The 53,797-nt window shown below is 69.5% G+C and carries 60 protein-coding genes and 1 tRNA gene (1 of these 61 cut by a window edge); 25 read left to right on the top strand and 36 right to left on the bottom strand.

Going from position 1 to position 53,797, the window contains the following annotated elements:
• Together AB0C16_RS34240 and mshA are read right to left on the bottom strand one after the other, a co-directional pair.
• Positions 1–316: the 5' portion of a YbjN domain-containing protein gene (locus tag AB0C16_RS34240; RefSeq protein WP_357689213.1), read on the bottom strand. Its footprint begins 191 nt before the window's first position; the window shows 316 of its 507 coding nt (coding positions 1–316); it begins with the start codon at positions 314–316; its stop codon lies off the left edge, out of view.
• 10 nt (positions 317–326) lie between these two features.
• Positions 327–1,565, bottom strand: coding sequence for a D-inositol-3-phosphate glycosyltransferase (gene mshA, locus AB0C16_RS34235; protein WP_357689225.1), 1,239 nt, complete (start codon positions 1,563–1,565; stop codon positions 327–329).
• Positions 1,566–1,706: 141 nt separating this feature from the next.
• On the opposite strand from mshA, the gene AB0C16_RS34230 reads away from it, so the two are divergent.
• From AB0C16_RS34230 to AB0C16_RS34200, 7 genes are all read left to right on the top strand, one after another.
• Positions 1,707–2,450 (top strand): SDR family NAD(P)-dependent oxidoreductase, encoded by a 744-nt coding sequence (locus AB0C16_RS34230; protein WP_357689211.1) that lies wholly within the window; start codon positions 1,707–1,709, stop codon positions 2,448–2,450.
• Positions 2,443–3,228: a class I SAM-dependent methyltransferase gene (locus tag AB0C16_RS34225; RefSeq protein ID WP_357689209.1), complete on the top strand. Its 786-nt coding sequence runs from the start codon at positions 2,443–2,445 to the stop codon at positions 3,226–3,228. The genes AB0C16_RS34230 and AB0C16_RS34225 overlap by 8 nt, the downstream gene beginning before the upstream one ends.
• A gap of 54 nt (positions 3,229–3,282) precedes the next feature.
• Positions 3,283–3,639, top strand: a complete 357-nt coding sequence (locus AB0C16_RS34220) for a BlaI/MecI/CopY family transcriptional regulator (protein WP_189124370.1) — start codon at positions 3,283–3,285, stop codon at positions 3,637–3,639.
• The gene (locus AB0C16_RS34215; RefSeq protein WP_357689207.1) at positions 3,636–4,541 is read left to right on the top strand and encodes a M56 family metallopeptidase; all 906 of its coding nucleotides are present in this window, start codon (positions 3,636–3,638) and stop codon (positions 4,539–4,541) included. Before AB0C16_RS34220 ends, AB0C16_RS34215 begins: the two co-directional genes overlap by 4 nt.
• A gap of 61 nt (positions 4,542–4,602) precedes the next feature.
• The gene (locus AB0C16_RS34210; RefSeq protein WP_357689206.1) at positions 4,603–5,097 is read left to right on the top strand and encodes a helix-turn-helix transcriptional regulator; all 495 of its coding nucleotides are present in this window, start codon (positions 4,603–4,605) and stop codon (positions 5,095–5,097) included.
• A 3-nt stretch (positions 5,098–5,100) separates the two neighbouring features.
• Positions 5,101–5,511 (top strand): hypothetical protein, encoded by a 411-nt coding sequence (locus AB0C16_RS34205; RefSeq protein ID WP_357689204.1) that lies wholly within the window; start codon positions 5,101–5,103, stop codon positions 5,509–5,511.
• Positions 5,512–5,630: 119 nt separating this feature from the next.
• Positions 5,631–5,999: a DUF2516 family protein gene (locus tag AB0C16_RS34200; protein WP_357689202.1), complete on the top strand. Its 369-nt coding sequence runs from the start codon at positions 5,631–5,633 to the stop codon at positions 5,997–5,999.
• 178 nt (positions 6,000–6,177) lie between these two features.
• Here AB0C16_RS34200 and AB0C16_RS34195 read toward each other — a convergent pair whose 3' ends face one another.
• Positions 6,178–6,717, bottom strand: coding sequence for an SGNH/GDSL hydrolase family protein (locus AB0C16_RS34195; RefSeq protein ID WP_357689200.1), 540 nt, complete (start codon positions 6,715–6,717; stop codon positions 6,178–6,180).
• A 242-nt stretch (positions 6,718–6,959) separates the two neighbouring features.
• On the opposite strand from AB0C16_RS34195, the gene AB0C16_RS34190 reads away from it, so the two are divergent.
• Entirely contained in the window at positions 6,960–7,694 is a 735-nt protein-coding gene (locus AB0C16_RS34190) for an alanyl-tRNA editing protein (protein WP_357689198.1), read from the top strand.
• Positions 7,695–7,812: 118 nt separating this feature from the next.
• Here the strand turns inward: AB0C16_RS34190 and AB0C16_RS34185 are convergent, their stop codons facing one another.
• Positions 7,813–8,478, bottom strand: coding sequence for an ankyrin repeat domain-containing protein (locus AB0C16_RS34185; RefSeq protein ID WP_357689196.1), 666 nt, complete (start codon positions 8,476–8,478; stop codon positions 7,813–7,815).
• Positions 8,479–8,671: 193 nt separating this feature from the next.
• Here AB0C16_RS34185 and AB0C16_RS34180 point away from each other — a divergent pair, with 193 nt between their 5' ends.
• Positions 8,672–10,282, top strand: a complete 1,611-nt coding sequence (locus AB0C16_RS34180) for a DUF2207 domain-containing protein (protein ID WP_357689194.1) — start codon at positions 8,672–8,674, stop codon at positions 10,280–10,282.
• 55 nt (positions 10,283–10,337) lie between these two features.
• A complete protein-coding gene (locus tag AB0C16_RS34175) occupies positions 10,338–10,937 on the top strand; it encodes an ankyrin repeat domain-containing protein (RefSeq protein WP_357689192.1) in 600 nt (199 codons plus the stop codon).
• A 9-nt stretch (positions 10,938–10,946) separates the two neighbouring features.
• Here the strand turns inward: AB0C16_RS34175 and AB0C16_RS34170 are convergent, their stop codons facing one another.
• Positions 10,947–11,849: an asparaginase gene (locus AB0C16_RS34170; RefSeq protein WP_357689190.1), complete on the bottom strand. Its 903-nt coding sequence runs from the start codon at positions 11,847–11,849 to the stop codon at positions 10,947–10,949.
• A 60-nt stretch (positions 11,850–11,909) separates the two neighbouring features.
• On the opposite strand from AB0C16_RS34170, the gene dtd reads away from it, so the two are divergent.
• Complete coding sequence (dtd, locus tag AB0C16_RS34165; RefSeq protein ID WP_357689188.1) at positions 11,910–12,335, top strand: D-aminoacyl-tRNA deacylase; 426 nt, start codon at positions 11,910–11,912, stop codon at positions 12,333–12,335.
• 4 nt (positions 12,336–12,339) lie between these two features.
• Here dtd and AB0C16_RS34160 read toward each other — a convergent pair whose 3' ends face one another.
• The 4 genes from AB0C16_RS34160 to AB0C16_RS34145 all read right to left on the bottom strand — a co-directional run bounded on the left by AB0C16_RS34160 (position 12,340) and on the right by AB0C16_RS34145 (position 14,786).
• Entirely contained in the window at positions 12,340–13,278 is a 939-nt protein-coding gene (locus AB0C16_RS34160) for a glycine cleavage T C-terminal barrel domain-containing protein (protein ID WP_357689186.1), read from the bottom strand.
• A gap of 9 nt (positions 13,279–13,287) precedes the next feature.
• Positions 13,288–13,701 (bottom strand): Fur family transcriptional regulator, encoded by a 414-nt coding sequence (locus tag AB0C16_RS34155; protein WP_357689185.1) that lies wholly within the window; start codon positions 13,699–13,701, stop codon positions 13,288–13,290.
• Between the two features lie 303 nt (positions 13,702–14,004).
• The gene (locus AB0C16_RS34150; protein WP_357689183.1) at positions 14,005–14,301 is read right to left on the bottom strand and encodes a DUF2470 domain-containing protein; all 297 of its coding nucleotides are present in this window, start codon (positions 14,299–14,301) and stop codon (positions 14,005–14,007) included.
• Positions 14,298–14,786 carry an FABP family protein gene (locus AB0C16_RS34145; protein ID WP_357689181.1) on the bottom strand — a complete coding sequence of 163 codons (489 nt, stop codon included), beginning with the start codon at positions 14,784–14,786 and terminating at the stop codon, positions 14,298–14,300. Before AB0C16_RS34145 ends, AB0C16_RS34150 begins: the two co-directional genes overlap by 4 nt.
• Before the next feature lie 87 nt (positions 14,787–14,873).
• Between AB0C16_RS34145 and AB0C16_RS34140 the strand changes: the two genes are divergently transcribed.
• The gene (locus AB0C16_RS34140; protein ID WP_357689179.1) at positions 14,874–15,236 is read left to right on the top strand and encodes a DsrE family protein; all 363 of its coding nucleotides are present in this window, start codon (positions 14,874–14,876) and stop codon (positions 15,234–15,236) included.
• Between the two features lie 40 nt (positions 15,237–15,276).
• Here AB0C16_RS34140 and AB0C16_RS34135 read toward each other — a convergent pair whose 3' ends face one another.
• The 4 genes from AB0C16_RS34135 to AB0C16_RS34120 form a co-directional block, all read right to left on the bottom strand.
• A complete protein-coding gene (locus AB0C16_RS34135) occupies positions 15,277–15,990 on the bottom strand; it encodes a glutamine amidotransferase (RefSeq protein ID WP_357689177.1) in 714 nt (237 codons plus the stop codon).
• The gene (locus AB0C16_RS34130) at positions 15,980–17,209 is read right to left on the bottom strand and encodes a MurT ligase domain-containing protein (protein ID WP_357689175.1); all 1,230 of its coding nucleotides are present in this window, start codon (positions 17,207–17,209) and stop codon (positions 15,980–15,982) included. The genes AB0C16_RS34135 and AB0C16_RS34130 overlap by 11 nt, the downstream gene beginning before the upstream one ends.
• A 39-nt stretch (positions 17,210–17,248) precedes the next feature.
• A complete protein-coding gene (locus AB0C16_RS34125; protein WP_357689174.1) occupies positions 17,249–20,293 on the bottom strand; it encodes an ATP-binding protein in 3,045 nt (1,014 codons plus the stop codon).
• A gap of 78 nt (positions 20,294–20,371) precedes the next feature.
• On the bottom strand, positions 20,372–22,303 hold the full coding sequence (locus AB0C16_RS34120) for a hypothetical protein (protein WP_357689172.1): 1,932 nt from the start codon (positions 22,301–22,303) through the stop codon (positions 20,372–20,374).
• 167 nt (positions 22,304–22,470) lie between these two features.
• Here AB0C16_RS34120 and AB0C16_RS34115 point away from each other — a divergent pair, with 167 nt between their 5' ends.
• Genes AB0C16_RS34115 through AB0C16_RS34105 form a run of 3 tightly spaced genes read left to right on the top strand, consistent with a single transcriptional unit; the run spans position 22,471 to position 24,582 of the window.
• Positions 22,471–23,133 carry a hypothetical protein gene (locus AB0C16_RS34115; protein ID WP_357689170.1) on the top strand — a complete coding sequence of 221 codons (663 nt, stop codon included), beginning with the start codon at positions 22,471–22,473 and terminating at the stop codon, positions 23,131–23,133.
• Positions 23,130–23,771: a hypothetical protein gene (locus AB0C16_RS34110; protein WP_357689168.1), complete on the top strand. Its 642-nt coding sequence runs from the start codon at positions 23,130–23,132 to the stop codon at positions 23,769–23,771. The genes AB0C16_RS34115 and AB0C16_RS34110 overlap by 4 nt, the downstream gene beginning before the upstream one ends.
• A 7-nt stretch (positions 23,772–23,778) precedes the next feature.
• Positions 23,779–24,582: a hypothetical protein gene (locus AB0C16_RS34105; protein WP_357689166.1), complete on the top strand. Its 804-nt coding sequence runs from the start codon at positions 23,779–23,781 to the stop codon at positions 24,580–24,582.
• Here AB0C16_RS34105 and AB0C16_RS34100 read toward each other — a convergent pair.
• Positions 24,572–25,810, bottom strand: a complete 1,239-nt coding sequence (locus AB0C16_RS34100; RefSeq protein ID WP_357689164.1) for a hypothetical protein — start codon at positions 25,808–25,810, stop codon at positions 24,572–24,574. The genes AB0C16_RS34105 and AB0C16_RS34100 overlap by 11 nt on opposite strands.
• Positions 25,811–26,006: 196 nt before the next feature.
• Here AB0C16_RS34100 and AB0C16_RS34095 point away from each other — a divergent pair, with 196 nt between their 5' ends.
• Positions 26,007–26,573 (top strand): XRE family transcriptional regulator, encoded by a 567-nt coding sequence (locus AB0C16_RS34095; RefSeq protein ID WP_357689162.1) that lies wholly within the window; start codon positions 26,007–26,009, stop codon positions 26,571–26,573.
• 63 nt (positions 26,574–26,636) lie between these two features.
• Here the strand turns inward: AB0C16_RS34095 and AB0C16_RS34090 are convergent, their stop codons facing one another.
• From AB0C16_RS34090 to AB0C16_RS34050, 9 genes are all read right to left on the bottom strand, one after another.
• Positions 26,637–26,933 (bottom strand): DUF1416 domain-containing protein, encoded by a 297-nt coding sequence (locus tag AB0C16_RS34090; protein ID WP_357689223.1) that lies wholly within the window; start codon positions 26,931–26,933, stop codon positions 26,637–26,639.
• A 5-nt stretch (positions 26,934–26,938) separates the two neighbouring features.
• Positions 26,939–27,778, bottom strand: a complete 840-nt coding sequence (locus tag AB0C16_RS34085; RefSeq protein WP_357689160.1) for a sulfurtransferase — start codon at positions 27,776–27,778, stop codon at positions 26,939–26,941.
• The gene (locus AB0C16_RS34080) at positions 27,775–28,188 is read right to left on the bottom strand and encodes a DUF4395 domain-containing protein (protein ID WP_357689158.1); all 414 of its coding nucleotides are present in this window, start codon (positions 28,186–28,188) and stop codon (positions 27,775–27,777) included. The genes AB0C16_RS34085 and AB0C16_RS34080 overlap by 4 nt, the downstream gene beginning before the upstream one ends.
• Before the next feature lie 60 nt (positions 28,189–28,248).
• Positions 28,249–28,332, bottom strand: a complete 84-nt coding sequence (locus AB0C16_RS34075; RefSeq protein ID WP_350668905.1) for a putative leader peptide — start codon at positions 28,330–28,332, stop codon at positions 28,249–28,251.
• 32 nt (positions 28,333–28,364) lie between these two features.
• Positions 28,365–28,799, bottom strand: coding sequence for a thioredoxin family protein (locus AB0C16_RS34070; protein ID WP_357689156.1), 435 nt, complete (start codon positions 28,797–28,799; stop codon positions 28,365–28,367).
• A 56-nt stretch (positions 28,800–28,855) separates the two neighbouring features.
• Complete coding sequence (locus AB0C16_RS34065; protein ID WP_357689154.1) at positions 28,856–29,650, bottom strand: zf-HC2 domain-containing protein; 795 nt, start codon at positions 29,648–29,650, stop codon at positions 28,856–28,858.
• Positions 29,647–30,159, bottom strand: coding sequence for a sigma-70 family RNA polymerase sigma factor (locus tag AB0C16_RS34060; protein ID WP_357689152.1), 513 nt, complete (start codon positions 30,157–30,159; stop codon positions 29,647–29,649). Before AB0C16_RS34060 ends, AB0C16_RS34065 begins: the two co-directional genes overlap by 4 nt.
• A 37-nt stretch (positions 30,160–30,196) precedes the next feature.
• Entirely contained in the window at positions 30,197–30,862 is a 666-nt protein-coding gene (locus tag AB0C16_RS34055) for a DUF2993 domain-containing protein (RefSeq protein WP_357689150.1), read from the bottom strand.
• Positions 30,863–30,933: 71 nt separating this feature from the next.
• The gene (locus tag AB0C16_RS34050) at positions 30,934–31,185 is read right to left on the bottom strand and encodes a MoaD/ThiS family protein (protein ID WP_357689148.1); all 252 of its coding nucleotides are present in this window, start codon (positions 31,183–31,185) and stop codon (positions 30,934–30,936) included.
• Between the two features lie 175 nt (positions 31,186–31,360).
• On the opposite strand from AB0C16_RS34050, the gene AB0C16_RS34045 reads away from it, so the two are divergent.
• The 3 genes from AB0C16_RS34045 to AB0C16_RS34035 all read left to right on the top strand — a co-directional run bounded on the left by AB0C16_RS34045 (position 31,361) and on the right by AB0C16_RS34035 (position 36,206).
• Positions 31,361–32,053 carry a response regulator transcription factor gene (locus AB0C16_RS34045; RefSeq protein ID WP_357689147.1) on the top strand — a complete coding sequence of 231 codons (693 nt, stop codon included), beginning with the start codon at positions 31,361–31,363 and terminating at the stop codon, positions 32,051–32,053.
• 246 nt (positions 32,054–32,299) lie between these two features.
• Positions 32,300–35,752: a tetratricopeptide repeat protein gene (locus AB0C16_RS34040; protein ID WP_357689145.1), complete on the top strand. Its 3,453-nt coding sequence runs from the start codon at positions 32,300–32,302 to the stop codon at positions 35,750–35,752.
• An 82-nt stretch (positions 35,753–35,834) separates the two neighbouring features.
• Complete coding sequence (locus AB0C16_RS34035; RefSeq protein ID WP_357689143.1) at positions 35,835–36,206, top strand: hypothetical protein; 372 nt, start codon at positions 35,835–35,837, stop codon at positions 36,204–36,206.
• Between the two features lie 162 nt (positions 36,207–36,368).
• Here the strand turns inward: AB0C16_RS34035 and AB0C16_RS34030 are convergent, their stop codons facing one another.
• On the bottom strand, positions 36,369–38,150 hold the full coding sequence (locus tag AB0C16_RS34030; protein WP_357689141.1) for a bifunctional metallophosphatase/5'-nucleotidase: 1,782 nt from the start codon (positions 38,148–38,150) through the stop codon (positions 36,369–36,371).
• A gap of 108 nt (positions 38,151–38,258) precedes the next feature.
• On the opposite strand from AB0C16_RS34030, the gene mshD reads away from it, so the two are divergent.
• Complete coding sequence (gene mshD / locus AB0C16_RS34025) at positions 38,259–39,224, top strand: mycothiol synthase (protein ID WP_357689139.1); 966 nt, start codon at positions 38,259–38,261, stop codon at positions 39,222–39,224.
• Here mshD and AB0C16_RS34020 read toward each other — a convergent pair.
• The 3 genes from AB0C16_RS34020 to dcd form a co-directional block, all read right to left on the bottom strand.
• Positions 39,157–40,161, bottom strand: coding sequence for an inorganic phosphate transporter (locus AB0C16_RS34020; RefSeq protein WP_357689137.1), 1,005 nt, complete (start codon positions 40,159–40,161; stop codon positions 39,157–39,159). The two genes, mshD and AB0C16_RS34020, sit on opposite strands and share 68 nt — an antisense overlap.
• Positions 40,162–40,166: 5 nt before the next feature.
• Entirely contained in the window at positions 40,167–40,784 is a 618-nt protein-coding gene (locus AB0C16_RS34015) for a DUF47 family protein (RefSeq protein ID WP_189124409.1), read from the bottom strand.
• A 166-nt stretch (positions 40,785–40,950) separates the two neighbouring features.
• On the bottom strand, positions 40,951–41,526 hold the full coding sequence (dcd, locus tag AB0C16_RS34010; RefSeq protein WP_357689135.1) for a dCTP deaminase: 576 nt from the start codon (positions 41,524–41,526) through the stop codon (positions 40,951–40,953).
• A 77-nt stretch (positions 41,527–41,603) separates the two neighbouring features.
• Between dcd and AB0C16_RS34005 the strand changes: the two genes are divergently transcribed.
• Positions 41,604–41,674, top strand: a tRNA-Gly gene (locus AB0C16_RS34005).
• An 82-nt stretch (positions 41,675–41,756) separates the two neighbouring features.
• Here AB0C16_RS34005 and AB0C16_RS34000 read toward each other — a convergent pair.
• From AB0C16_RS34000 to AB0C16_RS33975, 6 genes are all read right to left on the bottom strand, one after another.
• Positions 41,757–43,124 (bottom strand): site-specific integrase, encoded by a 1,368-nt coding sequence (locus AB0C16_RS34000; protein WP_357689133.1) that lies wholly within the window; start codon positions 43,122–43,124, stop codon positions 41,757–41,759.
• A complete protein-coding gene (locus AB0C16_RS33995) occupies positions 43,124–43,312 on the bottom strand; it encodes a helix-turn-helix domain-containing protein (RefSeq protein WP_357689131.1) in 189 nt (62 codons plus the stop codon). The genes AB0C16_RS34000 and AB0C16_RS33995 overlap by 1 nt, the downstream gene beginning before the upstream one ends.
• A gap of 1 nt (position 43,313) precedes the next feature.
• Complete coding sequence (locus tag AB0C16_RS33990; protein ID WP_357689129.1) at positions 43,314–44,864, bottom strand: replication initiator; 1,551 nt, start codon at positions 44,862–44,864, stop codon at positions 43,314–43,316.
• Positions 44,861–45,010, bottom strand: a complete 150-nt coding sequence (locus AB0C16_RS33985; RefSeq protein ID WP_357689127.1) for a hypothetical protein — start codon at positions 45,008–45,010, stop codon at positions 44,861–44,863. The genes AB0C16_RS33990 and AB0C16_RS33985 overlap by 4 nt, the downstream gene beginning before the upstream one ends.
• Entirely contained in the window at positions 45,007–46,425 is a 1,419-nt protein-coding gene (locus AB0C16_RS33980; RefSeq protein WP_357689125.1) for an FtsK/SpoIIIE domain-containing protein, read from the bottom strand. The genes AB0C16_RS33985 and AB0C16_RS33980 overlap by 4 nt, the downstream gene beginning before the upstream one ends.
• Before the next feature lie 86 nt (positions 46,426–46,511).
• On the bottom strand, positions 46,512–46,919 hold the full coding sequence (locus AB0C16_RS33975) for a plasmid replication, integration and excision activator (RefSeq protein ID WP_357689123.1): 408 nt from the start codon (positions 46,917–46,919) through the stop codon (positions 46,512–46,514).
• Between the two features lie 172 nt (positions 46,920–47,091).
• On the opposite strand from AB0C16_RS33975, the gene AB0C16_RS33970 reads away from it, so the two are divergent.
• On the top strand, positions 47,092–47,538 hold the full coding sequence (locus tag AB0C16_RS33970) for a hypothetical protein (RefSeq protein ID WP_357689122.1): 447 nt from the start codon (positions 47,092–47,094) through the stop codon (positions 47,536–47,538).
• A 1-nt stretch (position 47,539) separates the two neighbouring features.
• Here the strand turns inward: AB0C16_RS33970 and AB0C16_RS33965 are convergent, their stop codons facing one another.
• Positions 47,540–48,268, bottom strand: coding sequence for a GntR family transcriptional regulator (locus tag AB0C16_RS33965; RefSeq protein ID WP_357689121.1), 729 nt, complete (start codon positions 48,266–48,268; stop codon positions 47,540–47,542).
• A 720-nt stretch (positions 48,269–48,988) separates the two neighbouring features.
• On the opposite strand from AB0C16_RS33965, the gene AB0C16_RS33960 reads away from it, so the two are divergent.
• On the top strand, positions 48,989–49,867 hold the full coding sequence (locus AB0C16_RS33960) for a DUF5919 domain-containing protein (RefSeq protein WP_357689120.1): 879 nt from the start codon (positions 48,989–48,991) through the stop codon (positions 49,865–49,867).
• Positions 49,864–50,688, top strand: coding sequence for an inositol monophosphatase (locus AB0C16_RS33955; RefSeq protein WP_357689119.1), 825 nt, complete (start codon positions 49,864–49,866; stop codon positions 50,686–50,688). Before AB0C16_RS33960 ends, AB0C16_RS33955 begins: the two co-directional genes overlap by 4 nt.
• A gap of 204 nt (positions 50,689–50,892) precedes the next feature.
• On the opposite strand, the gene AB0C16_RS33950 is transcribed toward AB0C16_RS33955, so the two are convergent.
• Positions 50,893–51,303 (bottom strand): DUF4259 domain-containing protein, encoded by a 411-nt coding sequence (locus AB0C16_RS33950; RefSeq protein ID WP_357689118.1) that lies wholly within the window; start codon positions 51,301–51,303, stop codon positions 50,893–50,895.
• Positions 51,304–52,428: 1,125 nt separating this feature from the next.
• Positions 52,429–52,971, bottom strand: coding sequence for a hypothetical protein (locus AB0C16_RS33945; RefSeq protein WP_357689117.1), 543 nt, complete (start codon positions 52,969–52,971; stop codon positions 52,429–52,431).
• Between the two features lie 351 nt (positions 52,972–53,322).
• Between AB0C16_RS33945 and AB0C16_RS33940 the strand changes: the two genes are divergently transcribed.
• Positions 53,323–53,655 carry a DUF6247 family protein gene (locus tag AB0C16_RS33940; RefSeq protein WP_357689116.1) on the top strand — a complete coding sequence of 111 codons (333 nt, stop codon included), beginning with the start codon at positions 53,323–53,325 and terminating at the stop codon, positions 53,653–53,655.
• Positions 53,656–53,797: the final 142 nt, after the last annotated feature.

Here is a 53,797-nt window from a genome sequence, read left to right as displayed (position 1 = left end):
GGTCGACCTCGTCCTCGGTGACGGCCGCGAGCGGCAGCCGGCCGACGAGGTAGACGTCGCCGACGGAGTCGAGCGAGAAGTGGACGGCGTACATGCCGCCGTTCTTGCCGAGCAGCCACCTGTAGAACTCGGTGTGGTTCTCGTCGGGCTGGCGGCAGAAGAACGCCTCGATGTGCAGCGCCTGCTCGCCGACGATCAGCCAGGTCATGGTGGCCAGCTTGTGCTGGCCGGGCAGTTTCACCAGGAACGCCCCGGGCCGCGGCTCGTCGTAGGAGACGTCCGCGGCCTTGAGCGCGGCTTCGACGACATCGCGCATGACGTACAGCCTACGAGCTGATCGCGACGGGCACCGGATGCAGGTGGGCCACGGCGTCGGCGTACACCTCCAGCAGGTGCGCGGACGTGGCCTGCCAGCCGAAGGCGGCCGCGTGCGCGCGGGCGCCGGTCGACAGGCTGTCGCGCCAGCGGGGCGAGGCGACGAAGCGGCGCAGCACATTCGCCCACTCGTGGGAGTCGTGGCCGTCGACCAGCACGCCGGACACCCCGTCTCGTACGGCGGTGCGCAGCCCTCCGACGGCGGCCGCGGCGACCGGCGTGCCGCAGGCCTGGGACTCCAGGGCCACGAGCCCGAACGACTCGCTGTGGGAGGGCACGACGGTCACGTCGGCCGCGCGGTACCAGTCGGCCAGCTCGTGCTGCGGCGCGGGCGGAACCAGCCGGACGACGTCGGAGATGCCCAGCTCGGCGGCCAGCTCGGTGAGGATGGAGGGTCTGGCCAGGCCGTTGCCCGAGGGGCCGCCCACGCAGGCGACGACCAGGCGGTCGCGGAGCGAGGGGTCGTCGATCAGCATCCGGGAGGCGGCGCGCAGCAGCACGTCGGGCGCCTTCAACGGCTGGATCCGGCCCACGAACAGCAGCACGTGGGCGTCCCTCGGCAGCCTGAGCCGCCGCCGGGCGGCGGCCTGTGAAGCGGGCTGGAACAGCGTGAGATTGACACCGGGGTTCACGACCGCGACGCGCTCCTCGGCGGCGCCGTACAGCTCCATGAGCTCGCGGGCCTCGTCCGCGGTGTTGGCCACGAGCCGGTCGGCGATCTCCACGACCTGCTCCTCGCCCACCACGCGGGCCTGCGGCTCCGGCTTGTCGTCGCGGGCCAGCAGCCGGTTCTTGACCTTGGCCATGGTGTGCATGGTGTGCACCAGCGGAACGCCCCAGCGTTCCTTGGCCAGCCAGCCGACCTGGCCGGACAGCCAGTAGTGCGAGTGGATGACGTCGTAGCGTCCCGGGTCGTACATGGCCTCGGTGCGCAGCACCCCTGACAGGAACGCGCACAGCTGGCCGGGCATGTCGCCCCTGTCCAGCTCCTCGTACGGCCCCGCGGTCAGGTGACGGACCAGGACCCCGGGGGCCAGCTCGGCGACAGGGGGCAGATCCCTGGCCGTGGCCCGGGTGAAGATCTCCACCTCCACGCCCAGCTGGGCAAGCCGTTTGGCGGACTCCACGATGTACACGTTCATCCCGCCGGCGTCGCCGGTGCCCGGCTGATCCAGCGGTGACGTGTGCATGCTGATCGTCGCGACCCGGCTGACCCGTCGTCGCCTCACCCGACACCACCTCCAAGCGAGTTATAACTACGCAGATCTTTCCGACATTCCCTAAATGTCGTGACAGCGGGGTGGCTCAGTCGGCCTGGCAGGATGGAGGCCATGACGAAGACGGCTGTGGTGACCGGCGCGAGCAGCGGCATCGGCGAGGCTACGGCACGTCGGCTGGCCGCCGAGGGCTATCACGTGGTGGCGGGAGCCAGGCGACGCGAACGCCTCGACAAGCTCGCCGCCGAGGTGCCCTCGATCACCCCCTTCACGCTCGACGTGACCTCCCAGGAGTCCGTCGACGCGCTCGCGGCCTCGCTCGACCGCTGCGACGTGCTGGTCAACAACGCGGGCGGGGCGCTGGGGATGGAGCCGGTGGCCGAGAGCCGGCCGGACGACTGGCAGCGGATGTACGACACCAACGTGCTCGGCACGCTCCGCATGACCCGGGCCCTGCTGCCCAAGCTGATCGCCTCCGGCGACGGGGTCCTGGTGCTGCTGACCTCGACCGCCGGACTGGTGGCCTACGAGGGCGGCGGCGGTTACGTCGCGGCCAAGCACGCCCAGTCCTCCATGGCCGGCACGCTCAGGCTGGAGCTCGTCGGCGAGCCGGTGCGCGTCGTCGAGATCGCGCCCGGCATGGTGCGGAGCGAGGGATTCGCCGTCACCCGCTTCCGCGGCGACGCCTCGGCCGCCGCCCGCGTCTACGAGGGCGTGCCCGACCCGCTGACGTCCGACGACGTGGCCGACGCCATCGCCTGGTGCGTGACCAGGCCCGCCCACGTGAACATCGACCGCCTGGTGATGCGCCCGCGCGCCCAGGCCGCCCAGCACAAAGTGCACCGCGTCAGTGGCTAGACCGGCCGGCTCGATCACCCGGGGCACGACCGCGCACAACCGGCTGCGGCGGGCCGACCGCTGGATCGCCGCGGCGCACGGCCCGATGCTCCGCGCCGCCGACCGGCCGCTGGTGGTGGACCTGGGCTACGGCGCCTCCCACGTCACCACGCTGGAGCTCTTCACCCGCCTGCGCCGGGTCGCGCCCGAGGTCGAGGTCGTGGGCATCGAGATCGACCCCGAGCGGGTCGCGCTGGCCAAGCCGTACGAACGTGAAGGGCTGAGTTTCGCGCTCGGCGGCTTCGAGCTGCCGGTCGCGCGCCCGCCGGCGCTGGTGCGCGCCTTCAACGTGCTGCGCCAGTACGGCGAGGCGGAGGCGTGGCGCTGGTGGGACGTGCTGTGCGGCGGGCTCACTCCCGCGGGCGCCCTCGTGGAGGGCACCTGCTCCGAGACCGGTCACCGCGCGATCTGGGTGGGCCTGTCGCCCGGCGGCCCGCGGACGATCACCTTCTCCGCCCGGTTCGACGCCTTCGAACGGCCGTCAGACCTGGCCGACCGGCTGCCCAAGACGCTCATCCACCGCAACGTGCCGGGCGAGCGGATCCACGCCTTCCTGCGTGATTTCGACCACGCCTGGGCGGTCGGCGCCCCTTATGGCGTCCACGGGCTGCGCCAGCGCTGGCTGGCGTCGGTGACCGCGCTGAGCGGCTCGTGGCCGGTGTATCGGCACCCGCCGCTCGGGGGCGTGGCCAGGTGGCGCCTGGGTGAGATCACGCTTCCCTGGGCCGCCGTCCACTAGGTTTGCGGTTCCCCGGATATCTGCTCGACACGTTGTAGTACTACGCTTGAGAGTGTGAAGGGTCTTGGCGAGCTCGAACGCAGCATCATGGACATCCTCTGGGCGGAGGACACCCCGCTGACCGCCCGGGAGGTCGGCAGGCTCATAGCCGACCGCGACCTGGCCCCGACCACGGTCATGACCGTCCTCGACCGCCTCACCCGCAAAGGATTCCTCCAGCGCACCCGCGACGGGCGCGCGTGGCGCTACTCACCGGCGGAAAGCCGCGACGCGTACGTCGCCGAGCTTATGCTGGGTGCGCTGGACATGACGGGCGACCGGTCGGCCGCCCTCACCCGCTTCGCCCAGGCCGTGTCCGGCCCGGAGGCGGAGATCCTGCGAAGAGCCCTGACGGAGCTGGAGGACGAGTGATCACGGCAGCGGCGCTGGCGACGCTTGCTCTGGCGTGCGCGCTCGGCTCGTGGCGTTTCACGACCGCCCGGTGGGCCTCACGTGCCCCCCGGGTCGCGATCATTCTCTGGCAGTCCCTGGGCGTGACCTGGGGCCTGGCCACCACCGGCGCGATGCTCGCCTACGCCGTCCAGCCCTACGAGGTGGGCGTGCTCCCCGGCCTGATCGCGTTCGCCCACGGCGCGGCCCCGCGCCAGCCGTGGGACCTGCTCCACCTGCTGGCCATGGTGGCCGGCATCACCTCTCTGACCGTGCTCGTCGTGGTGCTGCTCGCCGCGGGCGTGCAGGCGTTGCGGGCCCGCAGGCGCCACCGCACGCTGCTCGCGCTGATCTCCCATGACAACCCGGTGGTGCCCGGCGTGCGGGTGCTCGACCATCCGAGCGCCGCGGCCTACTGCGTGCCCGGCCTGCGCTCGCAGGTGGTGGTCAGCGAGGGCGCCCTCAAGCTCCTTTCGGAGGACGAGCTCACCGCCGTCCTCGCCCACGAGGCGGCCCACGTACGCGAGCGCCACGACCTCGTCCTGCTGCCGTTCGCCGCGCTGCGCCGGGCGCTGCCCTGGTCCAAGGTGGTCGGCGACGCCCAGGCCCAGGTCGAGCTGCTCGTCGAGATGGCCGCCGACGACCGCGCCCGCCGCTACTGCTCACCGCGCAGGCTCGCCACCGCGCTGCTCAGATTCGGTACGGCAGGCGCCATGCCGACGCCCCAGGGCATGATCGGCCTGCACGCCCACCACGTCATGGCCAGGGTCGACCGGCTGATCAAGCCCGATCCCGATCTGGCGCCGGGGCTGCGCTACAGCCTGCTGGCGTTCTCCGTGACATTGGTCACGTCCGCATCACTGCTGTGGCTCTACCAGCTCTGATGCTTGCTGGCGTTAACCAGTTCGTTTGCAATTGCAAGCACCACGGGGCAGAATCAGCGGTATGGCACTACCGAAGGTCGGCTCGATCGGCGAATACATCCGTGAGCAACGGCAGCAGGCGAAGATCTCGCTGCGCCAGCTCGCGGCCGCGGCAGGGGTCTCCAACCCCTACCTGAGCCAGATCGAGCGGGGGCTGCGCAAGCCGAGCGCGGAGATCCTCAACCAGATCGCCAAGGGCTTGCAAATCTCCGCACAGGCGCTCTACGTGCAGGCGGGACTCATCGAGGACCGGGAGACGCCGAGCGACGTCGTGACCGCCATCAGGGCCGACACGCACCTCTCCGAGCGGCAACGCCAGGTGCTGATCGATATCTACGAGTCGTTCCGCAAGGAGAAGCACCCCGAGGACGAGCAGACCTCCCAGAAGGCTCATCCCCGAGGTGACTCCGTGACGGACGACGAGCCGTCGCTGCCGGAGGATTTCCTCGCCGCTCTCGAGCCCTACGTGGCCTCCAGCGGCAACGGCACCGTCAACCAGGAAACCAAGGAAGGTTAACCCATGACGCTCACCGCCGAAGTCAAGAAGCTCACCGAGTCCAAGCCGTTCTACGCCGTCGCGGGCGTCGGCGACTACGCCGTCGAGAAGCTGCGCGAGCTGCCCGAGCAGCTGCACAAGCTGCAGTCGCGGCGCGCCGACATCGCCAAGGACCTGCCGGAGAAGGCCCGCGTCTACGCCGGCAAGGCCGAGGGCTTCGCCAAGGAGTTCCCCGAGAAGGCGCGCGGGTACGCCGACCAGCTCACCCACCGGGCCACCGAGGTCTACGAGGACTTCGCCTCGCGGGGCCGCAAGGCCGTCAGCAAGGTGAGCGGCGAGGCCGCGCTGGAGCTGGAGGAGGTGTCGGTGGCCGCCAAGCCGCCCGTCGCCACCCCGGCCAAGAAGACGACCCGCACCACCAAGGCCAAGGCCTGACCGACCGGCGGGCCCGTCTCCCTCGCGGAGACGGGCCTTTCGCCTTCGGGGTGCCCGCCACGGGGGGACGCCCATTAGGCTGAAGCCGATTCATCGCGAGCATTGGGCGGAGCGAACACATGAACCTCATCAACGGTGGCCTGAACCTTCTCTTCCTGCTGCTCGCCATCGGCATCTTCGGCATGTCCGTCTACGGGCTGGGCCACGCCCTGCGTGTGCCGCAGGCCGCCTTCACGTCCGCGGGCAAACTGAAGAAGAACATCTGGCTGATCATCCTCGGGCTGGCGACCCTGTTCTCCGGCGCCGGCGCGTGGTCGTTCCTGCTGACGTTCATGATGATCGGCGGCATGCAGTTCATCGGGCTCGGCGCCGTCAGCATCTTCTCGATCGCCGCGGTGATCGCGGCCGTCGTCTACATCGTCGACGTGAAGCCCGCCGTCAAGGGCATGGGCCGCGGCGGCCACAACGGCCCCTACGGCCCCTGGTAACCACCCTGGGTGGCCACCGGCACGGGCCCTGCCGCGCCCCGGGCACGGGCCCTGGGTAACCGCTGGCACGAACCCTGGGGAGCCACCGGCACGGGCCCTGGGTAACCGCTGGCACGGGCGCGGGATACGGCACGAGCAGCGGCGTGGCCGGCCACCACCGGTGCGGCGTGGCCGGCCGCTAGGCGCGCAGCCGTCCGGCCAGCCACCGGGCCAGGAGCAGGTGGCCCGACAGTGTGGGGTGGACCCCGTCGGACAGCAGCGCCTCTCCGCGGGGGCCGGTCATCCAGTGCCGGTCCAGCGGGTCGAGGAAGCCGATCCCCGCGGCCCGCGCGACCTCGGCCAGGGCGTCACGGATCTGGTAGGCCTTGCGCGGAGGCGTGTCCAGCCAGATCGGGCCCACCAGGACGATCCTCGTGTGCGGCCAGCGGGCTCCGGCCGTCGCGGCCAGTTTCGCGGCCGCCCGGCCCACGTCGGGCGTGGCCCAGCGGAGGTCGTTGTGACCGCCCGAGATGACCAGCACGTCCGGTGCGGGCCGCCAGGCCAGCTCCGCCTCGAACGACTCCAGGAAGGTACGGCCCGCGCGACCCCTGCTGAGGTAGCCGGTGCCGCCCGCGCCCGCGATGACCGGCTGCCAGCCGAGCAGGCGGGCGGCCTGGCAGGCGTAGGCCCGCCAGCGGGGCACCGGACCGGAGCCCACGGTGAAGCTGTCACCGATCACCATCATCACCGGCGCCGGCCACGGCCCGGATCGTCCCGCCCCGGACCCACGGGTATCGGCCCCGGATGGGGATGGGCCGGACGTGTTCGCGGGAGCGGCTGGGGTGCTCGGATGTGGAGTCCCGGGATCGGCGGCGCATCCCGGTATAGCCGTACAAATCGCCAAGATGACCACAACCGGTGCGATCAGGGGTTGCCGCACCAAGCCGCACATGGCCACCTCGATGGTTCTAGGCTTCCGGCATGACCATCGACCTCCATGGGCGTACGCGACGGCTCGAACTGTCCGATCAGAACCTTCGCGATTTCGAGGCCGTCGTCCTCGACTCGGCACCCGACGGGATCGTCTTGACCAGGTCGGCATTTTACCCAGGTGGGGGCGGCCAGCCCGCTGATCACGGGGTTCTGATCTGGCAGGGCGTGGAGACACGGATCGTCGGGGTGCGCAAAGGCGACGATCTCCACCTGATCCCGGCCGAGGGCGACCCGCTGCCCCCGGTCGGCACGACCGTCAGGGCGGCGGTGGCCGACGAGCGGCGTTCGGCCCTCATGCGCACCCACTCGGGCCTGCACGTGCTGTGCGGCGTGGTGTTCCGCGACTACGGCTCGCTGGTGACCGGCGGCAACATGGACGTCCTCACCGCCCGCATGGACTTCAACCTGCCGGAGGTGCCGCCCGGTTTCAAGGAGGCGGTGGAGGACGCCTGCAACGCCGAGATCCTCGCCGACCGCCGCATCGACGTGCGCGTCCTGCCGCGCGAGGAGGTCTTCGCCATCCCCGACATCATCCGCACCGCGACCAACCTGGTGCCGGAGGACGTGCCCGAGGTCCGTGTCATCGACATCGTGGGCCTCGACACCCAGGCCGACGGCGGCACCCACGTGGCCTCCACCAAGCAGATCGGGCACATCAGGGTGGCCAAGATCGAGAGCAAGGGCCGCGGCTTCCGCCGGCTCCGCATCGCCATCTCCGACTGACGACCGCGCCTCGGTGTTCACCGACACGACGGCCGCCTGTCTCGGCAGCGGTCAGCTGACGGCCGCCGGCCTCGATGACCGCCGCGAGACGGCCGCCGCCCCATCTCGGCTCGACCGGTCAGAGGTCCGCGGCCGAGTGGGCGCCCCGGCCGCGGAGCCAGGCGGACAGGTCGGTGAAGCCGTGGCGTTCGGCCGCGTCCAGCGGGGTGAGCCGCTCCCAGGGCGGCAGCCGGTCGAGGGTGGCGCCCCGGGCCAGGAGCCGCTCGGCGATCTCACGCCGGCCGCCGTGGCAGGCGTACCAGAAGCAGAGGTCGAGGTCGTCCTGATCGGTGACCGTGACCAGGTCGGCGAGGCCGAGGGCCGCCGCGTGCCGTGGTTCGACGCGGGCGCCGCGTTCGACCAGGCGGCGGGCCGCGTCCCACTGGCCGAACCCCACCGCGTCGGCGAGCGGCGTGCCGCCGGCGATGATCGCGCCCGGAGCGTCGATGTCGGCCCCCGCGTCGAGCAGGGCGTCCACGGCGGCCACGTCGTCGTTGCTGGCCGCCCAGTGCAGGGGTGTCTCCGCGTGATCGCCGGCGAAGGGCGCGTCGACGTCGGCGCCCGCGGCCACGAGCTCGGCGATCATGGCCGGGGCGTGCGGCAGGTGGCCGGGCCAGTCGGTCGCCGTGTGAAGGAGCGTGCGCCGGCCGTCGGGCCTGGCGTGCGCCAGCGAGGGATCCTCCGCCAGCAGGCGCCGGAACGTGGGCATGTCGCCCGATCTGATCGCTTCGATGGCCTCGTTCATCGGATCTCCCGGCGCGTGGTGAGCGCTGTCAGCTCCGTCCTTCCACGCTCGGGCACGGCCCGTCAAGCATGGGCCGCAGGCCGAACTCGAAGAGCCGGTCGAAGCCGGGAGACCCCGGGCTGCTGAAGGCCATGGGGAAGGCGGCAGGCGCTCGCCCGCCCCGGTAGAGGGCGAACCGATACGATTTGCGGCCATGACGGGAATCAGGCTCATGCTGGCCGGACTGGGCGCGGCCGTTCTGGCACTGACGTCCGCCGCTCCCGCCATGGCGGAGGCCGGCATCACCGACGAGGTCACCTTGACCCTGGGCAAGGGCGGCACGTTGCACGTGGTTGAGAAGATCACCGGGGCGACGGGCGAGCTCAAGCGGACATTCCTCACCAGGACCCGGTACGACGACGACAGCGACCGGCTCTACCAGGTCTCGAACGTCAAGGGCGGCAAGCTGGTCGGCGACGTGCTCACCGTGACGGCCCCAACGACCGTCGAGTACGACGTCAAGGGCGCCGTGACCCCCTCGGGCGACATCGAGGAACTGCGCTGGTTCGTAGTCAACGGCTGGGACACCCCGGTCGCCAAGGCCACGGTCAAGGTGAGCGGGCCGGGCCCGGTGCAGGCGCTGTCGTGCTTCGCCGGCGAGCTGACCTCCGCCATCGGCTGCACGTCCGCGTCCATGAACCACACCGGCACCGAGGCCGGCTTCGAGCAGGAGAACCTCGCCCCCGGCCAGGCGCTCACCGTCGTCGTCGGCTACCCCAAGGGCGCGAGCGGCGGCGCACCGATCCTGGAGAAGCGCTTCTCCCTGGCGAGCGCCTTCACACTCGACGCCGTGACCGGGGGCGCCCTGGCCGGCCTCCTGGTGCTGATGCTCGGCGGCGTGGGCCTGCTCTACTGGACACGCGGCCGTGACGCCCGGGTCGTCGGCCATGAGAAGGGCGCGATCGACCCGGTGCAGAACGGCCACTTCTCCCCTCCCGACGGGGTCCGGCCGGGCCAGATCGGCACGCTGGTGGACGAGCAGGCCGACGTGGTGGACGTGACGGCGACCATCGTGGACCTGGCGGTCCGCGGCTACCTGCGGATCGACGAGCAGCCGCGCCAGGCCTACGACGCGCCCGACTGGATGCTGGTCAGGTTGCCCAACGCGCCGGCCGGGTCGCTGCTGCCGTACGAGAAGGCGCTCTACGACGCGATCTTCGAGGGGCGCGACGCGGTGCTGCTGTCACAGCTGTCCGGCGCCTTCGCCAGCCATCTGGGCGAAGTTCGCGACGCCCTCTACAGCGACGTGGTCACGCAGGGCTGGTTCGCCCGCCGTCCCGACACCGAGCGCACCCGGTGGACGCTGATCGGCCTGGCGCTCATCGGCGTGGGCGTGCTGGCCACGGTGGCGCTGGCCTGGTTCACCACGTACGGGCTGCTGGGGCTGGCCGTGATCATCGCGGGCGGCGCGCTGGCCGTCGGCGGGCAGTACATGCCGGCCAAGACCGCCAAGGGATCGGCGGCGCTGGCGCACACGCTGGGCTTCCGCGAGTACCTGTTCTCGGGAGAACTGGGCGAGGTGCCCGAGCAGCACCGGGTGGAGCTGTTCTCCCGCTATCTGCCGTATGCCGTGATCTTCGACGGAGTGGAGCACTGGTCGCGCGTGGTGGCCTCGGTCACCGGCAACGGGCACCAGGCCGACAACCTCTACTGGTATCACGGGCCGGCCGAGTGGGACCTGTCGAAGTTCGCCGGGTCGATGCGCACGTTCACCACGACGACCTCGGGCGCGATCTCGGCCACCCGCCAGTTCCGTACTCTCTGACCGGGTCGGGAGCGCCCTGCGGGCAGTCGTGCAGGTCGGCGTGAAAGGATCAGGCGTGCTCGAGGAACAGCTGCTCACCGCCGCCGTCACCGGCGACGCCGCCGCCGTGCGCGAGGCCGTGACGGAAGGGGCCGATGTGGAGGCCCGCGACAGCCAGGAGCGCACGGCGCTGCTCCTGGCCGTGGCGGCCGACCACGTGGAGGTCGCGCAGATCCTGGTCTCCGCCGGCGCCGACCCCGACGCCCTGGACGCCCAGCACGACACCCCCTGGCTGGTGACCGGGGTGACCGGCAGCGTGGCGATGATGCGGGCGCTGCTGCCCGCCGGCCCCGACCTGACCATCCGCAACCGCTACGGCGGGGTCTCCCTGATCCCCGCCTGCGAGCGGGGTCACGTCGACTACGTGCGCGAGGTGCTCAAGACGGGCATCGACGTCGACCACGTCAACGACCTCGGCTGGACCGGCCTGCTGGAGGCGATCATCCTGGGCGACGGGTCCGAGCCCTACCAGGAGATCGTCCGGCTGCTGCTGGCCGCCGGCGCCGCCCCCGACCTGGCCGACGGCGTCGGCGTCACCCCGCTGGAGCACGCGATCGCCAAGGGCCAGACCGAGATCGCCGCCATCCTGCGAGCCGCCGGCGCGGGACGTCCCTGAGAGCAGGCCTCAGGAGGCGCTGACGCGGAGCTCGCCCACCGGGCGGCCACCGCCCATGACGGGGGTGGCGGGCAGGTCGGCGTCGACGCCGAGGGCGCGCAGGGCGGCCACGGTCACGGTGGTGCGGGCCCGCTGCGAGCCGTCCTCGATCTTGACCACGCCCACCCGGCCGTCGGCGAGCGCGAACGCCTCGAACGCCTCCGCCCCCGCCTTCAGCATGAGCCCCGGGACGGCCCGCATCAGCGTGGCCTCCATCCGGCCGGTGCCGGACGTCCATTCCGGGTGAGCGATCACGGCCTGGTAGATCCGGCGCTCGTACGAGCCTTCGGCGGCGACCGGGAACTCCCGGAACGCCCTGGCCACGCCCACCATCGAGACGAAGAAGAGGGGCGCGCCGCATCCGTCGACCCCCGAGGCCGCGACCCGCTCACCGGTCAGGTCCTCCACCGTGGCGCGGATCGCGCGCTGCAACGGATGCGCGGGTTCGAGGTAGCCGGCGACCGGCCAGCCGTTGACCACGCAGGTGGCGAGCATGGCCGCGTGCTTGCCCGAGCAGTTCATGTAGACGCGGCCCCGCTCGGTCACGGTCCGGTCCTCGGGGTAGTCCTCGGGACACCCCAGCGCCGACTCGTCCAGCCCGGCCCCCGCCAGGATCTTCCGCACACCGTCGACGTGGTACGTCTCACCGGCGTGCGAGCCGCAGGCCAGCGCGAGCAGCTCACCGTCGAGCCGGAGCCCGGCGCGCAGCATGCCGAGGGCCTGCAGCGGCTTCATCGACGACCGCGGCGACGCCGGGACGTGCACCGCCCCGTGCGCCTCACCCGGCCGCCCGTCGGCGTCGAGGGTCAGCATCCGGGCCTGATGCCTGGACTCCACGAACCCGGATCGGACGACCTCCACCACCAGCGACATATCGCCTCCCTTTTCGGGGCGAGTCTACGGAGCGTTCCATCTGGGCCAGAATGGGATCCCATGCGAGCAGTCGTACAACGAGTGAGCTCCGCGTCCGTGGTCGTCGACGGGCGCACCGTCGGCGCGATCGACGAGCCCGGCCTGCTCGTCCTGGTCGGCGTCACCCACACCGACACCCCGGCCGAGGCGTCGAGGCTGGCCGCCAAGCTCTGGGGCCTGCGTGTCCTTCAGGGCGAGAAGTCCTGCTCCGACATCTCGGCGCCGCTCCTGGTCATCAGCCAGTTCACCCTGTACGGCGACGCCCGCAAGGGCCGCCGGCCCACCTGGCAGGCCGCGGCCCCCGGCCCCGTGGCCGAGCCCCTGGTCGAAGCCGTGGTCGCGGAGCTGAGGGCCCTGGGCGCCCATGTGGAGACCGGTGTCTTCGGCGCCGACATGAAGGTCTCGCTGGTCAACGACGGCCCCATCACGCTGATCGTGGACGTCTGAGGCGTCAGCGGAGCCGTCGCCGCAGGCTCGGGTCGATCGTGACGTTGCGCCCGGCGTCGGGCGGGACGATGACCTCCTGCGAGGCCGCGACACCGCCCGCGAGCAGCGTGGCGTCGACCGGCACCGTGCGCTTGACCAGCGCCAGCGCGATCGGGCCCAGCTCGTGGTGGCGGGCGGCCGAGCCGACCACGCCGACCTCCTGGCTCTCGAAGATCACCGGTGCGCCGTGCGGCGGCAGGGTGTCGACGCTGCCGTCGAGGTGCAGGAAGACCAGGCGGCGCGGCGGGTGGCCGAGGTTGTGGACCCGGGCGACCGTCTCCTGGCCCCGGTAGCAGCCCTTGGTGAGGTGGACGGCGGCGCCGATCAGGCCGACCTCGTGCGGGATCGTCTTGTGGTCGGTGTCGAGGCCGATCCGCGGCCGGTGGTCCTCGATGCGCAGCGCTTCGTACGCCCACAGGCCGGCCGGCGGTTTGCCCAGATGATCGGCGAGCTCGGCGCGCGGCACCAGGAAGTCTTCCGTGGCCGAGGAGAGCACGGCGAGGTCGTCGGCCCGCGAGACCTCCACGCGCAGCATGAACCGCATCCGGTCGAGGTAGTCGATCAGGCTCTGGGCGGCGCCCGGCTCGACATGGGCCAGCACGCTCTCACCGTCGTCGACCAGAGTCAGGTGGTGCAGGATGCGGCCCTGCAGGTCGAGGTCGAGCGTCTGGGTCCACTCGCCCGGAGCGAGCGTGTCGAGCTTCTGCGAGGTCAGGTCGTTGAGCCACTTGAGCCGGTCGGCCCCCGAGACGCGGATCACCTCGCGGTTGCTGCGGTCGACGATCGCCTCGCCCTTGGCCAGCGCGCGTTGTTCGGCGTAGAGGTCGCCGTAGTGCGCGGCTACGTCGGAGTCCGGCGCGTCGGCGGCGACGGCGCCGGGAAGATCGAGCAGAGGGCTACGCATGCCTCCAGGCTATCTGCAGTCGCGGCAGCGGCCGAAGACGGTCAGGTGGTGAACATCGGCCAGGAAGCCCAGCTCGTCGTCGAGCCCCTTGACCAGGCCCTCGGCCATCTGGGGCCGCACCTCGCTCACCACGCCGCAGCCGCGGCAGACCAGGTGGACATGGTCGGCCACGGATGCCAGGTGATAGGTGGGAGCACCGTGCCCGAGGTGGGTGTGAGTCACCATGCCGAGCTCTTCGAGCAGCTCCAGGGTGCGGTAGACGGTCGAGATGTTGACCCCGCGCGCCGTCTCGCGAACCTTGACGCAGATCTCCTCCGGAGTGGCGTGCTCCAGCTCCTTGACCGCTTCGAGCACCAACTGCCGCTGAGGGGTCACCCGGTAGCCCTTGGCGCGGAGTTGCTCGTGCCACTGCGTCTCCGTCATGCCCCGAGTCTAAGGCCGAGCGTTAATCGCTTGCCCTCCTCGCGGCGGAACGCATAGCTTCGTGGATACGCGGAAAGGAGGTGGTCCAAACAATGGTGATTCATAGTTGGACTAGCGAGGTGGTTGTCCGCTGACGACGCGGACGCCTGTCTCGGCCGTTCGGCGAATTCGAGGCAACCACCGGGGCCCCTGGCAGCCGGAGGGCGGGAACCCTTCCCGACCATGGTCCATCCGGCCCGTCTGTCTGACAGGCGGAAGCACGTCCGGGGCCCTTCTTATGTCCAAAGACTCCTTTTTGCCCGGTCAGTGCTCGCCTCGTGCCTCGACGCCGAGCGCGGCGCACGCCTCCCGATAGAGCCGCACGACCGCTGTCCGCACCTGCTGACGCTCGGTCAGCGTCTCGCCCCACGCCACCCTGACCCGCTCGCCGCCGTCGACCGTGAACTCGATCGCCTCGGCGTCGACGCCGCTGGTGGTCGCCCGGGACGCGGCCGGCCGCCCGCCCAGCCCTCGTACGATGAGCAGCGCGTCGTCGGCGTGGTCGTCGTTCATGTGACGCTTGATCGCCTCGACCGCCTCGGCGGTGAACGGATCGCTCATGACACCCTCTTCAGCTCTGCCGACATGTGTGACGTGAGCGGCTGCCCCATCGCGGCCATGTCGTAGGCCCACATCAGGTTGCCCTTGACCAGCCCGTAGAGCCGGCGCCCCGCGGTGTATTCCTTGGCCGTGACCGTGCGCGCCACCACGTCGGTCTGCAGCTCGATCTTGTGAAAGACGACCTCGCCGACGTAGATCTCCACGATCCCGGTGGGGTGCGCGAGCACCACCTCCACCTGCCGGTCGGGCTGCGGCCGCCAGTAGCCGGACTCGGTGGCGAGCGGCCGGACCCGGTTGCCGTCCTTGTCGAGCAGCCAGGTGCGGCTCACGTAGGACAGGAACGGCTTGCCGTTGTGGCTGAACTCGATCTCCTGGCCGAAGTTGAAGCTCGCGATCGTCGGATAGCCCCCCACACCCGCGCCTTCCCAGCGGCCCAGCAGGAAGGCGATCGGCTCGAGATCGGCGTGCATCTCAGGTTCTTCCATGGTGCACAACCCTAGTCGCCGGCCGTCGTTCACGCCCTCTGGCACCCGGCCCGTCAGGAACGGCGGCGGAGCGTTAGGGTGACGGGCATGGCACGATCACTGGTGATCAAAGTGACCGCCGGGGCCGACGACCCCGAGCGCTGCAACCAGGCCTTCACGGTCGCGGCCGCCGCGCTGGCGAGCGGAGTCCCCGTCTCTCTCTGGCTGACCGGCGAGGCGTCGTGGTTCGCCCTGCCCGGCAGGGTCAAGGACCTCGGCCTGCCGCACGCGGCGCCCCTGCCCGACCTGCTCGACGCCGTCCTCGCGGGCGGCCGGGTCACGGTGTGCACCCAGTGCGCGGCCCGTCGCGACATCACGGTCGACGACCTCATCGACGGCGTGCGCATCGCCGGCGCGCCCGCCTTCGTCGAAGAGGCCGTGGCCGAAGGCGCCCAGGCCTTGGTCTACTGACTGGTCCGCTAAAGGGTCCGCTGGCCGGGCGCCGAGGTGGCTAGGCGCTGAGGGCGGCGCCGAGGCGTTCCTGGCGGAGCTGCTCGTAGCGGGTGTCGTCGAGAGGCGCCAGCTCGCCGACGGTCCAGCCGAGGAGCAGGTCGGCGAGCGCGGGGTTGCGGGCCAGCGCCGGCCCGTGCAGGTAGGTGCCCACGACGTGGCCCGCGTAGCAGCCTTCGAAGCCGTCGCCGTTGCCGACGCCCTTGACGGTGCGCGACAGGGGCCGGGCGCCGGGGCCCAGCCGGGTGACGCCCATGTGGTTTTCGAAGCCCGTCAGCGTGGGGAGCCCGAGGGCCGCGTCGACCTCCGCCACCACCTCGCCGACCGCGCGGGCCGGGCCGCGGGAGCTGGCGATGTCGAGCAGGCCGATGCCGTCGACCGGCTGGCCCTCCTCGCCGCCGAACGTGCTGCCCATGATCTGGTAGCCGGCGCACACCGCGAGCATCGCGGCGCCCCGGCCGATGGCGCGGTGCAGGCCGCCGTCGCGGCGCAGGCGTTCGGCCGCGAGGATCTGCGGGCGGTCCTCGCCGCCGCCGATGAGGTAGATGTCGCCCGTCTCCGGCACCGGGTCGGCCGAGCGCACGTGGACGGTCTCGGTGGCGATGCCCCGGCGCTGGGCCCGCTGCTCCAGCACGAGCACGTTGCCCTGGTCACCGTAGGTGCTCAGGAGGTCGGGATAGATCCAGACGATGCGAAGGGCGCTGTCAGACGGCACGACCGAACTCCGATCGGATCTGCTGGAAGGCGGTGTAGTTGGCGATCACGTCGACCCGGCCGGGTGGCTGCATGGCGAGCGCCTCCGAGAACGACGCGCAGAGGGCGAACGGCACGTCGGCCACGTCGAGCCGGAGGGCCAGGTCGAGGCGGCGTTCGCCGGTGACGAACACCGGGCGGCCGCGCAGGATGCGGTAGTCGACGTCCCACAGCCAGGAGGTGTCGCGCCCGTCGGGACCCTGCGCGTTGACCGACAGGATGATCGGCAGCTCCGGATCGGTGACGTCGAACGCCTCCAGCCAGCCCGCGGGGTTCTTGGCCAGCAGCAGCCGGGCGTGCCGGCCGTCGCGCTCGACCGTGGTGTAGCGGCCCGCGACCGAGGTGACCTCGCGCAGCCTGGGCAGCGCCCGGTCGACGGGGAGCCCGAACGTCTCGGCGACGGCCAGCGCCATGACGGCGTTGGAGCGGTTGGCCAGGCCGGGCAGCTGAATGTCGAGCAGCCACCGCTGCCCGCGCGGGTCGAGGACGGCGTCGTCGTCGAGGATCCAGTGGGGCTCGGGCCGGTGGAACGTGCACTCGCGGCACGCCCAGTCGGCGTCCTTGCGGTCGAGCGGGCCGCCGCACTCGGGGCAGCACCACGAGTCCTCTTTCCACCGCTGCCCGCCCGCGACCCAGGTGACCTGGGCCGCGGTCGAGGCGCCCCAGGTGACGAGCGGGTCGTCGCAGTTGGCGATGACATGGGTGGGCTTGCCGGACAGCGCCCTGCGCCACTTCTGGGCGAGCAGCCAGATCTCGGCGGCGCGGTCCATCTGGTCGCGGCTGAGATTCATCAGGCAGACGACGCCCGCGCCGGTGGTGTCGAGCACCTCCGGCAGGTATTTCTCGTCGACCTCGAGCACGCCGTAGGGGGCGCCCTTGTGCTGGGACAGCGCCGAGACGTGACCGGCCGGCATGTTGGCGCCGAACGCGTTGGTGGCGACCTCGCCCAGCTCCAGCAGGGCGGAGGTGATCAGCCGGGTGGTGGTGGTCTTGCCGTTGGTCGCGCTGACCAGGGCCAGCTTGCGGTCACGGGCCAGCTTGCGGAGCAGGTCGGGCTCGAGCATCAGGCCGACCCGCCCGCCGATCACCGAGCCGTCGCCCCGCCCGGTCATCCTGGACAGCGTGGCCGCACTGCGTCCCAGGGCGCTCGCGAGCTGAGCCCGCAGTGGAAGCTGGGTCATGGACATCGATCCTAGTCGCCCTCGCGGCCGCGGCACCCCCTACTCGGGGGCCGCACCGGAAAACACCGAGCGCTGGCCCGGCTCGGCGAAGGTGATCTCCGGCGCGCCGCCCTGGTCGAACGGCAGCACGAAACGGCTCGGCCACGACAGCACGGCCTCGAGCCAGCCGGCTCCCATGGTCTGGCCGACGTGCCGGAGCCGGGCCGCCGGGTCGATGCCGATCGCGACCGTCGTGACGTCACGCTGAACGCCCTCGTTCTCGTCGTCGCCGAGGATGACCCGCCAGGCCAGCGCCCGGTTGTGTTCGATCTCCATCGACAGCGGATGGTGGCGCAGCGCCTTGGCCCGATGGCCGAGCAACTCGTTGTGCACGAGCTCCGCCGGGCCGGCGCCGTTCTGGCCGTGGCGGAACAGGGCGTACTCCATGGGCGGCGCCGGGCTGCGCAGGTCGGGGGCGGGGCGGCCGTACGGGAAGAGCCGGTCGACCTCGTGCAGCCAGCGCACCTGCGGGATGACCCACGAGGGGCCGGGCCGCTCGCCGCCGCCCTCGACGCCGCCGAGCAGGCGGGTGGCGGTCTCCGCGGTCTTCTCGGTCAGCAGCGCGGGGTCGAACCAGCTCCGCAGCGACCAGGCGCGCCGCTGCACCGAGCGTTCGACGAGGGTGGCGAGCAGGCACTCCCGGCGCCGGACCGGCAGGTCGGCCCAGATGGCGGCCAGGGCGCGGGGCACGCCGGGCAGCGGCCGGTTGCAGACGAAGGCGAGCACCACCGTGTCGCACCAGACCCGCAGCCAGGCCCAGTCGGGCGCGTCGGCGAGCACGTCGGCCTCGCGCAGCTCGACCAGGGTGCACGCCTGGCCGGTGCGGCACTGCGAGCCGCAGGCCGCCGACCTGCGGCCACGGATCGGCGGGGGCGGACCGGCCAGCGTCTTCTCGCGCGACTCGCCCAGCGGCACGCGGACGCGCAGCGGCCGGTCCATCCCGTCGGTGAACACCGCGGCCGAGCCCGGCTGCAGCGAGACGACCTGGCGGGACTGCTCGACGCTCAGGTTCATCGCGGCGCCGACGAGCTGCCTGTCGTCCTCGGCGGGCAGCCGGTGCACGACCTTGAGGGCGGTGTTCTTGACCACGTCGGAGACGAGCTTGGTGGGGATCTGCTCGGCCACCACGATGCCCTCCCCGTACGCCCTGATCTCGGCGAGCATGCCCGCCAGGAGCTCGACGGCGTGGGTCGCGGCCCGGCCGGCGCCGCGGTCGCGCAGCAGCCGGTGCGCCTCCTCGATCACGATGACGTGCCGCAGGCCGGTGGACCTCTCCTGGCGGGCGCGCATCCGCAGGTGCTCCACGATGCGGATGATCAGCGTGCCCATGAGGAACGCCTTGTCCTCGTCGTTGGCCACGTCCTCGATCGCCAGCACCACGTTGCGCTTCAGCAGGCCGCCGATGTCGGCGGGGTGGCCGCCCTCGAAGAACCGCCCGGCCGAGCCGACCCGGAGGGAGCGCAGCCGGAGCGAGATGAACCCTTCGACGTCGGCCTGCACCTCGCGGCCGTAGCCGATCTCCTTGATCACGTCCATCGCGTGGTGCTGGAGCTGCTCCAGGGTGGGCACGCTGGGCGGCACCTTGGAGCCGGGGACCGCGCCGCCGGTGACCACGTCCCAGCCGTTGGCCTCGTAGACCCGCTGCAGCGACAGCGACATGATCTGCGGGAAGGGCTCCTCCGCGTCGAACGCCGCCATGAACAGCGCCCTGACCATGTCGATGTGCGCCTGGACGGGGTAGCCGGGCTCGGGCTCCAGGGGGTTGATGCTGAACGGCACGCCCGCGGGGGCCGACGGGTTGATCACGGTGACCGAGTTGGCCGGCCACCCCCGCGGCTGGCCGCCCTGCTCGTCGCCGCCCAGCGCCTCCAACCGGCCGGCCATGGCGGCGTACTCGGACTTGGCGGGCTCGATCGCGAGCCACGGGATGTGCGCCTGGCTGAGCTGCTCCAGCAGGTGCCTGACGGTCTGCGACTTGCCCGAGCCGGTGGCGCCGGTGACGAAGGCGTGGCGGTTGAGCGTGGCCAGCGGCACCCGGAAGGAGCCGACCGCGCGGTCCTGCCCGTCGAGGATCTCGCCCAGCTCCAGCTCGCCGCCGTCGGTCTCGGAGGTCACGTCGAAGAACCCCGAGTCGAGCACCCGGACGCCGGGCACCTCGCGCCTGGGCAGCCCGGCCAGGGCCGCGAGTGCGCCCGCGGTGGCCGCGAACGGCGCGGCGGCGCCGTCGGCCGGGTCCTGCATGGTGATGGACAGCGCCTCCGACAGCGCGTAGACCGAGCCCTGGGCGCTGCGCAGCCGGTAGGGGTGGTGGCTCATCTCGACCGAGCCGACGAGCACGGGCGCGATCTGCCGCAGCTCGTCGGCCGTGGCGCCGCCGGCCAGCACGCGGACGTTCCACAGCCCGGCCTCGCGGAAGGCGTCGAGCTCCTGCATGCGGCGTTCGGCCCGTTCGGCGTCGAAGCGGGAGCGTTCGGAGGCGTCGCCGTACTGGCGCAGCACGTTGAGCTGGGTGCGCAGGTGGGCCACCTCGGCGTCGAGCAGGTCGGTCGGCTCGGCCACCACCAGCCAGGCGAACGGCCGCGACATCAGCGTGACCAGCGTCGACTCGAACAAGGTGGGCCGCTTCAGCTCGTCGGAGTCGAGCTCGGCGAACTCGCGCCGGCCCCCGAGCGGCGGCGCCTGGCGGCCGGGGCACGTCGTCCACACCAGGTCGGCCAGGTCGGCGAGGTACTCCTCGTCGAGCTGCACCCCGCGCGCCCCTCCGGGGAACAGCAGCGGCTGCGGCCCCGACGGCGCTCCGGGCGTGTCGGGCGACCGGCGGGGCTGCCGCGGCGGCGACAGCGGCCCGGCGTTGGTGATCAGCTCCAGCGGGGCGCCGGACCCGCGCGACAGCCAGCCGATGACGAACGGCCGGTCGCGCTGCGCCGCCGACAGCACGGCGGGCAGCACGGTGACGAAGTCCCACTCCGCCGATGAGCTTCGCGACGGCGCGGCGATGGACTGGATTCGGTACCAGGGCCCACTCAGCGAGACACTCGGCTGCATTTCATCCCCCCACGACGGTTCTTAGTAAAGTCCGCCCACCGTCAGGACGACACCTCGACATTGACCATGTCATTGCCTTTACTTGCGCCAGTCCAGGCGCTGAGGTGGCGGTCCGAGGTTGGGAGGGGGCTCTTCGTCGCCTTCGGGGTTTTTGTCGCCGTCGACCGAGAGGACGGCTTCGCGAACGTCCTCCAACTCGCCGAGCGTGGTCTTGGGGAAGGTGAGAATCGCCGGATTCGCGTCGGCCAGGCGCACCCGCCTGCCCTTGGCGGTGGCGTCGGTGACGATCACGGACGTGGTGGGCAGCTGCTGAAGCTGGTGCGGCTCGACGAGGAACTCCCGCGAGCGCTGCAGCACCCGCTCCTTCTCGCCGATCTTGTCGGCGGTCTTGCCCCACTCGGTCGACTCGGTGATGTCCTCGGCGAGGTCGGTCCGGCTGTCGCCGTGGGCCTCCTCCCTGCCTTCGACCTGGGAGATCGTGGAGGTGTAGCCGCCGTTGAGCCCGGGCAGCGAGTCGCTGATCGTCTCGGTCAGCTGGGCCAGCTCCAGCCGGTGCTCGGTGCCGACGTGCTCGCTGGCGACCCGGGCGTCCTCGGCGTTGCCGAGGCGCATGAACGCCACCGCCGCGTGGCCGCGGCCGAGGCGCTCGCGGACGGCCGGGGTCAGCGACCGGTAGGTCAGGACGAGTCCCGTACGGGAGGTCTCGCAGGCGTCCATGAGCCGGTCGAGCACGTCGCCGCGGAGCTTGTCGGCGCCCGCGACGATGATCGTGTGATACCAGGGGCGGTCGGAGGCCGGCGACTGGCGCAGGATGTGGGTCAGCGCGGTGGCCACGTAGGTGCCGAGCACCCGGTTGCCGAACACGCCCGCCTGCCGGTCCATGCTCACCACCCGGAGCCGGGCGGGCGGGAGGCGCACGGCCTGGGTGCCGAGCGTCTCCAGCTTGCGCAGCTGCGACTCCAGCGCCCAGGCGCGCTCGATCACCACGCGGTCGCTCACCCCGCGCCCGAACAGCGTGCCGATGCGCTCCAGCTGCGTCGCGGTGATGAGCCCGTAGCGCAGGTCGTCGCGCGGGTCGCCGACCTGTGCCAGCGCCCGGAGCGCGGCGGTCACCTGGCTGATCGTGGCGTTCTCGCCGAGCACCTCGAGCACCCGCTCCAGGATGGCGTTGTCGAAGCTCAGGTCGCGGGTGGAGCGGTGTTCCTCGCTCACGCTCACCACGTGCGCCAGGACGTCGGCGAACGCCTCGGGCTTGAGCGTGGCGCCCAGGTCGAGGCGGGGCAGATCGACCGGCAGCACCCAGACCAGCGGGTCGTCGCCGCCCCGGCGGGCCAGCTCGATCAGGTCCTTGGCGATCGCCCCCTCCGACAGGTCGAGCACGGTCAGGTGACCGCCGCTGTAGAGGCGGGTCGCGCCGAGCAGGGTGATCAGCGCCGACCAGCCGGGCAGCGTGCCGCCGGCCACGTCGATGCGGTCGATCTCGTCCGGCACGGCCACGGCGTACCAGGTCAGCTGGCGGTCGTGGCGGTCCTTGACCTCCTGCCACTCGCGGTAGCGCTGGGCGTGCTCCTCCTGCGCGCGGAACAGTTCTTTGTCACGTTCCTGCCGCCGCCGGTCGTCCCGGACCTGTTGCTCGTAGACCCGGTATCGGACCGCCCGGTCGCCCTGGACCAGCGCGTAGCTGCAGATGGCCGCCACGCCCCCGGCCGCGACCAGGCCGAGCAGGGCGAAGGACCAGTTGAGGTAGCCGGCGACGGCCACCCCGATGATCAGCACGGTCAGCGCGAGCATGAACATCCGGAAGACCCGCACGGGCCGGTTGAGCAGGTCTTCCTGCAGGCGCTCGCGGCGCACCAGGTCGGGGTCGGGGCTCTCGGCGACCGTCTCGTCCTCGGCGGGCGAGGGTCGCTTCGGCGGGGGGCCGGGATCGGGGTGCAGCAGGATGTACTGCCAGCCCAGGTAGATGCGGTCCGCCTGGAGCTGCGCATGCTCGGGATGCACGTCCACCACGTGACCCTCCGGCCGCGATATGTCGTTAGTAGTAGGGGCTTGTCCCTCCGCTCCGTCACAGCGTATGAGCTACAACCCCTACAGCGGCAGGGTTCTCTGCAATTCAGCCAGGCCGATGGAAGGATTGCGGCAGATGGGGCAAGGGTGACCTATTACCATCCTTATCCATGACGGAACCCTCCGGCGGCCGCGACAAGCCCAGACGGCCGGTAGCGGTGCCCGCTCTCGCCCTCGTGGCCGTCACGGTCATCGGAGTCACCGCCCTGCTGGGCGGTCTCGACGAGGCCCCCGACCCCCCGCCCCAGCAGCTCGGTCCGGGCTCGGTGCTCGACCAGGGCCGCTACTCCACCCGCTTCGTCGAGTCGCGGGTGAGGGTGGAGAAGGCCGAGTCCCGGTTCGCGGAGCACAAGAGGTTCGTGGAGCTGGTCTTCGACGTCACCAACCTCGGCGACGAGACGACACCGGTCGGCCTGCCGCCGGCCAAGCCGGAGCACTCCGGCCTGGGCGTGTCCTTCGCCGACTCGCTCGTCAAGATCACCCCCGAGTTCTCCGAGGACGCCGGCCCGTTCGTGTTCGCCCTGAGCAAGGACGACGAGACCCGGCAGCTGCACCCCGGGGTGACCACCAAGGTCATCGTCCGCTACCGGCTCGAGGACACCGAGCAGCCACCGGAGAAGATGACCCTCGACGTGGCGGCGTTCAGGTACGCGGCGGGCTTCCAGGATCCCACCGAGAGGTGGGGGATGATCACCAAGCCGGTCGGCGGCAGGTCCGTCCCGGAGGTCAAGGCCCGCGTGACGCTGCCCGTCCGGGAAGGCGCGGGAGCATGACCGCCACCGAGCAGCGATCACCCGAGGTGCCCGCCCGGCGCGGCGGGCGGACAGGCCGCGGGGGCCGCGCGTCGCGGCTGCTCAACGGCATCGTCGGCCTGTTACTCGTAGGGGGCGCGATCGGCCTGCAGACGCTGCGGCTGTCGGAGAACGACTACACGGCCCCCCTGACCTACGTCGGAGACAAGGGCGAGGACGTCGACGCCGGGAGGTTCACCATCCGGCTGAACTCGTTCGCGGCGGCCAAGGCGATCCGGAGCAGCAGCGAGACCATCGCGACCGACCACCTGTTCCTCGTCGTCAACGTCTCCGCGAAGTCCAGCCTCAAGCCCTACCACCTGGGCCAGCCCGCGCTGCTGACCGGCGACGGCCGCAGGTTCGCCGCCACGGACCGGGTGGACTCCGGCTCGACGCTGGCCGCCACCTGGGTGCAACCCGACATCTGGGTCACCGGCTCGTTCTTCTTCGAGGTGCCCGCCCCGGTGCTCCCGGGCGCCCGCGTCGTGTTCGGCCTCCCCCCGTCGGTGGTGGTCGAGCCGTACCGGCCGGAGGTCGAGGTCGATCTCGGGCTGGACGAGGCGGCCGCGCGCAAGCTCGCCGCGGCGCCGCAGGACGTCTACTCGATCGTCAAGAAGTGATGGGACCATGAGCACGAGCGACGGCGACTGGTTCTCGCCCAGGACCAACCGGCGCGGCGGCGGTTCCTGGCCGCCGCTCACCCCGCCGCCCGCGCGTTCCCGAGAGCCGCGCCCCGACCAGCAGGTCTGGCCGCCCGCGGCACCGGAGGCGCCCGGCGGCACCACCCAGCCGCTCCCGGCCGTGACGGACGCCACACCTCCGCCGCCTCCACCGGGGGTTCCCACGCCCGGCGCGCCGCCGCCCGCGCGACGCCGGGGGCGGGCGCTGCTGGTCGCCGCGGCGGCCGTGGTGCTCGCGTGCGCCGCCGTGGCCGTGCACACCTACGACGGCTACCTCTTCTACGAGAAGATCGCCACCGACGAGACCCGGCTGGTCTCCGTCGCGCCCGGTCAGGCCGGGAAGGCCTACGGCATCGAGTGGAAGGCCACGGTCGCGCCCACGAGGCCGCCGGCCGGCAACAAGCACGGCGACAGCGTCGCCTGGCTGAAGGTGGAGATCAGCAAGAAGGTGCTCGACCAGGGCAGCGCGACCATGACGGGTGATCCCGGCGAGGTCCAGCTCCAGGACCGTTCGGGGCGCACCTGGACCGTGGAGTTCCAGAGCCATGATCAACCGACGGATCGGCTGGAAGTGGGCAGGGAGTATCTGATGGAAGGGCTGGCCATCGTGCCCGTGCGGGTCGTGGACGAGGTCGAGCTCTCCTTCAGGCCGAGCACCTACCGCTCCGACACACCGACCGAGGACCTCTTCAAGCGCGACACGGTGGCGGCGCTGGAGCGGAACGTCGACGTCCTGAGGTTCAGGCGCTGAACGACTGGCCGCGCAGCCTGGCCCGGGTGGCCGCGATGTCGAAGGTGGCCGCGAGCAGGGCCATGGTGACCGCGGTCACCAGCAGGTCGCGGGCGAAGTCGACCGGCGGGCCGAGGTGGAACCAGGCCCAGTCGACCTGCGAGCCGATGAGCGTGCGGACGGCGCGGTCGGCGTACTGGGCGCCCACCGCGATGGCCACGTAGCACAGGCACATCATGCCGAACAGGGGCGCGCCGCCTTTGACGACCAGCCGGAAGGAGTTGGCCAGCGGCACCCAGCGGTCCCGGAAGCCGGCGGTGACGCGGTCGAACGACTTCTGGGTCAGGTCGTGGCTCTCTTCCAGGCGGTCCACACCGCGCTCGAACCGGGTGCCCCTGAGCAGGGTGCGGGTGTCGTCGGCGAAGGCGCCGAAGACCAGCATGGCCACGGTGAGCCAGGCCAGCGGGATCACGACGGCGTCGACGAACGACGGCCAGATCCCGCTCACCGCGTCTCTGACGGCCTCCCAGCCGGGGATGCCCTCGTTGGCCCGCGCCAGGACGTCTCCCGTGCCGGCCACGACCGCGCGGTGCTCCGTCCACTCCGAGCGGGCGTCGGCGACGGCGATCGTGGCGTTCAGCCCGTAGAAGACGAAGGCGAACTCGGAGAAGGCCGCCGCGAACCCGTAGAATCCGCTCTTCCCCTTCCCCACCAGCTTCGCGAACAACGTCTTCAGCCCGAGGGCGACGGCCATGGTGCCCAGGGACACCCGCCAGTCGAGATCGGTGAGACTGCGGCCCACCTGCGTCTCCTCACCGAACCACGCGGCGTCGGTCAGGTCGTAGAAGTGGTGGAAGATGTCCATCTGCTGCAGGTCTCGGGCGTCCTCCACGTGGAAGCCCCAGGCCAGGTAGAGCACGGCGAAAGCGGGGGCGACCCGGTCCAGAGCCCGGAAGAAGCGCTCGTCGCGCACACCGCCGGCGGCCCGGGCGCGTATCTCCCACAGCGCGCCGCGCAGGGTGTGCAGCATGCCCGTGACGACCGTCATCGCCGCCAGGACGACCAGCGTGAGGAGCGTGATCGTGGCCACGAGGCGGACCTGGCGGAAATCCCCGTAGGCGACCTCCGTGGCGCCGTACAGCAGCGCGAAGCGGACCAGCTCGCCGGCGGAGAACCACAGGATCAGCGGAAGCGCGCACTTCCCCAGCAGGCGCAGGGTGTGCACGGGCAGCGAGAACGGCGACGGCATCCTCTGGGCTGGAGAAGGCGCCGGTCGGGGGGGTGCCGCCACTCCTGACGAACCTGACATCTGCGGAATCGTATCGTTCTGCCTCTTGTGTCGCAGCCCAGACCGGCAACAAGGGGCGCCGGGGATGACGGTCTCGACGGTCACATCTCCGGGACCCTTGACACACATCGGCGCGAACCTGCGGCACCATGGCGGCATGGAACCTCGGCCCGCGCTCGACACCGACCCGCGCGTGGTCGGAGAGCGGCTGCGGCGGTTGCGTCACGCGCGCGGGGTGTCACTGTCGGAGCTCGCCAGGCGGGCCGGCATCGGCGAGGCGACGCTGTCCGGCGTCGAGACCGGCACCCGCAATCCCACACTGGAGACGCTCTGGGCGATCACCGCGCAGCTCGGCGTGCCGATCAGCGCGATCCTGGACGCGCCGCCCGAGCCGCGGCTGATGCGCGGGGCGGTGATCGAGGCCGCGCTGCTCGAGGTGTTCGAGGAGGACCGGGTGACCTTCGAGCTCTACCGGCTCCGCGTGCCGCCCGGCGCCGCCCAGACCTCGCCGCCCCACCACGAGGGCGTGAGCGAGCACCTCACGGTCTTCAGCGGCACTCTGATCGCCGGGCCGCTGGACGCGCCACTCACGGCCGGGCCCGGGCATCACATCGCGTGGCGCTCCGACGTGCCCCACGGCTACCGGGCGGTCGGGCTCGACGAGGTGCGGGCCACGCTGCTCATGCGCAACCCGACGAGCACGCGGGTGCGGCAGGGCCCGTAGCGGGCCGGGAACACGAGAGGCCCGCGCCGTGACCGGCGCGGGCCTCTCGGACGAACGGTGGTCTCAGACGGCGACCGCCAGCTGGGACACCTCGCCCAGCTTGGCCTCGACCTGGACATCTCTGGTGAACCCGCCACCCGCGATGATGCGGACGGTCCAGTCACCGGGAGCGGCGAAGAAGCGGAAGACACCCTCATCCGACACCACGACCTCCCCGGTGAACTCACCGGAGCGGTCGAGCAGCCGGGCGTAGGCGGTGCCGGTGCCCGTCACCACCCCCTGGATCACGGCCTGACCGGCCAGATCGATCCCGGCAGGCAGCGCGATCGTCTGTTCGGGCGCTCCGCACCCTGGCGTGATGGTCATCAGCGGGCCTCTCCCAGCTCGATCGGCACGCCCACGAGCGAGCCGTATTCGGTCCACGAACCGTCGTAGTTCTTCACGTTGGCCTGGCCGAGCAGCTCGTGCAGCACGAACCAGGTGTGCGCGGAGCGCTCGCCGATGCGGCAGTAGGCGATGGTGTCCTTGCCGAAGTCGACGCCGGCCTCGCCGTAGAGGGCGCGCAGGTCGTCGTCGGTCTTGAAGGTGCCGTCGTCGTTGGCCGCCTTGGACCACGGGATGTTGCGGGCCGTGGGCACGTGGCCACCGCGCTGGGCCGCCTCCTGCGGCACGTGGGCCGGGGCGAGCAGCTTGCCGGTGAACTCGTCGGGCGAGCGCACGTCGACCAGGTTGAGCTTGCCGATCGCGGCGAGCACCTCGTCGCGGAAGGCGCGGAGGGAAGAGTCTTGCTCCTGGGCGGTGTAGTGGGTCTTGGCCCGCTCGGGCACGTCCTTGACCAGCTCGCGCGAGTCGAGCTCCCACTTCTTGCGCCCGCCGTCGAGCAGCTTGACGTCGCCGTGGCCGTACAGCTTGAAGTACCAGTAGGCGTACGCGGCGAACCAGTTGTTGTTGCCGCCGTAGAGCACCACGGTGTCGTCATTGGAGATGCCGCGCTCGGAGAGCAGCGTCTCGAAACCGGTCTTGTCCACGAAGTCGCGGCGGACAGGATCCTGAAGGTCCTGCCTCCAGTCGATCTTCACAGCCCCACGGATGTGCCCCTTGTCGTAGGCACTGGTGTCCTCGTCGACCTCGACGAGAACCACGTTGGGCGTGTCGAGGTTTGCCTCGACCCAGTCGGCGTCCACCAGGGCGGCGGAACGGCTCATTTCGAAACCTCCATTTTGGCGGCGGGTAGTAGACGGCGAATCAGCAAGTACATCTCGCAGCCAAGGCAGAATCCGAAGGCTGCGTTGAGGAATGCGGCGAGGAGAGCCGCTGCCGTCGCCGCGAGGGCGAGCGGTGTGATCTCGGTCAGATATCCGGCCAGGCCCGCGACCGCGAAGACGAACCCGACGGCCTGCGCGAAACGCGGCGGGCGGGCGTCTTCGGTCTCCTCCGGGGCGCTCTTGACGAGCGCCTTGAAGAGCATTCCGTACGGCTGGCGGCCGAACGCGCCGAGCGCGAACACCACGGTCTGGGCGGCCAGGAGCCAGACGCTCCCCGTCACCAGGACGAGGGCGAGGACCAGGGTGGTGATGGCCGCGCCGAAGCGCAGCGCTCTAGGATCGGCACGCATCGCGGGATGCTCCTGAAGGGTCGGATGTGGGGCGGATCGGAAGTCCGCGCGAGACCGTCCTCAGGCAGCACGACAGAGCGCAGTGGCAACGCGGCAGAAATCAACCGCGCGCCGCTTCGTCAGCAGCTCTGTCGATGGGTTCATGGGCCCGACACTACTAGGCGTCTCGACATCTGTCACTTCTCGTCCGATTCGTGAGACGGGGGATGAGAAGGCCGGTGGGGCACCGCGTCGGCGAGCGCGGCCAGGACATCCTGCTTGCGCGGCTGCCCCGAGGCTCTCTTCACGATGTTTCCGGCCTCGTCCAGGACGAGGACCGTGGGCGTCCGCATGATGTCGAGCTCGCGTACGAGATCCAGCCGCGACTCCGCGTCGATCTCGACGTGCGTCACCCCGGGCACCACCGCGCTGACGTCGGCCAGGATCCGCCGCGTCGCCCGGCACGGCTGGCAGAACGCCGTGGAGAACTGGACCAGCGTCGCCCGCTCCCCCAGCGGTGCCCCGAGGGACGCCTCGGTCAGCCGGTCACCGGCCCGGTCGCGCACGCGTCCGTCACGGAGCACCTTCACCACCCCGATCGCCAGGCCGAGCACCAGCGTCGCCAGAACCACCCACACACCTGTCATCGGATGGTGCAACCACGGCCCGCCCGGATTACTTCCGCGCCTTACTTCCGGGGCGTCACCTTCACCCGCACCAGCACCCTGTCCGCCCCGTCGACCAGGTCGAACCTGGCGATGTCGGCCATCGGGATGCGGGTGTGGCGCGGGAAGACGACCTTGTCCTGGTAGGTCTCACGGCTGACCGTCCAGCTCTCGGTGACCTCGCGCTCGCCGTTTCTGCCGACGACGACCAGCCGGCACGTCGTGCCCACGGGCACCCCGGCGACCCGCACCGCGAGCCGAGTGCCGTCCTCGCCGGGGAACGCGGCCACGTGGGCGTAGTAGCCCCTGGCCTCGTTCGCGCCGGGGAACTCGCGGCCGCTGGTCTCCCGGGGCGAGGCCGACCTGAGCGGGCTGGGCTGCAGCTCGATATGGATCTTGGTCTCGGCCTGGTCGGCCTGATCGGCCCGGGCCGCGGTGTCGCCGGCCGTCTCGGGCGCGGGCGCGGCGGCGCTGGTGGCCTCCTGGGACGCCTGGCGCGCGGAGGCCGTCCAGACGGTGCCGCCGACGGCCAAGACCGCCACCGAGGCGGCGACGGCCAGCAGCACGCGGCCCCTCCGGTGGCGCTTGGCCCGGGCGTTCAGCAGCCGGTCGAGCACCTGGCGGGGCGGGCTGGCCACCAGCTCGACGTCGCGCTCGGAGACCTTGCCGAGGAACGCCGAGACCCCTTCGAGCTCCAGCAGCTCCGCGCCGCACACCTCACAGGTCGCCAGGTGCAGGTCGACCTGCAGCGCCTCGTCCGGGTCGAGCGCGCCCAGGGCGTGGGCGCCGAGCGTGAGCCGTACCTCCTCGCACGTCACGGCGCCAGCCCCCGCTCCTCCAGGGCGAGCTTGAGCGCCCGCAAGGCGTAGTAGGTGCGTGACTTGACCGTGCCCGGCGGGATGCCCAGCGTCGCCGACGCCTCCTTCACCGATCTCCCCCGGTAGTAGACCTCCAACAGCACGTCGCGGTGCTCGGGCCGGAGCGCGGCCAGCGCCTCGGCCACGGCCCACGACTCGACCGCCCGCTCCAGCTCGTCGTCGGCCGGGACGACGGCCAGCGCCTCGTCTCCCGTCTCCTGCGGGCGTGACCGGCGGGCGCGGTGCTGGTCGACCACGAGGTTGCGGGCGACGGTGAACAACCAGGCGCGGATCGGCCGTCCGGTGAGCGCGTCGGGATGCCGCCACGCCCGCAGCAGCGTCTCCTGCACCACATCCTCCGCCCGTCCGGAATCACCCGTCAGTCGCAGCACGTACCCGTAGAGTGGCCCGGCGTGATCATCGAAGAGGGTCCGCACGAGCTCCTCGTCGGCGGTGCCAGCTGGACTCACGCCCTCTTCACGTACGGCGGGGCCGGCCGGTTCAAGGTCATCCACGGAGCGGCACGTCAGACGCTTCGGCCGAGAACTCCAATCCACCGGCCACGCTCTTCACCCCGGTCACCTTGACGTCGAAGGGCAGCTTGCCCTGGAAGGGGATCGTGTAGCTGACGAACTTGGCCAGCGAGTCGGGCACCCTCTGGATCTTCTCCGCCTGCAGCCGGATGCCGCCGTCGGCCACGTCCACCCGCATCTCCGCGTCGAACTTCACCTGCCTCACCCCAACCGTCACCTCGCCGGACGCGACGAGCCGCCGGCCGTTCCCCGAGATCTTGACACCGCGCGGCGCGTACTTGTCGATCGTCTCCCTGGTCAGCGTGCCGCGGACGGTCAGCCGCTCGGCCCTGATGTCGGCTGTGTTCTGGATGACATCGGCCAGGGGGGCGGTCACGCCGTAGGCGGCACCCTGCAGGTCCTTCACCGGCACGCCGCCGTAGGTGAGCGTGCCGAGATTGAACCGTACCTCTGGATAGCGTCCGGAGAGGGCTTGAGTGAGGAATGGGATGCCCTCGATCGTCACGGTCGGTGTGCCGCTGAGGTCGGCCGCGGCGGCGATCCGGTTGGACAGGTCTCGCTCCACGCCGGCGACCGCGACACGGTCGAGGACGACGAGGAGGAGGGCCAGCACGATCAGGAATACAGCCAGCTTGCGCATCAGGCTCCCTGTCTCAAGCGGGGGTCATGAGCTTATCGATGGCATGGCACATTCCCCACCAAACCACTTGATCACCCGCCGGCGAACGGCGGCAGCACCTCGACGGTCACCCCGTCGTGGAGCGGCACCTCGTCGTGGGCGCGTCTGCCCACCGGCGAGCCGTCCAGCAGGAACGAGGATCGGCTCATGACCCGGGCGAGTTCGGTGCGATCTTGTGTGATCTTCGTCATGAGTTCGCCCAATGTCGCCGCCTCGAACGGCTCCTCCGCCAACCCGGCGGCTTCCTTCGCCGCCGCCCAATACCTAATTTTTCCCCTGGCCATAGGCACCTCACAATCGAGTCCGCTTCATTGTGCGGCATCGTGAACAACAGTGTTTCGGGGGAAACGCTGTTGACCTGGTGGACCCGCAATGGACGCATTCTTCCTGTGGGATATCCTCACCTACAGGACCTGGGCGACGTAGCCCCCGGGTCCTGTCGTGTTTGAGGAGGCCGATATGAGCAACCTGCTCCTGCTGACCAACGCCCTCGAGCCGTCCGCCGAGGTGTTGCCGGCGTTGGGGCTGCTGCTCCACTCGGTCCGCGTCGCGCCTGCGGAGGCTTCGGCCCTCATCGACGCGCCACCCGCCGACACCGTGCTGGTCGACGCCCGCAAGGAGCTCGTGCATGCCAAGAGCCTGTGCCGGCTGATCCGGACGACCGGCATCGACTGCCCGCTGCTGGTGATCGTGACCGAGGGCGGGCTGGCCGCGATGACCGCCGAATGGGGCGTCGACGACGTGCTCCTCGAAAGCGCCGGCCCGGCCGAGGTCGAGGCGCGTCTGCGCATGGCGACCGGCCGCATCTCGCGGGCCGGCGGCGAGGACGTGCCCGACGAGATCCGCAGCGGCGACCTGTCGATCGACGAGGCCACCTACACGGCCCGGCTGCGCGGCCGGGTGCTCGACCTGACGTTCAAGGAGTTCGAGCTGCTGAAGTATCTCGCCCAGCACCCCGGGCGCGTCTTCACCCGCGCCCAGCTGCTGCAGGAGGTCTGGGGCTACGACTACTTCGGCGGCACCCGCACGGTCGACGTCCACGTGCGGCGGTTGCGCGCCAAGCTCGGCACCGAGTACGAGTCCCTCATCGGCACCGTCCGCAACGTCGGCTACCGCTTCGTCCCCGACCGCGCCGACCCGGCCCACGTGTAGATATTTCCCTCCTTTACGGCACAGCCAAGGAAGGCCCGCCCGCCGCACGCGGCTGAGGGCCTCCAGGGAGACGCCCGCTGACCCGCACGGGGCCGGCCACCGACACGCCGTCCCGTGGGCCGCCCCAGAGGCGAGCCGTTGACAGGGTGCCGAGTCCGGGGTGCACTGATGTGACGTGATCGGCGCTTCGCCGGCCCTGACCTGTCATGCTGTGGACACCGCCGTCCCTGGATTGGTGGTGTTTCCATGAGCTTATTCAGGTCGCTGGTCGACGAGTCCGCCCGGCCCCGCGTGTATCGGCGTAATGAGTGCATTTGTTCGCCGTTACGACCGGCCAACCGCGTTTATCTGATCGACTACGGCTATGCCCGGGAGTACACACCGCCGGGCGAGCGTGAGGCCATTCACGATTTGCGCGCCGGTGGCGAACTCGTCGGCGAACTGGCGTTCTGGAGCCCGAGCGAGCGGGTGCGGGTCGACGCGCTCACCGAGGTGCGGGCGTGGCCGATCGACATGCGGGCGCTGCGCGAGCACGCCTCGTCCAACACGGCGGTGGCCACCGCGCTGGTGCAGGATCTGTTCGCCCGCAACATGGCGGCGCGCAGGCACGAGGCGCTCGCCCGGGCCTCCGTGGCGGCCCGGCTGGCCGTGTGGCTGCTGCACCTGGACGGGCGCTACGGGCTGGCCTCGGAGTCCTCGCCGCCGCTGTCCGTGGAGACCCTGGCCGACCTGGTCGGCAGCGCGCCCGACGTGGTGCAGCGGCAGGTCGCCCAGTGGGTGCGGCGCGGCTGGCTGGAGCGGCCCGGCTACCGCCGGGTGCGGATCGCGGACGCCGCCGCCCTGCGCAACGTCGCCGGCGGCTGGGAGCACCTGTCGGCTCCGTGGGAGGGGCGGGTCACGCCGTTCCTGACCCGTCCGGGCGCGCAGGCCGAGCCGCTGCCCGTGGGTGAGGTGCCCCGGCCCGCCCAGTTGCCCGCCGCCGTGCCCGACTTCACCGGCCGGCAGCTCAGCCTGGACCTGCTCACCTCCTGGCTGGAGCGGCCCAACCGGACCAACACGATGGTCGTCCAGGGGCTGCCGGGAGTGGGCAAGACCACGCTGGTCACGTACTGGGGGCATCTGCACGCGGATCGGTTCCCGGACGGGCAGATCGTGATCGACCTGCGCGGCCAGTCCCCCAGCCAGCCGCCGATGACCCCGGCCGAGGCGCTCGGGCAGATCCTGCGCTCGCTCGGTGTCGGGGAGCACATGCCCGCCTCCGACGAGGCCGAGCTGATGCTGCTCTACCGCAGCCGGCTGGCCGGTCGCCGGCTGCTGCTCATCCTTGACAACGCCGCCGATCCGGCGCAGGTGCGGGCGCTGCTGCCGGGCAGCAAGGACTGCGTGGTCCTGGTGACGAGCCGGACCAGGATGGCGCCGCTGCGCGCCACCGGCCACGCCGACCTGATGGACCTGCCGGTGCTGGACCCGGGCAACGCGGTCGCGCTGCTGGTGGCCGTGCTGGGCGAGGACTCGCCCCGGGCCGCCGATCGCGACGCGCTGGCCGAGCTGGCCCGGGTCTGCTCCTACCACCCGTTCGCGTTGCGGATCTCGGCCGCCAAGCTGAGCGAGAACCCGGAGCTCAGCGTCGCCTCCCGGGTGCGGGAGCTGCGCCGCCCCGACCGGCGCCCGCCGTTCTCCGGCGACCCCGAGGAGGCCTTCCGGTCCGCCCTCGACCTGGCCTACGAGTCGCTGAGCCCGTCGCAGCGCCGCTCGTTCCGGCACGTCGGCCTGCTGCCCGGCCGGGACTTCACGCCCGAGGTGCTGGCCGCCGCACTCGGCTCCTCGGTGAGCGAGGCCGTGATCGCCGTGGAGGGGCTGCACCGGGCGTACCTGGTCGAGCCGATGCCGGGGCCGCGCTACCGCGTGCACGACCTGGTGAAGGGGCTGGCCAGGGAGCTGGGCCGGCACGCCGAGGCCGGCGTGCGGGAGGCCAGGGTGCGGCTGCTCGACCACTACCTGGCGATGGCCACGGACCCGGCCACGCCGCGTGAGTGGTTCGAGGCCGAGCGCCGCTCCCTGGTCTCCGTGGTGAGGCTGGCGGAGGAGACCGACGCGCACGGCATCGCCTGGCAGCTGGCGGCGGCCGTGTTCGAGCCGTTCAAACGGCTGCGCTACTACGAGAACAACCTGGAGATCCAGCAGGCCGGGCTGACCTCGGCCGCGCGGATCGGCAACCGGCCGGCGATCGCGAGGATGCGCAGCCACCTCGGCTCCATCCACCACGACATCGGCCCCTCCACACAGGCCGCCCGCTACATCAGCGAGGCGCTGGCCGACTTCACCAAGCTGGGCGACCGCGAGGGCCGCGCCCGCGCGCTCAACGAGCTGGCCGAGGTGCACGGCATCGCGGGCAGCAACGACGACGCGCTGAAGTGCGCGGGCGAGGCGCTGGAGCTCTACCGGGAGATCGGCGACCTGGCCGGGGTCGCCGACTGCCTGCACACGCTGTCGCGCCTGCACCTGTCGCAGGAACCCCACGAGCTCGCCCTGCACCACGCCGGTCAGGCGCTGGACGTGCGCGAGGAACTGGGCGACCGCAGGGGCACCGCGCAGAGCCTGATCATCCTGGCCCGGGTGCGGCACCACCTCGGCGCGGCGAACGCCGCCCTGTCGGAGGGCCTGGAGGCGCTGTCGATCTGCCACGACCTCGGCGACGAGCACGCCGAGGCCGAGACGCTCCTCTGCCTGGCCGAGATCTACGACACGCTCCGCCTGCCGCACGACGCCCAGCGCGACGCCGAACGTGCCCTCGCCGGCTACACGGCGACCGGTGACCAGCACGGATGCGGCCGCGCCCTGTGCGCGCTGGGCCGGATCGCGCGCAACGGATCCCGCTACGACGAGGCGCTCGACCACTACGAGCAGGCTCTGGCCGTACAACGGGAGCTCCATCACGAGCAGGGCAAGGCGGAGACGCTCGGCGACATCGGGCTGGTCTACTGGCGGCTGGCCGACTACCTGCGCGCCGACGACTACCTGAACCAGGCGCTGGCCATCAGCCGGGTGATCCAAGACCCGCCCGTCGAGGCGCGGATGCTCAACCGGCTGGCGCGGGTCCGGCGGCGCCAGGGGGTGCCGCAGGTGGCGTTCGTGTACGCGCTGGAGGCGCTGGACATCGTGCAGGGCATGGGCAACCGCCGGGCCGAGGCGGACGTCCAGGAGACGCTGGCCTACACCTACCTGTCGCTCGACCGGCACAAGGACGCGCTGCGCGCGGCCAGGGCGTCGCTGGCGATCAGGGAGGAGATGCGCGACAACAAGGCCAGTGCGCTGCTCTCGATCGCGCAGGCGCTGCACACCGCGGGCCGGCCGGAGGAGGCGCTGGAGTACGCCGAGGCGACGACCGGACTGCAGCACAAGTCGGGCACCCGTGACCGCTGGGCCGCCGCGCTCACCACGCTGGCCATGATCCTGCTCGACCTGAAACGGCCGGAGGAGGCGCAGGCCCACGCCGCCCAGGCCAGGGACGTCCACCTGGCCTGCGGCACGCGTCGGGACCTGGGCTGCGCCCTGCGCGCACTGGGCCTGATCGCCCGCCGCCTGGGCGACTTCGCGCAGGCCAGGCAGCACCTGACCGAGGCCGTGCGGATCCTGGAGGAGGTGGGCGACCTCGGAGAGTTGAAGCGGGCGACCACCGAACTCCGCGAAATGTCGTAAATCTCGCGACATCAGGTCGCAGATTCTCGTCCGGCTCCTCCCGTTAGCTGGTGTCCCAGCTACTCCGTCGGAGGTGATCCGGATGCTCATCAAGAACCAGCTGCGTCGAGACCTGCTCTGGCTGAAGCGCCAGGCCCGCAAGGACAGGCGGATCACGCTCTCCGTGCTCGCCGGAGTGCCGGCCGCGTGGATCCGGCAGCTCTCCCCCGACGACGCCATGCCTTCCTCGCCGCCGCTGCTCGCCCTCTCGCTCGGGCTCGTGGTGGCCTCGGTCGTCGCCTGGCTGCTGTCGGCCTACCTCCTGGTCAGGACCATCCGGCCGGGGCGGGACCCGGTGGAGGCGCTCCGGTGGACGTCCCGTGTCTCGCGGGCCAAGGAATGGGCGTTCTGCTCGCTGTGCGCGTTCGTGGCGTGGCACCTGCTGCAGTTCGTCACCGCCCTGCTCGTGAGGTGACGGGCGCGCGTCCCCCGGCCGGCGAGGGCCCGGCCGGGGGACGTTTCCCGCGTACGGGAAAGGCCCGCCTCCGGTGGGAAGCGGGCCTCTCACGAGTGCTTTCGACGGTGCACGGGTGCTATGTGCACGGGTGCTTGTGCACGGGTGCTTTGAGGGTGCGGGTCAGTCCAGTGCGGTGATGCGGTTGGTGGCGGGCGGGGCGATGGGGTTGTTCCTGCCGAGGTGCTCGACGAAGGCGTCGATGTCCAGCGGGCCACTCCACACGTCCGTGCCCTCCGTGAAGGCGAGGAACGCGTCTCCCCCACCGACCAGGAAGTTGTTGGCCGCGACGCGGATCGACTGGGTGTCGGTCACCGGCGTGCCGTCGATCCTGATGTCGGACACCTTGGAACCCCAGGCGGCGGACCTCGTGTAGGTGTAGGTCAGGTTCGCCGAGGGCTGCAGGATCTTGGCGAACGGCTGGTTGTTCGGGCCGCCGGTGAACTGCTGCTCCAGCACCGTCTTCAGCTGGGCGCCGGTCAGCGTGACCACCTGCATGAGGTTGTTGAACGGCTGGACGCTGAACGCCTCGCCGTAGGTGACGACCCCGTCGCCCTCCCTGGCCGGGGAGCCGGCGAAGCTCAGCGAGTTGCGGACGCCGCCCGGGTTCATCAGGGCGATCTGGGCGTTGCCGCCGGTCTTGGTCGCGGCGAGTTGGCCGTCGGCGATGAGGTTGCCGAGGGGCGACTCACCGCTCGGGGCGGCGGTGTTGGTGATGTCCGCGCTGATCGTGCCGACGGGCTTGTTGGCAACCGGGGCGACGCGGTCCTTCCACGTCTGCACGAACGCCGAAATTTCGGGATCCGGGGTGACCGTGCGGGTCACGACGTGGTTGTCCGCCACGACCGACGAGCGGTCGATGTCGCGCGTCTTGACGTTCACGTTGAGGTCGACCTGCGTGATGACGCGGCCGAAGGAGCCGCCCTGCGAGTAGAGCCGGTCCTGACCCGCCGGGTCCTTGACCGTGCACAGGTACGCCTGGTGCGAGTGGCCGCTGAGCACCACGTCGATCTCGGGGTCGACCTGCGTGGCGATGCGGTTGCCCGCGCCGGGCATGGCGCTGCACGCGTCGGGCGACTGGCCGGCCGTCACCTGGTCACCCTCGTGCACGAGGACGACCTGGGCCTTCACGCCCAGCAGCTTGAGCAGCTTGGACGCCACGTTCGCGGCCTTGACCTCGTCCACGAACTTGAGGTCCTTGATGCCCTCCGCCGTGACGATGTTCGGCGTGGTCTGCGTGACCAGGCCGATGAAGCCGATCGGCACGCCGTTCATCCACTTGACGCTCACCGGCGGCAGCGCGGGCACGCCCCAGTCGGCCATCAGCTGCTTGATCTGCCTCTGGTCGCCGAGCCCCGCGAACGCGTCGGTCTTCTCGTTCCGGTTCTTGAACAGGACGTTCGCGCCCACGTAGTCGAACGCCGCGCCCTTCCACTCCCCCGCGGGCGAGCAGCCGTCGACCGGGTGGCAGCCGCCCTTCATGATCCGGCGCAGTTCCGCGTAGCCCTCGTCGAACTCGTGGTTGCCGACCGCGGCCACCTTCAGCCCGATCTTGCCCATGAACTCGACCGATGGCTCGTCGTGGTAGGCGGCGGAGACCAGCGGGGTCGCGCCGATGAGGTCGCCCTGGGCGACGGCGATGGTGTTCTGGTCGGCGTGGGCCTTCATGTGGCTGGCGACGAAGGCGGCGCCGCCCGCGTCGACCGTGGCGCCGCTCTCGTCGATCATCCGGCCGGAGGAGCCGGACGGCGGCTCGAGGTTGCCGTGGAAGTCGTTGAGGGCGAGCAGGCGGACGGGGACCGTCTTGGGAGTCTTACCCGCGTCCGCCGGCACTGCGGCGAGCAGGACCGAGCCTGTGGCGACGGCTCCGGCCAGCGCGAGCCGGAGGAGGGAACGAGACGTCATGGCCCAAGACGTTACGGCGACAAGCTACGCAGCCAATGTCGCAAAGCTAACGATTCGTCGGACCCCCACATGGCGTTATTTGCCAGTTGTGCGCCTAGAGTTCGAGCTGTGACAGGGCACGTGAAGATCAGAGAGCGGCTCGATGACCAGGAAATCGCCGAGGTACAACACCTCGTCGACGCGGCGACGGAAGCAGACGGCGTACGCCCGCTGAACGAGCACGTGATGCTCCACATGCGTTACGGCGGCGACCCGCTCGCCCGCTCGCTCCTGCTGTACGCCGGCCCGACCCTGGCGGGCTACGCCCACGTCGACCCGACCGACGAGGTCGAGGGCCCGAGCGGCGAACTGGTCATCCATCCGTCGTTCCGGCGCATGGGACACGGCGGGCGGCTGCTGCGGGCCGTACTCGACCTGACCGGCGGCAGGCTGCGGCTGTGGGCCCACGGCGACCACGCCGGAGCGGGGGCGCTGGCCGAGTCGATGGGGTTCGAGCGGATGCGCTCGCTGTGGCAGATGCGCCGCTCGCTGTTCGCGCCGCTGCCGTCCCCCACCCTGCCCGACGGGGTGCGGCTGCGCGCGTTCGAGCCGGGGCGGGACGAGGAGGCCTGGCTCAAGGTCAACGCCGCGGCCTTCGCCCACCATCCCGAACAGGGCTCGTGGACCCTGAACGACCTGCTCCGGCGCGAGCGGGAGCCGTGGTTCGACCCCGCCGGGTTCTTCCTGGCCTTGCGCGGCGACCGGCTCGTCGGATTCCACTGGACGAAGATCCACGGATCGTCCGGGCACGGCCACGAGCCCCTGGGCGAGGTGTACGTCGTCGGCGTCGACCCCTCCCAGCAGGGCACCGGCCTGGGCAAGGCCCTCACCATGGCCGGACTCCACCACCTGCGCTCGCGCGGCCTCGCCCAGGCGATGCTCTACGTGGACGAGGCCAACACGGCGGCGATCAGGTTGTACGAGTCCCTCGGGTTCAACCGCTGGGACGTGGACGTGATGTACGCCGCTACTCCACCATCCAGTGCAGGGCGTAGTAGGACAGGGCAGCCACCAGAGCCGCTGCCGGAATCGTGAGAACCCAGGCGGTCACGATGTTGCCCGCCACGCCCCACCTCACGGCCGAGAGCCGCTTGGTCGAGCCGACGCCCATGATCGCGCTGGTGATGGTGTGGGTGGTCGAGATGGGCGCGCCGAACCCGATCGCCGCGCCGTACAGGACCGTGGCCGCCGCGGTCTCGGCCGCGAACCCCTGCGGCGGATCCAGCGCGATGATGCGCCGTCCCAGTGTCCGCATGATCCGCCAGCCTCCGGCGTACGTGCCCAGTGAGATCGCGCTCGCGGCGGCGAGGATGACCCACTGCGGGATCTCGTCCTGCGGAGCGGCGTAACCGCCGACCACCAGCGACAGGAAGATCACACCCATGGTCTTCTGGGCGTCCTGCAGGCCGTGCCCGAGCGCCATGGCGGCGGCCGAGACGGTCTGCGCGTAACGGAAGCCGCGGTTGGTCTTGCCGGGCTGCGCGTTGCGGAAGATCCAGTAGATCGCGATCATTATCGTGGCGGCGAGCGTGAATCCCATCAGCGGTGACAGGATCATCGGGATGACGACCTTGTCCAGCACGCCCCCCCAGTGGACGACGCTGGCCGAGGCCAGTGCCGCGCCGACGAGACCGCCGATCAACGCATGGCTGGAGGAGGAGGGCAGGCCGAAGCGCCAGGTGATGAGATTCCAGGCGATGGCCCCGATCAAGCCTGACGCCACGATCACCAGCCCGTGCGAGCCCTGAGGCGCGTCGATGATCCCTTTGCCGACTGTCTGGGCGACCTGGGTGCCGAGGTGGGCGCCGATGAAGTTCATCGCCGCGGCCATGAACAACGCGGCCCGCGGGGTGAGCGCGCGTGTGGAGACCGAGGTGGCGATGGCGTTCGCCGCGTCGTGGAAGCCATTGGTGTAGTCGAAGATCAACGCGATGACGACCACACTGATGACGAGGGCGAGCGTGAGGTCCACAGGGGTTAGCTTTCCTTGACCGCGATCGACTCGACGGTGTTGGCCACATGCTCGAAGGCGTCGGCGGCCTCTTCGAGGGCGTCGATGACCTCCTTCATCTTCATGACCGTCAACGCGTCGTACTCACCGCTGAACAGCTTGGCCAGCAACCGCCGGTAAACCTGGTCGCCCTGGTTCTCGAGCCGGTTGACCTCTATCCAGTATTCGTTGAGGTTCTTCATCGACCGCAGCCGGGGCATGGCCTCGGCCGTCAGCTCGGCGGCCCTCTCCAGCACCTCGACCTGCCGTACGACATCTTTGGGCAGGTGGTCGATCTGGTAGAGGACGATGAGGTCGGAGGCCGCTTCCATGGCGTCCATCACATCGTCGAGGTTCGAGGCGAGACGATAGATGTCCTCGCGATCGAACGGAGTGATGAAGCTCTCATTGAGCCGGTTCATGATCGCATGAGTGCGTTCGTCCCCGGTGTGCTCGCAAACGCGCATCTTGTCGGCCAGGGCTTCCCTGTCCGATCCATCGCTGATGATCTCCACCAGCAGGCGCGATGCCGTGACCAGGTTGTTCGCCGAGTCGGCGAACAGGTCGTAGTAGCTGTCCTCACGTGGCGTGAGACGCAGGCGCACGTCGATCTCCAGATGTGCGGGGATGGTCCGTGGAAGAGAGTACGGGTAACCAGGCAAAATGCGAACTTCATGTCCCCTTCTCCTAGTCGCTACCCTCCGTATGCTGCGCGACACCGGGGAACCTGGCACCTTCAGCGCCTTTTCAGCCTGTCTTTCTCCGGCTTCCTCAGATCTTGGTCCGGTGGAAGTTACGGAACGACCGCGAAGGTGTCGGCCCCCTCTGCCCCTGGTAGCGCGAGCCATACTTCGCCGAACCGTACGGGTGCTCCGCCGGAGAACTCAGCCGGAACACGCACAGTTGCCCGATCTTCATCCCCGGCCACAACTTGATCGGCAATGTGGCGACATTGGACAACTCCAGCGTGACGTGCCCGCTGAACCCGGGATCGATGAAGCCGGCCGTGGAATGGGTGAGCAGGCCCAACCTACCCAGCGAGCTCTTGCCCTCCAACCGTGACGCCAGATCGCTCGACAGCGTGACCGTCTCGTACGTGGACGCCAGGACGAACTCGCCCGGATGCAGGATGAACGGCTCGTCACCGTCGGGCTCCACCAGACGGGTGAGATCCGGCTGCTCCACCGATGGGTCGATATGCGGATATCTGTGGTTCTCGAACACCCGGAAGAACCGGTCCAGCCGTACGTCGATGCTGGACGGCTGGATCATGTCCTGGTCGAAAGGATCGAGCGCGAGCCGGCCGGCGTCGATCTCGGCGAGGATGTCACGGTCAGATAGCAGCACGTGGAGCAACCTACCGTCCCGGGCTTGCTGAAGTGGCCTCGGTTTCCGCTACAGTGGTGGTCGCGGCTTCGGCCGATGCGGGTGTAGTTCAATGGCAGAACATCAGCTTCCCAAGCTGACAGCGCGGGTTCGATTCCCGTCACCCGCTCTCATCGCGAAAGCCCAGGTCGGATGTGGAGTCCGAAACCTGGGCTTTGATCTTGTGAGGGCTTGTTGATCTCCGCGTGCCATTAACGTGCCATTAGGGCTTGCGGATCATCCGGTGGGTACGAGCTGGTCGGGCGGGTCTTTTCGTCGGGATAGCATGCCCGTTCGTGCCCGATCAGGTGCTTGTCAATCGCCTCAGTGATCATCTTGTCCGCGCCCCTGACCGCGTGCTGATAGATCATCGCGGCCCGGACGTTGTCGTGACCCATCCTGGTCATCAGGTCCTTGAGGCCAGCGCCGGAGCCTGCCGCGATCATGTTGCCGGTGTGGCGAAGGTCATGAACGTGCAGGTTCGGGACCCCGGTGAACCGCACGGCTTCCGCCCAGCCCGCGAGCCGGTTGAATCCGCTCCTCCGCATGGGGCCGCCCTTGATCTCGGCGAAGACGAGTGCGGTCTCCTCGGGCTTCACGTAGATCTTGAGGTGCTCGCGCAGCGCCGGAATGATCGCCTGCGGGATGCCGACCACGCGCTTGCCAGCCTTGGACTTGGGCGGGCCGAGAACGAGCTCACCCGTCGAGCGCTCCACGAAGGCGACACGGATCCGAACGGTTCCGGAGTCCAGGTCGAGGTCACCTCGGGTCAGTGCGGTGATCTCGCCCCACCTGAGGCTCGCGAAGGTCGCGAGGAGGACGAACGCACGGTAGCGCCGATCATGAAGGCAATCGGACCTCCCCTCGTCGATCATGCGCCACAGTGCGCGCTCCGCCTCCGGCCTCGTCGGGAAGACCTCGGAATGAGTGCGCATCTCCCCATGACGCTGGAATCGAACGCGGTAGCCCTCCCCCTTCTTGAGACCCCGGATGTTGCCGATGGGACGACGGCCCACCTTGTCAGCCAGTTCGAAGACCTGCCCCACGGATAGCACCGGCCGCTCCTCCGCCCTCTCGTCGCCGGCCCCGCGGATACGGCAGGGGTTGCGCTGGAGAATGTGGTCATCCTCGGTCGCCGTCATCAGTACGGCCCGCAGCAGCCGGTAAGCCTTGGCCGCCATGCTCACTGAAACACCGTTGGCCAAGAGGTCGGCCCGCCACTGCCGAATCATCGCCGTCGAGAGCTTCCCGAGCTGGACCTTCCCGAGGTATGGCGTGATGTGCTGCTTGAGCAGCCACCGGTAGAGATCGACTGTCCGAGGGCGGAGGCCTGCTCGCTGGTCGATCCAGGTTGCCGAATACTCGGAGAGCTTGATCTTGGCGCGCTCGGGATCTGTCCAGGTCCCGGAGAGGATCTTTCCTTCGATGAGGGTGAGTGCTCTGTCTGCGTCGCCCTTGCGCTCGTAGGTCTCGTCGCCCACCCGGATGCGTCCGTCAGGTCCGGGATAGCGGATCTGGTACCGGCCCGAGGGGAGCTGGCGGATGTTGCCGAAACGGCGGTGGTTGTCCTTGTTAGCCATCAGGAGGCCCTTCTCATGGGTGGGACGGTGCCTTCGATGACGAAGGCGACCAGGGCGGTTTCGCGGATGCGGACGTGCCGCCCGACCTTGACGAACTCGATGCGGCGTTCGGAGATCAGTCGGCGGACGAAGCGGGTCGAGGTCTGGAGCGCGTCGGCGGCTTCATCGACGTTGAGGAGTCGATCCATGTCAGGCCGCCTCTCCAACTGCCGAAAGATCTTGGCCGGTGGCTCTGGCCTCCAGATCGCGGAGGTGGGCGCGCCAGCGCTGGCGTTCGGCCACGGACCGCAGGAGGCGGACGCCGATCGGGTCGATATCGGGGTCACCGACTCGGACGGGTCGCCAGACGTAGCGGTGCGGGTCTGCGGCTGCGTCCGGTTCGCCGAGGGCCTCCATGACCCAGGTGCGGCGGTCGGCCTTGTGCTCCGCGAGGGTCTTGTTCGACCACTTGCGGGAGACCAGGACGCGGCGTCCGGCGTAGCCGAGGTGTTCGGGCTTGTGGGCCTTGGAGCGGCAGCAGCCGGGAGTCATTCCCGCCTTGGCGTTCTTGGGCTGCACGCCGTACCGCAGCCAGTTCGGGCACGTGGGTGAGCACGGTTCGTAGCGGAGGGCGTCAGCGAAGCGGGTCGCGTGGGTGCTGTGTCCTTCGGCGGTGTCGCCGAGGGACTTCGTGAGGTATTTGGACAGGTAGCGGATGCACTGGTCGGCATCCTTGGAGCCTGCGAGAACGCCTTTGCCGTCCACCTGATCGCCGAAGCGGATCACATGAGAGGGCTCGTCGAGCTGGTCGATGGCCTCGTCCCAGGTGGGCAGGTACTCGCCGGTGTTCGGGTTGAGGTAACCGTCTTCGCCCCAGACGGGTTCGTAGTCCACCGGCTCATCAGCCTGCGGCCACCACACCTGGTGGTAGGTCGCGGCGGCTATCTGCTTGATCTCCGAGCGTGGGAGCGTTCCACGGATGGCCATGTGCAGATGCGGGGCGAGCCGCTTCTGAGGTTCGACGGTCGCGAAGTACTGCACGTCGTAGCCCGCCACGCGCCGCAGGTTCTGCACGAAGCGATCGACGAGCTTGGAGAAGTGCAGCGCGTCACGAGCCGCCTGGGCGTAGTCGTAGGTGTCCGGATCAACCGGGGAGCCGTTACGGACCTTGCCGTAGGACGGGAGGGTCAGGGTGACGAACAGCGAGGGGCGGTAGCCGTTGTACGTCCTGCCGAGCGTGGTGTTCTCCATCTTGCGCTTGGGCAGGTCCGGGGCATCCTGGCGGCGCTTGGTCGAGCGGGAACGCTTCGTCGTGGTCCTGCCGATCACGCTCCCCCGCATGCCTGCCTCGTTGATCTCTATGTCGAGCCCGGCCAGGACGGCGTCCAAGTCGGTCGTGTCCTCACCGGCCTTGGCCACCTGGTCTCGCTGGGCTTGCATGTCGGCGCAGAACTCGACGAGCCAGGTCTGTTCGTCGGTGGGCTCGTCGGGCGTGATGATCGGTTCTTGGTCGAGGTGCCAGCCCTCACGACACTGGGCCATACGGAGTTGCTTGTTCCGCTTGGCGCAGCTCGGGCACTTGCTCTCCAGGGTTGAGCCGCACGGCACATCGACGACCTCGGTCTTGCCGGTGGTCGTGTCGAGCCGCTTGAGCGCGATGGGCCGGATGCAGACGCCGTTGAGCTTGGCGATCTCTTCGGCCACGTCGCGAGCGAGGGGCATTGCCTGCCGTACGGCACGCGGAGTCTTGCGGTCGGTCATGCAGACCTCCTTTCGTCGGGGACGGTGAGCGCGGTCTGGCCGCATTCGGTGCACTCGACCAGCGCGCGGACGGGGTCGAGCCAGAGGACGTTCACGGCCTCGCAGGTGGCGCAGCGGAGACCGTCGAGGAAGTGGGCCAGGGTCATGCGGCCTCCTTGAAGTGGGCGACCATGTCGCGGATGTCGTCGTCGGAGACGTAGGCGGCACGGACGCGGATGGGTTCGGGGCTGGTTTCGAGGCGCATGTACGCGACGCCAGCGCCCAGTTCCGGGACGGGTGAGATGTGGTCGGCGAGTGCGCCGCGGTCACGTGCGCCGTCGCCGAGGACCATGTCCACCTGCTCGGACTCGTCGAGTCGAAGGGCGATCTTGTCCGGAAAGAGGTTGCGGATGTTCATGACCTCCTTGCGAGGGTCCTGGAGCGCCGCCATGACGCCCACGCCGACCGAGCGGCCTTGGGTGGCGAGGGTGGCCAGGGCGGCGGAGATGCGGCGTCTCAGCTCTTTGTCGTGCTGGTAGGCGGTCAGGAAGGCCACTTCGTCGACGAGCACCAGGACGAAGGGGTCTTCCACGGTTGGTGTGTGGGAGCGCTGGAGTCCGGAGAAGCGGGCCGCGCGCTTCTGCATGACGCTGACGGCCTCGTCGAGCAGGTCGGCGCAGTCCGCTGGATCGGCGGCGTACCGGCCTTGGAAGAGCTCGCGGCCGAAGCTCAGTTCCATCAGCTTGGGGTCGAGGGCCCAGATCTCTGCGAGGCGCGCTTGCATGGCTGGCAGGAGGCCGCGGATGGTGTCCCAGAGGAAGGAGCCCTTGCCGGCTCCTGTCGCTCCGGCGATCAGGACGTGAGTCCCGTGAACCTTGAGCCGGAGCGGTTGGCCGTCCTCCTGCTTGCCGATCTCGACGGGTCCGACGGTCGGTGTCGTTGGGATGGGTAGTGCGGGGATCGGAGCGGCGAGTGGGTCGGAGCGAGGGAAGGTCAGTGCGAGGCGACCGCCCCTCACGAGCGCGATGCGGCAGCTCGCCACGCCGAAGCCCTGGGCGAGGTTGTCGGTCTTGTCGGTCCAGTCCTTGACCGCCTGGCCCTTGAGCATCTTCACGGTGACGCGGTCGGCCCAGCCGTCACACGTGACCTTGACGAGCCGGGGCAGGTAGTCGCGGCCATGGATGCGCTTGGCCAGGCCGGAGACGTCCATGACCGACTGCCAGTGACGGCGATAGGTGGACAAGAGCCGCCACCAGGCCAGGAGGCGGAAGCCCGCCAGCCGGGCGAAGGAGTCGCGGTCGTTGAACGACCAGGCCGTCAGGGCCAGGACGACGAAGCCGAGCGTGCCTGCTGATAGCGGCCAGCCGTACAGAGTCCAGATCACACCGAGCGCGACCGGGAAGGCGACCGCGACCGGATGCCGGTAGGTGGTGCGAACCAACTCCGCGAGGAAGCGCCAGCCGTGGACGATGAACGTGAGGATTGTCGGGGTTTCGATGACGGTCGGTTTGAAGACAACGGCTGTGTCGGGAGTGGTGGAGACGATGCGGTGCGGCTCATCGCCGGGCATCTTCTTGAACATTAGGGTGGGGGTCCTTCCAGACATTCGCGTGTAGGGAAGATCAAGGGGCCGCCGGAATGCCAGTTCCAGCGGCCCCGCCTTGGATGTCAGGCCGCCTCGTTCTTTGCGGGCTTGGCGTTGTTCCGAGGAGCCCGCATCTCACGGACCTTGATCGAGTAGGCCAGGCGTCCGGCCTGGTTGACATACGGCGTGACGGTCATGTGGTCGAACTCGACCGGCGTGAACGGCAGGCCCGGCATGGGCGCCGGGGGAACCGGCTGGATTGGGTTGAGGATCTTCACCGCGACCGTCTTCTGGGCGGCCTTGAGCGACGGGTCCGCGTCCATGACCGTGACCTGCCAGACGAGTTCCGCTGTGTGCTTGTCGCGGACCTGGACGAAGCGCTGCGGGGTCGAGGCGTCGAAGTCCTTGACGGGCTCGACCTCACCGACGATGTAGCAGCCCTGCGGGAAGACCATGTCGAACGTGACGGGGATGGGACCTTGGAGTGCCACTGTGATTCTCCTTGAGTTGTTGTCTTGTCGCTAACTCGACTTGTCGAGCTGTCATCAAGGTACCCTCTTTCGCGGACTTGATAACACGAGTTGGCGAGGTTTCTAGAGGAAATCTTTCAAGGTCAGAGACAAATTGGGCTAATACCGTGCAATCCGGTTACGGTTTCTGCTCATGACCTACCCGGACGCCATTCCTATCTCGCGTGAGGCTGGCTATCGCACCGACACCATTGGGCGATGGGCGCGGGGTCAGTTCTTCGGCAGCGTCGTCTCTGAGTTTGATGGGTCGATCGCAGACGATGGGGACTGGAACAGCCGTAGGCGCTGGTATGCCTACCTCCACGAGTTCGACCAGGAGGGGAACTACCTTGAGTCCACCGTGGAGTACACGGGGCTTGGCGACGAAGCGCGCCAGGCCGCGATGGACTTTCTCCGCGACTGGCTCGATGGCATACCGGGGCTAAGGTACGGCGACATAGCCGTTCGACCGTTTCAGTTCGAGCTCAAGGGTCTCTTCTTCGGCCTGGTCCTCGAAGACCACGACGGCATGGAGCATGCGGAGCTCTATCCCGACAGGCTCGGTTTCCACGAACCTTGGGATGGCAGCTACGACACCTGATCTAGAGCGAGTAGGCGTCTTCCAGCTCGTGAAGGTCACCGGGCAGAACTAGGTCCACGACCAGGACCGGATTACCGCCCCCGTTGAAGACGCTCGCCAGCACCCCGAGGACTGGCGCGGTCTTGCGCAGTTCCAGAAGCTTGGCTTCTTCGGTTGAAGGGTGCCGGGCGCTCAGCCGCTCACTCACGTGCTGGAGCTGGAGGCCCTTCATGGCGTGGAGGTGCTGACGAACGCCCGTGGTGAGGAGCTCGCTCGCGTCGAGTCCCATCCCCGCAGTACCCCACAAGGTGACGAGATCGACGGGTCGTTCGGCGTCGCGGAACAGGACACGTCGCCGTACCACCGAAGTGCCCTCAGGGACGTCGAGCAACTTTGCAACGAACGCGGGAACGGCGACCGGCCCCGCATCAACGAGGGTGGCGTTTTCGTCGGCCTCGACTCGGTCGAGTACGGCGCGTCCCGGGCGTGTGTTGTCCTCCGGTGAGACGGGCGGGGCCGCCTTCACGAAGGACCCCTTGCCGTGTTCGCGTTCGATGACGCCGCGGAGTTGGAGGACCTGGAGCGCGCGGACCACGGTTGGACGGCTCACGGAGAACTCGCGCACGAGCTGCGTCTCGGAGGGCAGCAGGGAACCCGGAGGGTAGGTGCCGTTCTGGATCTTCTGCCTGATCGCTTGGACGATCTGGGCATACTTCGGAGGCGCGAACTCTTCAGACGACATGACGACCATCCAACAACTCGACTTGTCGTTAAGACTAGCTTTGCGTTGGCGTTCTGTCTCCCTCTCGTGATAGGCGGAGTGGCGGGGACCCGTTGACTGCGCTCAAGGAACCCCGCCTACCCCGAGACGCGACGGCATGAGACACCCGGAGTCGATCACGCCGCCGCGCCTGCCTACCGGGCCTGGCCGTCGAGAAGCGCCCTCCAGACGGTTTCAGCCTCCCTGAACGACCACCGATAGGTCTCATGGACCACGTCGAGGTGAGTTCGCCGGATGTGGGCGACACCCGCCGCGTGGCACAGCTCGTAGAAGGGCGCACGACAGTCGCACGTCCACGCGATCACGCGGGCTCGATCTTCTGAGTGGCACGGCGAGCGCCACACGAGGCACATGTGGTCTGGTTTGAGCCGGGATACGTGCGGGCTCAGACATCCGGAGGCCACGGTCATGACGCCGCCCGTCCGGTGCCGACGCAGCGCCAGCAAGCCGCTTTCTGTCGTTCGTCCGTCGTGGTGTCGCCCGGATTCTCGGCGGCCACTATGGAGCGGCGGAGACTAACATACTTCCAGCCTCGCCCCGAGCAAGAGCCACATCGCGCAGTCATGTAGCGAGGATTGCCCGGTCAGGCGTCGCGTCTCGACTGCCCGTGTGTACCGTCTGTGATCATCCGGTCTCTTTTTGTCTCGTCTTTGTCTCCCCTGAGCTTCGGAGCCCGGTTAACGTGGAGTTATGGGACCCCAGCCTGCGACGCAGACCGTGATCCTTTTGAAGACCCTCCTGAAGCAACGGCACTGGCAGACGTACAGCACGTTCTGCAAGGAGTACGACAAGGCGGCCAAGAAGGTTGACCCCTCGCTGCAGGGCGGTTGGCCGAGCCGGGCTCAGCTCCATCGCTGGCTGACCGGCGAGCTCAAGGGCCTGCCGTACTCCGATCACTGTCGGGTCTTGGAGGCGATGTTCCCTAGTCGCTCCGCCGACGAGCTGTTCTCAGCGAACGGCGCGGAGGTGCCCGCACCACGGGTTGAGCCGGATCCCGCTCCCCTCGCCGGCCCCTTGTCCGAGCCCTCTCAGTTGGGCGATCTGTCAGCCGTGTTCAGCAGCCGATCCGCGTTCTCGTCGGCCTATCCGGCGTCGACGCTCTTCGACAGCGCGAAGGAGATCAGTGCGGCGGGACTGTCACTCAACGTGATCTGCCAGAGCTACCCAGACCACCAGCTCAAGCGCCTGCTGGACACCGGCACCAGGATTCGCTGCCTGTTTCTCGACCCCAAGGGCGAGGCTATCCGAGCGCGCGAGGCGGAGGAGGGATACACGGACGGGACGCTGACCACCTTGACCGCGCTCAACATCAGCATATTGACCAGATTGCGCGCCCGGTTGGACACGGAGTCGGCGCAGCGTCTTGAGCTGCACGTCTACGACGAGACGATCCGGTTCAACATCCTGATCGTGGATCGCGGGCTTTGCGTGGTTCAGCCGTATTTGCCGCAGGCGCGCGGCGTGGATTCGCCTACGCTGGTGATCACGGACAACACTGCCGCGGACGGCCTGTTTCCCGTCTTCGACCAGGTGTTCACCTCGATGTGGGAGCGGAGCCGACCTGTATGACCCTCGACACCCGGGCCCTTCTCCCCATCGCCGACCACGCCGTCACCATCGCCAGCGAGATCATCCGCACTAAGGCCCCCGGCGTCATCACCGCCAAGGGTGACCGGGACATGGCCACCGAGGTGGACTACGCCGTCGAGCACGCCGTACGAGAGTTCCTGTCCGCAGAGACACCCGAGATTGGTTTCTTGGGTGAGGAGGAAGGCGTCAGCCGTACCGGCAACGGTCTGATGTGGGCGCTTGACCCCGTGGACGGCACGGCGAACTTCTTGCACGGCATTCCGCTCTGCGGCGTCTCCTTGGGCCTCGTGGACAAGGACATGCCCAGCATCGGCGTAATCGATCTACCGTTCCTCGGGACCCGGTACACCGCAGCGGAAGGTTGCGGCGCCCAGGCCAACGGGGTGGAAATCCGCACCAGCGACACCCGCGGCCTTGACGCCGCCATCGTGTCCATCGGTGACTACGCGGTGGGCGACAACGCGCAGGAGCGTAACCAGCCCAGGCTGGCACTGACTCACGAACTCGCAGCTCGGGTGCAGCGGGTTCGGATGTACGGCTCAGCCGCGGTTGATCTGGCGTGGGTCGGCCACGGGAAGACCGACGCGTGCATCATGCTCAGCAACAACCCGTGGGACACCGCCGCAGGCGTCCTCATTGCCCGAGAAGCTGGGGCCGCAGTCGTGGACATCGACGGCAGCCCGCACAGCATGGCATCCCGCGCGACCATCGCAGCCAGCCCCAAACTCATAGCCGATCTCATCGAGCTGATTGCCGAAGCGCAGAAGATCGCGAAGCATAGCCTGCGCTCTGCCGAATAGTTCTTGTAGGTATCAAGCGGCGGCGCGCCGCGCCGCCGTACGCCCCGCGCCAGCGCTACCGCGCCGCGCTGCGGCCTGGGGGCCGGTCGCGCCGCGGGCGCCGCGCGGGGCATCGCCGTAGACGCGGCCCCGCCGTACCCAACCATCTCGCCAACCAACGGCACACCGCCGCGTCCGGCTGCACGGTGGGATCCGATGACCGAGCTACGAGGCAAGCACGTGCACATACGGCGCAAGCTGTGCCCGCGCCTCGTCGATCCCCTCCGAGAGGATCCACAGGTCGTACCACTCGTTGTTCTCGGGGATCAGCGCTCGCCGGATGACTTCTCTTGCCAAGGACATCAGCCGCTCCGTAACCTCAAGCTGGATCGGGTCAAGGTCCTCATCGGTCGCGAGCGGATGACCACGCCTGGCCGCGAGACGATAGGCAACCAGCGCAGCACCGGCCAAGGCCTGTTCGGTTTCCCAGCTGTCTATCCTGCCGTCAGTAACCAACACGCGCCGGAACACAGTTTCGAGCAGCTCAGGAACATCTTCCCGCTCTGCCTCCAAGACTTCGTCCAGCAGATCGCCCGCCGCATCGTTGTCCAACGGACCTGTACCCCAGGCGCCCATAACTCTCCGCCTTTCCTTGGTGCGGGTCAGAGATTAGCCTCCGGCGGGGAACTCCGGCTCCGGGATGATCGCCGCGCGGGCATGAGGTCCGTAGGTGGCTGAGGTGGAAGCCTGATCATCCCGCCCGCCATCGCCCCGGGACAAGCCGAGCAGACCGGGGCCACGGGCACCAGATCGTTCGTCCGGTGGGGCGCTCCATCTGGTGCCCGTGGCCCCGGCCCGCTTCCCCTTCGGGCGGGACGACGGCAGACGGGATGATCAGGAGGGCGGAGGTGCGCGCAGAGGCGCTCTGCTACTCCACGTATGAGCCGTCCGGGCGCATGATCTCGCATCTACTCAGGGGGCGGAAGGCTGACCGGCCACCATCGTCGACCTCCACAGCGAGGCGGAGAGCGCCGTCTCCATCCGGGAGGACGTGGCACTTTACGCTGTAGGTCCGACCATACTCGGCCACTACCTGCCCAAGCTCGGATTCACCATCGGCCTCCATAGCAGCGAGCTCCGCGTAGGTGGCTCATTGCATCCATTCGGCCATACGCTCATCGGCGATTCGTGCCGCGATCTCTTTGTTAAGCCCCACGTCAACCCCCTGATCGTCGTGCCATTAGCGTGCCATTAACCCCGGCAACGAGGGGTCAACCACGGTCACTCGCGACCGGCCCGACAAGGCCGCTGACCAGGCAACCCAGGGTCCAGAGCTCGTGATAGCTGCAATTCCCAAGCTGACAGCCCGGGGCCAGCTCCCCGAAGGGTGGGACGACGGCGACGGGAAGATCCGGCGGGGGAGGTGTGTGCGTCCGCACGGGGCTCTCAGGCCGTGCCCGTTGCGTGCCCGTCAGGAGGGTCGTCAAGGGGGAGTCACGGGGACTCACGGGCAAGGCGAGACCGCCTCTGACCTGGAACGCAGCTGGTCACAGGGTCGCGTACCGAGATCTTGTAAACTGTAGGTCAGGGGTTCGATTCCCCTTCTACGTGCACCTATGGCATTTCGCCGGCCGGGGCTCTCGGAGTCGGAAACAGCTCATCCTCGAGCTATTAACCAGGGTGACGAGGGGTCAACGACGGGCACTCACGGCTGGCCCAAGGTTGTCGTTGACCAGGGGCTCCAGTGCCCAAAGTCCGTGATCATTGCGATTTCCAAGCTTTGGGGTTCAGTAAGTACTGGAGGAATTGACTCGTAGTTTTCAGCACGGCGGGGTCATGCTGCGGCGCGGGCCATATCTGAAGGTAGTAGCCATCTATGGGCCAGCTCTCCATATCCCCTTGGGTGTGATACCGCAAGCGGTATGTTCCGGGACCAGCAGGCAACGGAGGAAGGCCGTGCGCCTTTTCATCGTCCCAATCCGTCTGCCATCCCGCCAGGAGGAGCTCGCCCGACGTGGACTCGAAACTGATCTCCACGATGTCTTCGTAGCCGTCAAAGTGGGCACCCGGATCCCGATCGGCGACAGCCACCGTGAAGGGCACCTCCCCCCACTGAGCGGCGATATTCAGGCAGGCGATGCCTTTACCCTCCACTTCGATGAGCCCAATGGAGTTAGTCGGGGAGTCATCTAACCCAACGCCGGCCTCGTAGTCCTCCCGATCCAGGAGATAGACCGAACCGCAGTCCTCCACCTCCACCTCCATCTGCTTGGTGTGCACGACAGGGGTCTCATCTCTGCTCATGGGCGGGAAGCATAGAGTCCGTCAGCGACAATTTCGGCTATCAGGGCAGCGCCACCGGGCCGCCCGCGAGCGATGGATATCGAGCGGCTTCCGTGCCAGATCTGTGCCAGAACAGGCGGGGGAACCACGGTCAACCAGGGGGACTCACGGGGACTCGACCCGCCCTGACCTGCACCCCCGTTTTCCCAGCTCAGGGCGGCAAGGTCAGTAGATGATTCCCAAGCTGACAGCGCGGGTTCGATTCCCGTCACCCGCTCCACTTCAAGCCATGAAGAATCCGGCTTCTCGCCTGTGCATGAAGGATGTCGCTCTTCCTCTGTAGTCTCTAGAGGACAAGGAAGGGAGCAGGGCATGACTGCACAACCGCAGGACTTCATCTCCGTCGGCGCGCCTCTGCCCGAGAAGAACCTGCGGGCCATCCGTGCTGCGCTGGTCGTCCCGGAAGATCGCGAGGCTTTCGACGCCGGGCTGAAGGCCGTGCTCGACGAGGTCAGAGTGAGCCTGGATCTTGGAGCGCTGAACACCTTCGTGCACCGCTGGTGGATCTCCGCATGTGACACCGCAAAGGATCCCGAGGGGCGCCGTCAGATGCACGTGCGAGCTCAGCAGGCTCTGGCCGGCGAACCCGTTCCCCAGGGGAGGCCGTGGCGGGAGATCCTTGCTGCTCGTGGGATCGATATCTAGTGCCGTAGCAGATCGGGTTTGCCCTGTTTCGTAACGGCGCGCCGATCAAGGTCCCACCTCGGTCGGCGTGATCGTTTCAGACTGCTGTGGTGGCTGAACGGGTTCGCGTCCGCGAGATCGATGACGATGAAGGCAACCGGCT

Source organism: Nonomuraea sp. NPDC048916, from assembly GCF_040649575.1.
Lineage (GTDB): Bacteria > Actinomycetota > Actinomycetes > Streptosporangiales > Streptosporangiaceae > Nonomuraea.
The sequence above is the reverse complement of the archived record's forward strand: the minus strand, read 5'-3'. Positions and strand labels throughout refer to the sequence as shown.

Excerpts from the sequence above, each read along its gene's own strand:
- mshA (WP_357689225.1), bottom strand. The coding sequence starts at position 1,565 with ATGCACACGTCACCGCTGGATCAGCCGGGCACCGGCGACGCCGGCGGG.
- AB0C16_RS34230 (WP_357689211.1), top strand. The coding sequence starts at position 1,707 with ATGACGAAGACGGCTGTGGTGACCGGCGCGAGCAGCGGCATCGGCGAG.
- AB0C16_RS34210 (WP_357689206.1), top strand. The coding sequence starts at position 4,603 with ATGGCACTACCGAAGGTCGGCTCGATCGGCGAATACATCCGTGAGCAA.
- AB0C16_RS34205 (WP_357689204.1), top strand. The coding sequence starts at position 5,101 with ATGACGCTCACCGCCGAAGTCAAGAAGCTCACCGAGTCCAAGCCGTTC.
- AB0C16_RS34200 (WP_357689202.1), top strand. The coding sequence starts at position 5,631 with ATGAACCTCATCAACGGTGGCCTGAACCTTCTCTTCCTGCTGCTCGCC.
- AB0C16_RS34190 (WP_357689198.1), top strand. The coding sequence starts at position 6,960 with ATGACCATCGACCTCCATGGGCGTACGCGACGGCTCGAACTGTCCGAT.
- AB0C16_RS34185 (WP_357689196.1), bottom strand. The coding sequence starts at position 8,478 with ATGAACGAGGCCATCGAAGCGATCAGATCGGGCGACATGCCCACGTTC.
- AB0C16_RS34180 (WP_357689194.1), top strand. The coding sequence starts at position 8,672 with ATGACGGGAATCAGGCTCATGCTGGCCGGACTGGGCGCGGCCGTTCTG.
- AB0C16_RS34170 (WP_357689190.1), bottom strand. The coding sequence starts at position 11,849 with ATGTCGCTGGTGGTGGAGGTCGTCCGATCCGGGTTCGTGGAGTCCAGG.
- dtd (WP_357689188.1), top strand. The coding sequence starts at position 11,910 with ATGCGAGCAGTCGTACAACGAGTGAGCTCCGCGTCCGTGGTCGTCGAC.
- AB0C16_RS34160 (WP_357689186.1), bottom strand. The coding sequence starts at position 13,278 with ATGCGTAGCCCTCTGCTCGATCTTCCCGGCGCCGTCGCCGCCGACGCG.
- AB0C16_RS34155 (WP_357689185.1), bottom strand. The coding sequence starts at position 13,701 with ATGACGGAGACGCAGTGGCACGAGCAACTCCGCGCCAAGGGCTACCGG.
- AB0C16_RS34150 (WP_357689183.1), bottom strand. The coding sequence starts at position 14,301 with ATGAGCGATCCGTTCACCGCCGAGGCGGTCGAGGCGATCAAGCGTCAC.
- AB0C16_RS34145 (WP_357689181.1), bottom strand. The coding sequence starts at position 14,786 with ATGGAAGAACCTGAGATGCACGCCGATCTCGAGCCGATCGCCTTCCTG.
- AB0C16_RS34140 (WP_357689179.1), top strand. The coding sequence starts at position 14,874 with ATGGCACGATCACTGGTGATCAAAGTGACCGCCGGGGCCGACGACCCC.
- AB0C16_RS34130 (WP_357689175.1), bottom strand. The coding sequence starts at position 17,209 with ATGACCCAGCTTCCACTGCGGGCTCAGCTCGCGAGCGCCCTGGGACGC.
- AB0C16_RS34125 (WP_357689174.1), bottom strand. The coding sequence starts at position 20,293 with ATGCAGCCGAGTGTCTCGCTGAGTGGGCCCTGGTACCGAATCCAGTCC.
- AB0C16_RS34115 (WP_357689170.1), top strand. The coding sequence starts at position 22,471 with ATGACGGAACCCTCCGGCGGCCGCGACAAGCCCAGACGGCCGGTAGCG.
- AB0C16_RS34110 (WP_357689168.1), top strand. The coding sequence starts at position 23,130 with ATGACCGCCACCGAGCAGCGATCACCCGAGGTGCCCGCCCGGCGCGGC.
- AB0C16_RS34105 (WP_357689166.1), top strand. The coding sequence starts at position 23,779 with ATGAGCACGAGCGACGGCGACTGGTTCTCGCCCAGGACCAACCGGCGC.
- AB0C16_RS34100 (WP_357689164.1), bottom strand. The coding sequence starts at position 25,810 with ATGCCGTCGCCGTTCTCGCTGCCCGTGCACACCCTGCGCCTGCTGGGG.
- AB0C16_RS34095 (WP_357689162.1), top strand. The coding sequence starts at position 26,007 with ATGGAACCTCGGCCCGCGCTCGACACCGACCCGCGCGTGGTCGGAGAG.
- AB0C16_RS34085 (WP_357689160.1), bottom strand. The coding sequence starts at position 27,778 with ATGAGCCGTTCCGCCGCCCTGGTGGACGCCGACTGGGTCGAGGCAAAC.
- AB0C16_RS34080 (WP_357689158.1), bottom strand. The coding sequence starts at position 28,188 with ATGCGTGCCGATCCTAGAGCGCTGCGCTTCGGCGCGGCCATCACCACC.
- AB0C16_RS34075 (WP_350668905.1), bottom strand. The coding sequence starts at position 28,332 with ATGAACCCATCGACAGAGCTGCTGACGAAGCGGCGCGCGGTTGATTTC.
- AB0C16_RS34055 (WP_357689150.1), bottom strand. The coding sequence starts at position 30,862 with ATGCGCAAGCTGGCTGTATTCCTGATCGTGCTGGCCCTCCTCCTCGTC.
- AB0C16_RS34050 (WP_357689148.1), bottom strand. The coding sequence starts at position 31,185 with ATGGCCAGGGGAAAAATTAGGTATTGGGCGGCGGCGAAGGAAGCCGCC.
- AB0C16_RS34045 (WP_357689147.1), top strand. The coding sequence starts at position 31,361 with ATGAGCAACCTGCTCCTGCTGACCAACGCCCTCGAGCCGTCCGCCGAG.
- AB0C16_RS34040 (WP_357689145.1), top strand. The coding sequence starts at position 32,300 with ATGAGCTTATTCAGGTCGCTGGTCGACGAGTCCGCCCGGCCCCGCGTG.
- AB0C16_RS34035 (WP_357689143.1), top strand. The coding sequence starts at position 35,835 with ATGCTCATCAAGAACCAGCTGCGTCGAGACCTGCTCTGGCTGAAGCGC.
- AB0C16_RS34030 (WP_357689141.1), bottom strand. The coding sequence starts at position 38,150 with ATGACGTCTCGTTCCCTCCTCCGGCTCGCGCTGGCCGGAGCCGTCGCC.
- AB0C16_RS34000 (WP_357689133.1), bottom strand. The coding sequence starts at position 43,124 with ATGGCTAACAAGGACAACCACCGCCGTTTCGGCAACATCCGCCAGCTC.
- AB0C16_RS33995 (WP_357689131.1), bottom strand. The coding sequence starts at position 43,312 with ATGGATCGACTCCTCAACGTCGATGAAGCCGCCGACGCGCTCCAGACC.
- AB0C16_RS33990 (WP_357689129.1), bottom strand. The coding sequence starts at position 44,864 with ATGACCGACCGCAAGACTCCGCGTGCCGTACGGCAGGCAATGCCCCTC.
- AB0C16_RS33985 (WP_357689127.1), bottom strand. The coding sequence starts at position 45,010 with ATGACCCTGGCCCACTTCCTCGACGGTCTCCGCTGCGCCACCTGCGAG.
- AB0C16_RS33980 (WP_357689125.1), bottom strand. The coding sequence starts at position 46,425 with ATGTTCAAGAAGATGCCCGGCGATGAGCCGCACCGCATCGTCTCCACC.
- AB0C16_RS33970 (WP_357689122.1), top strand. The coding sequence starts at position 47,092 with ATGACCTACCCGGACGCCATTCCTATCTCGCGTGAGGCTGGCTATCGC.
- AB0C16_RS33965 (WP_357689121.1), bottom strand. The coding sequence starts at position 48,268 with ATGGTCGTCATGTCGTCTGAAGAGTTCGCGCCTCCGAAGTATGCCCAG.
- AB0C16_RS33960 (WP_357689120.1), top strand. The coding sequence starts at position 48,989 with ATGGGACCCCAGCCTGCGACGCAGACCGTGATCCTTTTGAAGACCCTC.
- AB0C16_RS33955 (WP_357689119.1), top strand. The coding sequence starts at position 49,864 with ATGACCCTCGACACCCGGGCCCTTCTCCCCATCGCCGACCACGCCGTC.
- AB0C16_RS33950 (WP_357689118.1), bottom strand. The coding sequence starts at position 51,303 with ATGGGCGCCTGGGGTACAGGTCCGTTGGACAACGATGCGGCGGGCGAT.
- AB0C16_RS33945 (WP_357689117.1), bottom strand. The coding sequence starts at position 52,971 with ATGAGCAGAGATGAGACCCCTGTCGTGCACACCAAGCAGATGGAGGTG.
- AB0C16_RS33940 (WP_357689116.1), top strand. The coding sequence starts at position 53,323 with ATGACTGCACAACCGCAGGACTTCATCTCCGTCGGCGCGCCTCTGCCC.